Consider the following 57,671-nt stretch of genomic DNA (forward strand, 5'->3'; position numbering starts at 1 on the left):
GTCCGGGGAGCGGGCGGCGGTCGAGCGGCGCCATCTGACGTACTACCGCGAGCTGGCCCGACGCACCGACCCCGAACTGCGCGGTGCCGGACAGGTCACCGCGATCGCCCGCTTCGGGTCCGAGTACGGCAATCTGCGCACCGCCCTGCGCCGCGCCGTCGACGGCCACGACGAGGACGAGGCGCTCGTCCTCGTCCACTCCCTGCTCTGGTACTGGCAGATGCGCGATCTGCGCTCCGACGCCCTGCACTGGTCGCGGGCCGTCGCCGCCCTCGGCCCCGACCCGTTCACACCGCCCGCCGCTCCCGTCGTCCCCCTGGACGAGCCGTGCACGGCCGCGCCGCCGCCGCTCTCCGAGGAACAGCGCTGGGAGGCCCGGCGCGGGGTGCGGCTCGTCGAGCTGATCAACATGGACCACGAGACCGGGCGCTGGACCAGCCCCGGGGGTGTCGAACGGCTCCGGGAGATGACCGACGTCTACGAGCCGGGCCTACCCCAGGCCTCCCGGCTGCCCGGCTCCCTCGCCGTCTTCGCGGTCATCCTCATCGGCGAGGCCGGCCGGCTCCGCGAACTGCTCGACTCGACCATCGACTCCTGCCGCCGCTACGGCTACGAGTGGGAGCTCGCCAACGCCCTCCAGATGCGGGCCAACATGTTCGCCAACCGGGGTGACCAGTCCGCGGAGGCGATCGCCGACGCCGACGAGAGCCTGGCTCTCTTCGTCCGGCTCGGTGACGCCTGGGGTGCGGCCGAGGCGCTCTCCTCCCGCGCGGAGGCCCATGAACGCCGGCTCGAGTTCGAGGACGCGGCCGAGGACTTCGCCGCCGCCATCGGCTACGCGGAGCGGATCGGTGCCCAGTCGCAGACGGCGCTGCTGCGGGCCCGGTACGCCGGGACGCTCGTGGAGACCGGGCGGCTCGACGAGGGCGAGGCGATCCTGCGCGAGATCGTGGACGGGGACCACGGCTGGGGCCACGAACCCGTGCTCGGCGCCCGTATCTTCCTCGCCCTGGCGCTCGGCCGCAGCGGTCGCACCTGCGAGGCGCGGGAACAGCTGCACGCGCTGCGGGGGGAGTTCAGCTCCGAGACCCTCTCCATCTTCGAGGGCTTCACGCTCGGCAGCCTGGGATGGCTGGACGCCCTCGACGGGCGGTACGGCTCCGCCCTCGCCCTGGCCTCGGAGGCGTACGAGCGTTCTCTCGGCTCGCTGTCGATGATGGTCGCCCCGCAGATGCCCGGGGTCCATCTGGTCACCGCGGCCTGGGCGCTGGCCGGTCTCGGCGGCCCGGAGACACGGACCGGGGCGGTGCTGCTCGGGGCCAGGGACGGCCTGGTCCCGCCGGGGCACCGCGTGCCGCCGATGGAGCGGGAGAACCTGGAGCGGGCGACGGAGCTGGCCCGGTCCGTGCTCGGCGAGGAGGCGTTCGCGGTGGCGCACGCAGAAGGCGACGGCCTCTCCTTGGAAGAGGCCGCCGCCCTGCTCGGTCGCGCCGCCGACGCGATCAGTGAGCGCGCCGAGTCCTGAACCCCCGTCGGAATCCCGGTCGGAGTCCCGTCCGGAAACCCGGCAGGGACCCCTGCGGTGGACTCAGGTCTTCTTGCGGAACTTGGCCACCGCCACGGGGGCCGTGACGACCGTGATGGCCAGGGCCCAGCCGAGGGTCATCCACACGGAGTGGGCGACCGGGCCGCCGTTGATCAGGTTCCGGGCGGCGTCGGCGAGGTTCGACAGCGGGTTGTAGTCGGTGAAGGTCTCCAGCCAGCCCGGCATCGAGGTCGTGGGGGCGAAGATCGAGGAGCCGAACTGCAGCGGCATCAGGACCAGCATCGCCATGCCCTGGACGGCCTGGGCGGTCTTCAGGGTGAGGCCGAGCAGGATGAAGATCCACATGAGCGACGCTCCGAAGACCATCGAGAGGCCGATGGCCGCGAAGAGGTGCAGCACCGAGGTGTGGATCTCCAGGCCGAGCAGGAAGCCCATGCCGAGCAGGATCGCGGTGGCGATCAGCATCCGGCCGACCTCGACGACGATCTTCGCGATCAGGACGGAGGACCGGGCGATCGGCATCGTCCGGAACCGGTCCATGACCCCCTTCTTGAAGTCGTCGTTGATGCCGACGCCGACGGCCATCGCGATGTTCATGCCCATCATCGCCATCAGGCCCGGCGTCACGTAGTTCACGTAGACGTCGTTGTTGCCCTTGCCGGAGATCGCGCCGCCGAAGACGTACACGAAGAGCAGGATGAAGATGATCGGCATCAGGACGGCGTCGAACATCGACTCCGGGTCCTGCTTGATCTGGAGGGCGTTGCGGCGCGCCAGGGCGCCGATGTGGCGGAGGTTGGCCCGGAGGCCGATCCGGCCCTCGGCGACGGGCTCGCGGCGCGCGGCGGCCGGACCCGGGGATCCGACGGGGGGCTTGGTGACCGTGGTCGTGCTCATGCGGCGACCTCCTCGTTGATCTCGTCGGAAACGGTGGTCTTCTCGCCGGTGATCGCCAGGAACACCTCGTCCAGGCTGGGCAGATGGGTGCCGATGTGGGCGATCCCGAAGCCCCGCGCGCCGAGCAGCGCCACGACGGCGGTCAGCTGCTGGTCGGTGAGGATCGGCACGTACAGCGCGCCCTCGTCGGGGACGACGGTCGAGCCGGCGACCCCGTCGAGACCGGTCTCGCGGAGCGCGGCGGCCATCGCCGGCAGCTGGTCCGGGTCCACCGGGCGGACCTTCAGGGTCCGGCCGCCGACCTTGGCCTTGAGCTCGTCGACGCCGCCCCGGGCGATGACCTTGCCCTTGTCGATGACGGTCAGCTCGCTGGCGAGCTGCTCCGCCTCCTCCATGTACTGGGTGGTGAGGAGGACGGTGACGCCCTCGGAGACCATCCGCTGGACCTCGTCCCACACCTCGTTGCGGGTGCGGGGGTCGAGGCCGGTGGTCGGCTCGTCCAGATAGAGGACGGCGGGCCGGCCGATCATCGAGGCGGCGAGGTCGAGCCGGCGCCGCATGCCGCCGGAGTAGGTCATCGCGGGCCGCTTGGCGGCGTCGGTGAGGGAGAAGCGCTCCAGCATCTCGTCGGACCGGCGGCGGGCGTCGGCGCGGGAGAGGTCGAGCAGCCGCCCGATCATGTACAGGTTCTCCCAGCCGGACAGCTTCTCGTCGACCGAGGCGTACTGACCGGTGAGCCCTATGGTGCGGCGCAGCTGGCGGGGGTGCTTCACCACGTCGTACCCGGCGACGAAGGCGGTGCCGGCGTCCGGGACGAGGAGGGTGGAGAGACAGCGGACGAGGGTGGTCTTCCCGGCGCCGTTCGGGCCGAGCACGCCGAGGACGGTGCCCTCCCGTACGTCCAGGTCGACCCCGTCGAGGGCCTTGGTGGCGCCGAAGTGCTTCACGAGGCCCCGGACCTCGACGGCGTTGGTGTGTGATCGCGTCATGGCCATCACTAGACCAGGCGCCACCGACAATCCCCCGACAGACGACCGACAGCCCGCCGATGGGGGATGTCGGCGGGCTGTCGGGTGGTGCCGCAGTGGCTGTGTGGGCCTGTCGGACTAGTGGAAGGTGTGCTCCTCGGCCGGGAACACCCCGCCGCCGACGTCCTCCGCGAAGGCGCGCGCGGCGTCGCCGAGCGTCTCGCGGAGGTTGGCGTACTGCTTGGTGAAGCGCGGGACCTTGCCGCCGGTCAGGCCGGCCATGTCGGTCCAGACGAGCACCTGGGCGTCGGTGCCGGCGCCCGCGCCGATCCCGATGGTCGGGATGTGCAGCGAGCGGGTGACCTCGGCGGCCAGCTCGGCCGGTACGAGCTCCAGGACGACCGCGAACGCGCCCGCGTCCTGGGCCGCCTTGGCGTCGCGGAGCAGCTTGTGCGCGGCCTCGTCGGAGCGGCCCTGGACCCGGTAGCCCATGGTGTTCACGGACTGCGGGGTGAGACCCAGGTGGGACATGACGGGGATGCCGGCCTGGACGAGCAGCTCGGTCTGCGGCAGCGAACGCTCGCCGCCCTCCAGCTTGATCGCGCCGACGCCCGCGTCCTTGACCAGCCGGGTGGCGTTGCGCAGGGCCTGGACGGGCCCTTCCTGGTACGAACCGAAGGGGAGGTCGCCGACGACGAGGGCGCGCCGGGTGCCCCGGACGACGGCGGCGGAGAGCAGCGTCATCTCGTCCATCGTGACGGGCACGGTGGTGTCGTAGCCGAGGTGACAGTTGCCCATGGAGTCGCCGACGAGGATGACCGGGATGCCGGCCTCGTCGAAGACGGAGGCGGTCATCGCGTCGTAGGCGGTGAGCATGGGCCACTTCTCGCCGCGGGTCTTGGCGGCGGCGATGTCGTGGACGGTGATGCGGCGTGTGCCCTTGCCGCCGTACAGCGCCTTGCTGCTGTCGGCGGACGGGTTCTGGGCAGCCTGAAGCGTCATGGTCAACGGCTCCTTGTGTCATCTCGAGGCGCCCTGACGGCGTCCCCGGACCACATCCATGGTGGCACTTCGCCGGGCGAGCGGGGAAGTGGGCCGTAGTGGCGCTCTTCACACCGGTGCCCGGCGGGGCGTTCACCTGCCCGCAACGTAAAGACTCGGTCAGGGATTACGATACGAGACGGTCTCGTATCGAAATTGCTCTACGGTGGTGGGCATGTCACAGCCGTCCTCTCCACCCGCCGCGCCCGCCGGGCCCCGCATCCCCGAGGCGGTCCACCGCCGCCGCTGGGCCGTCCTCGGCGTGCTGATGCTCAGCCTGCTGATCGTCGTCCTCGACAACTCGATCCTGAACGTCGCCGTCAAGACCATCGCCGCCCCCGCGCCCACCGGCATCGGCGCCACCCAGGGCGAGCTGGAGTGGGCGATCAACTCGTACACCCTCGTCTTCGCCGGCCTCCTCTTCACCTCCGGCCTGCTCGGCGACCGTCTCGGCCGCAAGAAGGTGCTGCTCTTCGGCATCACCGTCTTCGGCATCGGCTCCGCCCTCGCCGCGCTCTCCGGCTCCCCGGGCGAGCTCATCGCGTACCGGGCCGTCATGGGCCTCGGCGCCGCCTTCGTCATGCCCGCGACCCTCGCCGTCCTCATGAACGTCTTCGAGCGCGACGAGCAGCCCAAGGCCATCGGCATCTGGGCCGGCAGCGTCGGCCTCGCCATCGCGATCGGCCCGATCACCGGCGGCATCCTCCTCGAACACTTCTGGTGGGGATCGATCTTCCTCATCAACGTGCCGGTCGTCCTCCTCGCCCTCGTCCTGATGACGTGGCTCGTCCCCGACTCCCGGGACCCGAAGCCCGGCCGGATCGACATACCCGGCGTGCTGCTCTCCGTCGTCGGACTCGTCCTCCTCGTGTACGGGATCATCCGCGGCGGCGAGCTGGCGAGTTTCACCGACGTCACCGTCCTCGCCCCGGTCCTCGGCGGCCTCGCCGTCCTGGTCCTCTTCGTCCTCCACGAGCGGCGCAGCGACCACCCGGCGATCGACATGGGGTACTTCAGGAGGCCCGCGTTCTCCGCGGCCGTCGCCGCCATCGCGCTCGTCTTCTTCGCCCTCATGGGCGTGACCTTCTTCTCCGCCTTCTACCTGCAGAGCGTCCGCGGCTACAGCGCGCTCCAGTCCGGCCTGCTCATCCTGCCGCTGGCCGTCGCGCAGATGGTGTTCGCGCCCCGGGCGCGGCTCGTCGTCGAGCGCTTCGGCGCCAAGGCCGTGTGCACCGTCGGCATGCTGCTCGTCGCCCTCGGCCTCGCCGCCTTCGCCCTCTTCGACGCCTCCACCCCGATCTGGGTCATGGAGATCGTCTTCTTCCTCCAGGGCGCGGGCATGGCGCACATCATGCCGCCGGTCACGGTCGCGATCATGCAGGCGCTGCCCCGCGAGAAGGCCGGCTCCGGCTCGGCGATCAACAACACCTTCCGGCAGGTCGGCGGCGCGCTCGGCGTGGCCGTCCTCGGCTCGGTGCTCTCCTCCACGTACCGCGGGGAGATCGAGGGACACCTGGGCGCCGTCCCGGAGGCCCTGCGCGCCACGGCGGGCGAGTCCGTCGAGGCCACCCTCGCGGTCGCGGAGAAGCTCGGCCCGGCGGGCCGGGACCTGGTGGCCCCCGCGTACGACGCCTTCCTGGACGCCATGCACGTCACGGCGATCGCCTCGGCGGTGATCGGTGTGATCGGCGCGGTGGTGGTCGCGGTCTTCCTCCCGGGCCGCACCCCGGCGGGAGCGGCCGGGCCCGGAACCGGAGGCGCCGGCGACGAGGGGCGGGCCTCCGTGCCCGGCCCCTCCGCCGAGGCGGGAGAATCGGCCCGACGGTAGAACCCCCGTACCCGGAAGCGGCCGGACCCCCGGAAGCCGCCGGACCCCCGGACGAGAGTGGAGCGCACGTGTCGCGGCAGGACGACGGGACCCCCGGAACCCCGGACACCCACGGCCGGGAGCAGGCCCCCCGCCGCGGGCGCCCCCGGAGCGAGGGGGTCGAGCGGGCCGTCTTCGACGCGGTCGTCGGCCTCCTGGACGAGGGAGTGCCGCTCGCCGAACTGTCCGTCGAGCGGATCGCCCGCACCGCCGGCGTCGGCAAGGCCACCCTCTACCGCCGCTGGACCGGCAAGGAGGAGCTCCTCGTCGACCTGCTCCGCTCGGTGGAACCCCCGGACCCGGTGCTCCCCGGCACCTCGGTCCGGGGCGACCTCGTCGTCCTCATGGAGTCGCTGCGCGAACGCGGAGTCGCCAAGCGGACCTCCAGCCTGCTCCACAACGTCTTCGGGCAGATGCAGCTGTATCCGAGGCTGTGGGAGATCTACCACGTCACCGTCATCGAGCCGCGCCGCCGCCTCACCCTGGACACCGTGCGGCGCGGGATGGAGCAGCGGGAGATCCGCGACGACCTCGATGTCGAGTTCGTCGCGGACCTCCTCACCGGCCCCCTGCTCCTGCGCACCGTCATCCGCCCCGGCGCCTCCCTGGAGCCCGGTCTCGCCGAGCGGGTCGTCGACACCGTGATGGAGGGTCTGCGCCCGCGCGGCTGACCGGAGCGAAGACGTCCGCGGGGCCGACGCCGCCGCGACGAAAGCCCCGGCCAAATGTGCGCGTTCTGTCACAGCCCGCCCGAACGCGCCACCTGCAGGAACCCGCCACGCCAACGCTGTCGTCCCTCGGGACGTACGACGGACCCGTCATCGCCTAGTGTCGACGTCGGGTCACGGAGCAAGGCAGCAACGCAGCAAGGCAGCACGGCAGCAAGGCAGTGAGGACGGGCGATGGCGCGGGTGGACATGACGGAGACCGAGCAGGGCGGCGCGGGGAACGAGCCCCCCGCCTCCCGCTTCCGGACCGCCCTCGACGGGCTCCGCCACGACCGGGGAATCTGGCGCCGGGGCATCGTGCTCGCGTTGTTCGCCGTCGCCCTCACCCTGCTGATGGTCTTCCACTCCGACATCCCCAACCGGATCGGCAACCTGGGCAGCCTCACCGAGACCTTCCTGCCCTGGCTCGGCCTCTTCGTCCCGGTCCTGCTGGTCCTCGCCCTGCTGCGCCGCTCCGCCACCGCGCTGATCGCCCTGCTGCTGCCGGCCGTGGTCTGGCTGAACGTCTTCGGGGGACTCGTCGCCGACAAGTCGGCCGCGGGCGGCGACCTGACCGTCGCCACCCACAACGTCAACGCCGACAACCCGGACCCCGCGGGCACGGCCCGCGTGCTCGCCGAGTCCGGCGCCGACGTCCTGGCCCTGGAGGAGCTGAAGGGCGACATGGTCCCGGCGTACGAGAAGGGCCTGGCGAAGGCCTATCCGTACCACTCCGTCCAGGGCACGGTCGGCCTGTGGAGCAAGCTGCCGCTGCGCGCCGCGCAGCCGGTCGACATCCGGATGGGCTGGACCCGCGCCATGCGCGCCACCGTCGTCACCCCGAAGGGCGAGGTCGCCGTGTACGTCGCCCACCTGCCGTCCGTCCGGGTCAAGCTGAACGCCGGCTTCACCGCCAACCAGCGCGACGTGAGCGCGAACGCCCTCGGCGAGGCGATCTCCGACGACCGGCACGAGCGGATCATCCTCCTCGGCGACCTCAACGGCACCATGAACGACCGCGCGCTCAACGCCGTCACCTCGCAGCTCCGCTCCACCCAGGGCGCGGCCGGAGACGGCTTCGGCTTCAGCTGGCCGGCCTCGTTCCCGATGGCCCGCATCGACCAGATCATGGTGAAGGGCGTCGAGCCGATGTCCTCCTGGGCCCTCCCGGAGACGATGAGCGACCACCTGCCGATCGCGGCCCGGGTCACACTCTGACCACCCTTTCCGGTCCTTGCCTCCCTTTTCGATCCTTTCCGCCCCATTCGTCGGAGAGGCGGGAAGAAATCGTCTGAGAGCCTTTGTTCCGTCGAAGAACTATCTTCAGGAAAGGCTCCCCCCATGCCCCTGGCGCTGCTCGCGCTCGCCGTCTCCGCCTTCGGCATCGGCACCACCGAATTCGTGATGATGGGCCTGCTCCCGCAGGTCGCCGACGACCTCGGCACCTCCGTCCCCACCGCCGGGTACCTCGTCTCGGCGTACGCGATCGGCGTCGTCGTCGGCGCCCCGCTGCTCACCGCCCTCGGCTCCCGCATCCCCCGCAAACGGATGCTGCTCCTGCTGATGGCCCTCTTCACCGTCGGCAACCTGGCCTCCGCCCTCGCCCCCGGCTTCGGCTGGCTCATCGCGGGCCGGGTCCTCGCCGGGCTCCCGCACGGCGCCTTCTTCGGGCTCGGCGCCGTCGTCGCCGCCCGCCTCGTCCGCGAGGACCGGCAGGCCCGGGCGGTGGCCACGATGTTCCTCGGCCTGACCGTCGCCAACATCCTCGGCGTACCCGCCGCGACCCTGCTCGGACAGCACCTCGGCTGGCGGGCCACTTTCCTCGTCGTCTCCGTCGTCGGCCTGCTCGCCATGGCCGCGCTCGCCCGCCTCGTCCCGCACGTCCCCGTCGACGAGCGGCAGGGCCTCGGCCGCGAGGTGCGCGCCCTCGGCCGCCCGCAGGTGCTGCTCGGCCTGCTCACCGCCGTCTTCGGCTTCGCCGGAGTCTTCGCCGTCTACTCGTACCTGGCCTCGATGACCACCGAGGTGATGGGCTTCGGCGACTCCACCGTCACCGTCGTCCTCGCCCTCTTCGGCCTCGGCATGACCGGCGGGGCGCTCGCCGCGGGCCCGCTGACCGACCGGGCGCTCCGCCCGACCCTGTACGGCTCGCTCGGCGCCCTCGTCCTCACCCTCGTCGCCTTCCGCTTCACCGTCCACGTGCCCTGGCTCGCCCTGGTCACGGTGGTGGTGCTCGGCGCGGTCGGCTTCATGACCACCACCCCGCTCCAGATGCTGGTCATGAACAAGGCCAAGGACGCCCCCACGCTCGCCTCCGCCTCCAACCACTCCGCCTTCAACCTCGCCAACGCGGGCGGCGCCTGGGCGGGCGGCGCGGCCGTCGCCGCGGGCTGGGGCTGGACCTCGCCCGCGCTCGTCGGCGCGGGGCTCACCGTGGTGGGTCTCGCGGTCGCCGCGGTGGCGGGTCTCCTCGACCGCGACGGCGGTACGCGGAAGGGGGCCTCCCGCGTGATCGCGGGAAGCCCCCTCAGGACGGCCGGGCAGGAGGGCGAACCGGCCGTCAGCCGGCCGGGTTCTCCCGCCAGCGGTTCGTGACCGGCAGCCGCCGGTCCTTGCCGAAGCCCTTCGCCGAGATCTTGGTGCCCGGCGGGTACTGGCGCCGCTTGTACTCCGCCGTGTCCACCATCCGCAGCGTCCGCGCGACCAGCTCCCCGTCGTAGCCGGCGGCCACGATCTCGTCGAGGCCCCGGTCCTGGTCCACGTACAGGGCGAGGATCGCGTCCAGGGTGTCGTAGTCCGGCAGCGAGTCCGTGTCGACCTGGTCCGGGCGCAGCTCGGCGCTGGGCGGCTTGGTGATCGAGCTCTCCGGGATAGGCGGGGTCTGACCGCGCTCCTCGGCCGCCCGGTTGCGCCAGCGGGCGAGCCGGAACACGGTCGACTTGTAGACGTCCTTGATGGGCCCGAACGCGCCGACGGAGTCGCCGTACAGCGTCGAATAGCCCACCGCCAGCTCGGACTTGTTGCCCGGCGCGAGGACGAGGTGCCCCTCCTGGTTGGAGAGCGCCATCAGCGTCGTGCCGCGCAGCCGCGACTGGAGGTTCTCCTCCGCGAGGCCGGTGAGCCCGAGCGAACCCATGTACGCGTCGAACATCGGCTCGATCGACACCGTGCGGTAGTGCAGCCCGGTGCGGCGGGCCAGCTCGGCCGCGTCGCCGCGCGAGTGGTCGGAGGAGTACTTCGAGGGCATCGACACCCCGTACACGTTCTCCGCGCCGAGCGCGTCGCAGGCGATGGCCGCGACGAGCGCCGAGTCGATGCCGCCGGAGAGACCGACGATCACCGAGCGGAAACCGTTCTTCGCGACATAGGCGCGGACCCCGATGACCAGCGCGGAGTACACCTCCTCGTCGTCGTCGAGCCGGTGCGCGTAACCGCCCGCCAGCTCCGGCTCGTACGAGGGCAGCGGCTCCTCCGAGAGCACCACGCGATCGATCCGCAGCCCGTCGTCCACGACCCCCTCCGGGGCGTCCGGACCGGCCGCCGGAAGCTCCAGGTCCAGCACGACGCTGCCCTCGACGAACTGCGGGGCGCGGGCGATCACTTCACCGGCCGCGTCCACCACGATCGAGTCGCCGTCGAAGACCAGCTCGTCCTGCCCGCCCGTCATCGCCAGATACGCGGTGACGCACCCGGCCTCCTGCGCCCGCTTGCGGACCAGGTCGAGCCGCGAGTCGTCCTTGTTCCGCTCGTACGGCGAGGCGTTGACCGACAGGAGCAGCCCCGCCCGCGCGCTGCGCGCCGCGGGGACCCTGCCCCCCTCCTGCCACAGGTCCTCGCAGATCGCCAGGGCCACGTCGACCCCGTGGACCCTGACCACCGGCAGCGTGTCGCCCTGCACGAAGTAGCGGTACTCGTCGAAGACGCCGTAGTTGGGGAGATGGTGCTTGGCGAAGCGCAGCACCACCTCGCCCCGGTGCAGCACGGCGGCGGCGTTCTCGGGCGAACCGGCGGGCCGGCCGAGCCGCGGCTCCGCCCGCTCGGAGCGGTCCAGATAGCCGACGACGACCGGCACCTCCCCGAGGCCCTCGTCCGCGATCCGGCGGGCGAGGCCGCGCAGGGCCGAGCGGGACGCCTCGACGAAGGAGGGGCGCAGCGCGAGGTCCTCGACGGGGTATCCGGTCAGCGCCATCTCGGGGAACGCGACGAGATGCGCGCCCTGTCCGGCGGCGTGCCGGGTCCAGTGCACGATCGCCTCGGCGTTCCCGGCGATGTCTCCGACGGTCGAGTCGATCTGATTCAGGGCGAGGCGTAGTTGAGGCACCCGCCCAGTGTAATCGTCAAACCGACGCGATGTCCTGGGAAACGGCTGTGGAAGGGGGGCGGGGGCGTTCGTGGGGCGGTGTGCGGGGCGGTTGCGCGAGGGCGGTGTGCGAGGCCCTTCGCCGCCTGGCCGTGCCCCATGGCGAACGCTGACGACCACTGACGGCCTCCGGAGACCACTGACGCCCCGGCAGAAACGGCCCGGCTCGCCGTGCGGATGCGCCCCTACCGGGGTCAACCGTCCGCCAGGCCGTAGCGTCAGACCCACTATGCCCGGAAAAGTGACACGAGCCTCGGCCGCCCTGCTGGCCCTCGGAGCGCTCGCGTACACCGCGTGGGTCCTCGAAGTCCTCGTCCACACCGGGCTCGACCCCGTCCGGACGTACGTCTCCGAACTGGCGGCGGAGGACCAGCCCCTGGGTGCCTTCTTCCGGGCCACGGACCTGGTGGCGGGGGCGCTGATCCTGGCGGGAGCGGTGACGGGGCTGCTGGGGACGGGGCGGCCGACGGGCATGGAGCGGCCGAGGAGAACGGGGCGGCCGACGGGCACGGGACGGCTCACGGGGCCGGGTCGCCCACCGGAGGGCGGTCGCTCCTCCGGTCCCCGCCGCCCCACCTCCCACGAGCCCTGGGCGCTCGCCGGCTGGATCGCGCTCGCCGTCTTCGGGGCCGCCACCGTCGCCGACTCACGGCTCCCGCTCAGCTGCGCCGCCACCGCCGACCCCGCGTGCGCGGCACGCGAGAGCGCCGGTCTGGTGCCCGCCACCCATACGGCCCATGCCGCCAGTTCCGGTCTCGCCATGACCGCCGCCCTCGTCGCCCTGGTCGCCCTGACCGTCGCCGCCCGTCGCCTCGACGGCCGGTGGCCCCTCGCCCGTACCGGCCCGGCCCTCGTCGCCGTGGAGCTCGCCGCCACCGTCTGGACCCTGGGGGCCGTCGCCGCCTTCGAGGCCGGGAACGGCACCTGGGCCCTCGGGGCGGGCCAACGGCTCCAGGTCCTCCTGGTCGCGGTCTGGCTCGCGGTCCTCGCGTACTCCCTCGCCGTCTCCCAGGAGGAACGATGACCTTCGTAAGGATCGGGGGAGCGGCCCACCACGTCGTCGTCGACGGCTCCGGCCCGGTCTGCGTCCTCAGCGCGGGACTCGGCCTGAGCTGGTTCGACTGGGACCCGGTCGTCCCGCTCCTCGCCCCGCGCCGTACGGTCGTCCGCTTCGACCGCCCCGGACACGGCCTCTCCGCGCCCGCCGTCGCCCCGCCCACCGCCGCCGGCGAGGCGCACCGGATCGCCGCACTGCTCGACGCCCTGGGCCTCACCGGGCCCGCCACCGTCGTCGGGCACTCGATCGCCGGGTTCCACGCGGAGGCCTTCGCCCGGCTCCACCCGGACCGGACAGCCGGCCTCGTGCTCGTCGACTCGTCGGTGGAGGAGCGCCCCCGCCCCTCCCGTACGGCCGCCCTGGCAGACCTGCTCGGCCCCGCCCTCGCCGCCACCGGCCTCCCCGCCGCCCTGGGCCCCGCCGTCCGCCGCGCGGCCGTGCGGCACGACCGGGCCCCGACCGCCCTCGTCCGCCGCGTCTACCGCACCTCACGCGTGCTGCGCGGCACCCTCCTGGAGAACGCCCGGTACGGAGCCGTCGCCGCCGAGCTCCTCGCCCTGCGCACCACCCACCCGCTTCCGCCGGGCCTCCCCGCCACCGTCCTCGCCGCCCCCGAGGGCTCCGCCCGCTGGGAACGGCGCCAACGCGCGCTGGCCCGACGGCTCGGCGCCCACTACGAGGCGGCCGTGCCGTCGGGCCATCTGGTCATGCTGGACCGCCCGGACGCGGTGGCCCGGGCGGTGCTGCGCCCCGGTCAGGAAGAGGCGTAGACGCTCGCGCAGAACGCCTGCATCTGCTCGTCCGACAGGTGCTGGGCCAGATCGGCCTCGCTGATCATGCCGACGAGCCTCTTGCCCTCGATGACGGGCAGACGCCTGATCTGGTGGCTCTGCATCTCCTCCAGGACGGCGCCCACGTCGGCGCCCGCCTCGACCCAGCGCGGGGTGCCCTTGGCCATGTCGCCACAGGTGATCCTGGCCGGGTCGTGACCCATGGCCACACAGCCGACGACGATGTCGCGGTCCGTGAGGATGCCGCAGAGCCGCTCGTTCTCGTCGGCGATGGGCAGCGCGCCCACGTTCATGTCGCGCATCATCTGCGCGGCGCGGTCGAGCGTCTCGTGTGCCGGGATCCACTGGGCCCCGGGATGCATGATGTCCTTCGCCGTGGTCATGAGGCACGTACCTTTCGTCGAACGCGGTCATCCGTACGTCCCCGAGCCCCATCCATTGTCGGCGCACGCTCCGAGCACCGCGACTTCTCGACGTACGGCCCGCAGCGGCCCCCGCCACGCCGGACCGGGCCCGGTCCACAGGGCCGTGGCGGGCTGTGCCGTCCCGGGTCGGGCCGTGGCGGGTGCCGTCCCGGGCCGGCGCATGCCACGGCCCCCGTGACCGCGGCGGTGCGGGTCACGGGGGCCGGGGGTCCGACGGGTCGGCCTCAGGCGCCGCGCTTCCTCAGCATGTCCGCCATCAGCAGCATCTCGGACTTCTGGGCGTCGACCATGCCCTGGGCGAGATTGCGCTCGACGTCCACCGAGCACTTCTGCACACAGCCCTCGGCCATGTGGACCCCGCCACGGTGGTGCTCGGTCATGAGCTTCAGGTACAGCACCTCGGCCTCGCGGCCACTGGCCCGGCGCAACTCGTCGAGCTGGGCGTTGGTCGCCATGCCCGGCATCAGCGCCCCGTCGAGCGGACCGGTGTCACCGGAACCGCCCATGCCCATCCAGGTCATCGGCTCGACGCCGGACTCGACCTTGGGGAGCCCCCACAGGTCGAGCCAGCCGAGCATCATGCCCCGCTGGTTGGCCTGGGTGTTGGCGATGTCGTACGCCAGGCGGCGCACCTCCTCGTCCCGGGTGCGGTCCCGGACGATGAACGACATCTCGACGGCCTGCTGGTGGTGGACCGACATGTCCCGGGCGAAACCGGCGTCCGCGGAGAGGGACGCGGGTGTCCGCGGCGCCTCCTCGCGCTCGGCGGAGGCGACGGTGACGGCGCCCCCGGCGAAGAGCAGGGCGAGCGCGACGGCGGTGACCGCCGCCCACTGCGTCCGGTTGGGCCGCCGTGCCGGGGCCGGCAGGAGGTCCTCGTCGCCGGTCACTGCGACAGCCCGCCGGTGCAGGCGGCGCCCGGCTCGGGGGTCTGCGGACCCTGGACGTACTTGGTGAAGAAGGCGTCGATACGGGGGTCGCTCGCGTTGTCCACGGTGACCTGCTTGCCCCAGGCGGACAGCATGATGGCGCCGGCCTGGTCGTCCACCGGGCTCATCAGCGTGTACTTGGTCTTGCCGACCTTGTCCTCGAGCTTCTTCACGTCGTCGGCGGCGGCCTTCTTGTTGTACGTCACCCAGACGGCGCCGTGCTCGAGCGAGTGCACGGCGTTCACCTCGGCGATGGCCTTCTTGTAGACGACGCCGTCGCAGTTCATCCAGACCGGGTTGTGGTCGCCGCCGACCGGCGGCTTCATGTCGTACTTCACGGCCGTCTCGACGTGGTTGCGGCCGAGCTTCTTGGCGTCCCAGGTCTTCTCGGCGGTGATGGGGGCCTTGGCGGCCGCGTCCTTCTTGTCCTGCTCGTCGGACTTCTTCATCAGCACGAAGGTGCCGAAACCGACGAGGCCCAGGACGACGACGCCCGAGACACCGATGGTGATGAAGCGGTTGCGGCGCTCACGCGCCTGCTCGGCGCGGCGCATCTCCTCTATTCGGGCGCGGCGGTCGGCGTTGGCGGAGCGGTTGGCGGCCATGGTGGTGTCGTCCTTCTTCAGGGGTGGGGTGGAGTTCGGGGGTGGACGTGCGGGGGCGGGACGCCCGCCGCCGCTACGTCCGGAGAACTTGAAGGACGTGCAGGTCCGGCGCGCGAGGGCGGGCGCCCGAACGGCGCGCCGGGCCGTCACCCGACGGCGGGTCGAGGCGCGGCGGGCCGCCCGCCGCGTGCGGCGGAGGGTCGAGCGGGGGCGCGCTGAGCACCGCGGGGGAGAGGGAGGGGAAGAGGGAGCAGCCGCCGCGGTCGTAAGGACAGACGTACTCGACGGCGACCTCGCCGACGGCGTGGTCGGCGCCGGTCACGGTGGTGGTGGGGGCGGCCGCGTTCCCCGCCGCCCGCGCGCCCGTGTGGGCTCCGGCGGGCGCGTGATGGCTGCCGGGCCCGGACCCCAGACAGAAGAAGAGCGCGGCGAGGAGCGTCGCCACGGCACTCACCAGTGCCATGGGACGCGCGTGCCGGGACGGGCGTACGAGCCGTGGGGCCCCCATGGGCGGAGATCGTAGTGGGCGTGGGCCCTCCGTGGGCCGAACGGGGTACCACTCGGTACCGACGGGTGTGCTCCGGAGGGGTGTACCGACACCCGGACGCGGGCCTTCCCGCGTTACCTGAGTCACACCGGAGCAGGCACTATGGGTGTGCAACGTGCGCGAAACCATGTGGTGGGATGCTCAGGTGCCCCCCGATGTTGCCGAGGCGGTGGGAGCAGGCGGCCTGACCAGCGAGGATGGGTGTGGAAATGGACAAGCAGCAGGAATTCGTGCTCCGAACGCTCGAGGAGCGCGACATCCGCTTCGTACGCCTGTGGTTCACCGATGTGCTCGGCTTCCTCAAGTCGGTGGCCGTGGCGCCCGCCGAGCTTGAGCAGGCCTTTGACGAGGGCATCGGGTTCGACGGCTCCGCGATCGAGGGCTTCGCCCGCGTATACGAGTCGGACATGATCGCCAAGCCCGACCCGGGCACCTTCCAGATCCTGCCGTGGCGGGCCGAGGCGCCGGGTACGGCCCGGATGTTCTGCGACATCCTGATGCCCGACGGGTCGCCGTCGTTCGCGGACCCGCGCTACGTCCTGAAGCGGGCCCTGGCCAAGACCTCGGACCTCGGCTTCACCTTCTACACCCACCCCGAGATCGAGTTCTTCCTGCTGAAGGACAAGCCGCTCGACGGCACCCGCCCCACCCCGGCGGACAACTCGGGCTACTTCGACCACACCCCGCAGAACGTGGGCATGGACTTCCGCCGTCAGGCCATCACGATGCTCGAATCGATGGGCATCTCGGTGGAGTTCAGCCACCACGAGGGCGCGCCGGGCCAGCAGGAGATCGACCTCCGCTACGCCGACGCCCTCTCCACGGCGGACAACATCATGACGTTCCGTCTGGTCATGAAGCAGGTGGCGCTGGAGCAGGGCGTCCAGGCGACGTTCATGCCGAAGCCGTTCTCGGACTACCCGGGCTCGGGCATGCACACCCACCTCTCCCTCTTCGAGGGCGACCGGAACGCGTTCTACGAGTCGGGCGCCGAGTACCAGCTCTCCAAGGTCGGCCGCTCCTTCATCGCGGGCCTCCTGAAGCACGCCGGCGAGATCTCCGCGGTCACCAACCAGTGGGTCAACTCGTACAAGCGCATCTGGGGCGGCTCGTCCCGCACGGCGGGCTCGGGCGGCGAGGCCCCCTCGTACATCTGCTGGGGCCACAACAACCGCTCCGCCCTCATCCGCGTCCCCATGTACAAGCCGGGCAAGACGGGTTCCTCGCGCGTCGAGGTCCGCTCCATCGACTCGGGCGCCAACCCGTACCTGACCTACGCCGTCCTCCTCGCCGCCGGCCTCAAGGGCATCGAAGAGGGCTACGAACTCCCGGCCGGCGCCGACGACGACGTCTGGGCCCTCTCCGACGCGGAACGCCGCGCGATGGGCATCGAGCCGCTCCCGCAGAACCTGGGAGAGGCGATCGCCCTGATGGAGAAGAGCGAACTGGTCGCGGAGACCCTCGGCGAGCACGTCTTCGACTTCTTCCTCCGCAACAAGAAGCAGGAGTGGGAGGAGTACCGCTCCGAGGTCACCGCCTTCGAACTCCGCAAGAACCTGCCGGTGCTGTAAGCACAGGTCGGAGCGGGTAGAACCCGGAGTTGACGATCAGGGCCGACGGTCGCGAACCGTCGGCCCTGAGTCGTCCCACTGGGCTCTGGGCGCTCTCCGGGCCGTCAGACGCCGGCTGCCATGGTTGCGCTCTCCATGGTTGCCCTCCCGCTCCTGAACCCAGGAAAGCTCCTGCGCACATCGACTCTGCACCAGCGCAGTGGGAAGGCGTGCGCCCCCGAGCGCCCGTCCATGTCCGTCGTGCATCGGTGTACGCCTTCCGAGCGGCGTGGTCTCCCGCGACGCTTACCTGGTCCGAGGGTCCATCAGCACCGGGGGGAACCGTGGCCCGTTCGCAGTCCAAGTGCGGAGCACCTACGCAGAAGGGGACCAGTTGTCAGCGGCTGGCCATGGTGGGCGCATCCCGGTGCGACCGCCATCGCGGCGACTGGTCCACGTACACGATCCAGAAGCGCAAGGAAGCCGAGCGCGAGGCGAAGGCGAAGCGGCGGAAGTGACGCCGTGAGTCTCGCGGGAACCCGCCGGTGCCGCAGGTGCTCGCGGCGGGCGGGGCCCGTGCCGGCTCAGGGCCGGCGGCTTCGTGCCGGCGGCCCTGAGGCGTCGTGTTTCGCGGGGTGTGCCCCGGCTAGCGTTCCGTCAGTTCCGTCGGGGCCTCCTGGACCAGCCAGCCGTTGCCGTCCGGGTCGGCGAACGTCATGAACGAGTTCCAGGTGCCGCCCTTGCCGTCCTCCCAGCCCGTCGCGCCCACGTGCTGGATCGCGGAGACCTCGACGCCCCGGGAGAGCAGGTCGGCGCGGGCGGCCTCGATGTCCGTGACGCAGAACTGGAGGTTCTGGAGCGTGCCCGGCGTCATCTCCTTCGTGCCCGGCATCGGCGGCATCCCGCTCAGCAGCGCCAGCGAACAGCGTGAGCCCGGTGGCGTCAGCTGCACGATCCGTGTGCCCGGCGCGACCTCGTCGTCCAGGTCGACCGTGAAGCCGCACTTCTCGCCGTAGAAGTCCTTCGCCCGGTCCAGGTCGGTGACCGGGACCGGGACGACTTCCAGGGTCCAGTTCATGGGTGCTCTCCTCAGAAACGCCAGCGGGTCTGGCCGAAGGGCTCGCCCTTGGCGAAGCCGAAGGCCGTGCGAGGCGCGACCGCGAACACCAGGGCCGTACCACCGTCGCCCACGAACGCCCCGTCGCGCACCTCGAACCGCCATTCCTCCCCGTACTTCTCCACGTACGCATCCGCCAGCGCCCGCAGCCGGTCCTCGTCCGTCACCCGGGCCGCCTCCCCCTCGACCACCAGGTCGAAGCCCTCGCCGAGCGTGGGCGTGCCCGTGGTGAGGACCACCGACCGGTTCCCGGTCAGGTTGCGGGCCTTGCGCTCGTCGGGGCCGGTGCAGAAGTGGAGCGCGCCGTGCGACCAGACGGCGATCAGCGGGGTCACGTGCGGGCGGCCGTCCGGGCGCACGGTCGTCAGCCAGTAGACCTCTGCGGCCGCGAGCCGTTCCTCGGCGTCCGGCCAGGGCGCCGCGCCCGCCTTGTCGTCGCTGTACCGGGGGTCGAGGGCGGTCTGCGGGTCCATCGCCGTTCCCTTCGTCGCGTACGCCTGCTCCGGCGTCCCTCAGGGAAGACCGCGCGGACCCGCGGAACTCATCGGCCCGCGGGCGTCCAGTGCAGACGGCCGTCCAGGCCTATCGCCGCCACCCCGTCCGTCCCCGCGTCCGGCGCCCCCGAGAACAGGAAACCCTCCAGCGTCCATATCGGCATCGCCCCGGTCCTGCCGTGCGGCGCCGTCGCCAGGAAGCCGGTCCGGGACCGGACCGCGAGGAGTCCGTCGCCGCCGCTCACCGGGCCGAAGCCCGCCACGCCGCCGGGCAGCTCCGTGACCGGGGAGACCGGGCGGACGCCCGAGAAGTCGGCGCTGCGCAGATCACCGGAGGCGGGCTTGCGGAACCAGAGCCGTATGCCGTCGCCGTCCGGCGCCGGGCTCGCGCTCAGTGCCAGCGTCGTCGGAGGGAGTCCGGTCCGCACCGGGCCGCCGAGCGGCCCGCCGGGGCGCTGCCCCGCCCATGCGAGCACCGTCCTCGGGGTGCTCGCGAAGACGTACGTCCGTCCGGCCGCGTCCGTCGCGGCGACCGGGTCGCCGTACACGTCCTCGCCGCCGAGCACCCGCCACGGCCCCCAGCCGCCGTCCGCACCCTGTTCGCGGGCGGTCAGCCGGTGCCGGCTGTCCCGCAGGAGCAGGGTCGTCCGGCCGTCGCCGTCCACGGTCACGGCGGGCGCGCTGATGTCCGAGGTGCCGTCGGCGTCGTCCCGCTCGGGTGTGCCGAGCGAGAGCCAGGGGCCGAACGAGCCGTCCGGCGCCGTCTGGGCGGTGGTCACCACCTCCCGGCGGTAGCCGTCCGGGCCGTCGTCGAGCACGGTCCGGGTGCCGTAGACCGCGATCCGCCCGTCGGGCCGGGTCACCGAGGTGACCCCGCTGTCGAGGCCGCCGCCGGGCAGCAGCGTCGGGCCGCGCCACGCGCCGCCGGCCGCCGGCTTCCGCCAGGTGGCGAGGTGCCCGTCGAGGACGGAGAAGGCGTGCAGCCCGCCGTCGGGGCCGCGCTGCACCCAGGAGGTGGAGGTGCCCCGGGCGTATCGCACGGTCTCGGACCAGCCCCGTCCGGCGGGCCGTGCGGCGACCTTCAGATCGCCGCAGCCCGACACGGTCCCGCAGTCGTTGACCCCGTCCAGCCAGGCGTAGGTCTGCAGGGTCCTCAGCTTCGCGCCCGCGGTCTCGGGGTCGAGGGTGTGCGGCAGGAGGGTGGTGGGGTAGCCGAGGTAGTTCTGCACGCCGACGTGCGGATGCCCGGGAACCTCCGCGTACCGGGCGAGCGCGGCCTGCGCGAACCTCGCCCCGTACAGGTGGTCCTGGTGGTCGCGGAGCTTCCCGGTCTCCGGATACGTGCCCGGGCTCGGGTCCTGCATACGGACGAAGGTCGGCCGGAACCGGTCGAGCAGCCCCGCGATCGTGGCGACGACCTGGTCCTTCGTGTACGTGAAGTCGGCGGCGACCGGGGTGCCGGAGGAGCGCTGCGACTCCAGCGCGCCGATCCTGCCGTGCCAGAGGCCGTTGAGGCTGTGCGGGCGGTCGTCGCTTATCGAGCCCGCCTCGCGCAGCTGCAGCCACACCAGTTTGACCTGCGGCTTCGCGCGCAGGGTGTCCATCTCGGCGGTCGCGCCGCCGGCCGTGGGGATCGCCGTCCGCTCCCAGGGGCTGGTGCGGCTGCCGGTCACCATCTCGGCGTACGCGGCCCGGATGCCGTTCTGCCGGGCCTCGGCGTAGCCCGCCTTGTCGGCGGTGGCGTCGGCGGCGTCGCGCGGGCGGGCGTTGACGCCGTCCGACTCGCCGGCCGTGAGGTACACGGAGGTCAGGGGGGTGCCGGAGCGGAGGGACTGGGAGACGTCCGGGTTCATGAAGTACAGGTCGTCGTCGGGGTGCGCCACGACCTGGACGACGGAGGTGCGGACCTTCGCCTTCGGCGCGGCCGGGGGCGGCGGGGCGGCCATGCGCTTCGCCGCACCCTGCGGGGCCGGTGCCTCCGCCCCGGCCGTCGCCGTCGCCGTTCCCGTCTCCGGTGCGGCGTGTGCCGTCGACGGTCCCGGCGCGGCCGTCACCGAGAGCAGCCCGGCGAAGGTGCCGCCCACGAGGAGGGCCGCCACGGCCGTGGAGACGGCCCTGCGGCGGGGCCGGCGGGACGGGTGGTGACGGCGGCGGAGGTGGACGGGCATGTTCGGTGGCGCGCTTTCGACGGGGTTCGACGGGGTTCGGCGGTGCTCGGGCAGGGTTCGCGAAGGGGTCCGCGACGGAGCTCGGGCAGGTTCGCGGAGGGGGCCGCGAGGTGGATCGGGCAGGGGCGCGGAGGGGGCCGCGAGGTGGATCGGAGAGGGTTCGGGCAGGGGGCGCGGAGGGGTCCGCGAGGTGGATCGGAGAGGGTTCGGGCAGGCGGAAGCGTCCGCCCCGAGCAAGACGGACTTTCAAGAAATACGGTTCATCGGCCGTGAAAAGCGATCAATGTGCGAGACATCACGTGTGATCCGCTGCGAACCGAAGGCCTGGACGCCCCCGTCCACGGCTCCGGATAGGCTCGATCCACCCCGACTCCACCCCGGGGTGGACCTGCTCGGAGGGAGCGGCGGAATGACGGTTCCGGGACGCAGGGGCAGCACGTTCTCACGTCTGCTGCGGCACGGATTCACCGATCCCTCCGGGGCCGAGCAGCTCCTGGACGTGCCCGAGCTGTCCGCCCTGCGCGGCGACTCCGTCCTCCTCGACGCCCTCGGTGCCACCGCCGACCCCGACCTCGCCCTGCGCGGCCTGGTCCGGCTGGCCGAGGCGCAGCCCGAGACCGAGCGGCAGACGTTCACGACCACCCTGCTCGCCGCCAAGCCGTTCCGGGACCGGCTCCTCGGGGTGCTCGGCGCCTCCGAGGCGCTCGCCGACCACCTGGCGAAGCATCCCCGCGACTGGGAGTCCCTCGTCACGTACGAGGCGGCCGACCTGCACCCGGGCGTCGCCGAGTTCGAGCGGGGGCTCGCCGAGGCCGTCGACGCGGTCTCGCTGCGGGTCGCCTACCGCCGCTGCCTGCTGGCCATAGCGGCCCGTGACGTGTGCGGCACCACCGACGTCGCCCAGGCCGCCGCCGAGCTCGCCGACCTGGCGACGGCGACCCTGCGCGCGGCGCTCGCCATCGCCCGGACCGCCGCGCCCGCCGACGCCGCCATGTGCCGCCTCTCGGTGATCGCGATGGGCAAGTGCGGCGGCCACGAGCTCAACTACGTCTCGGACGTGGACGTGATCTTCGTGGGGGAGCCGGTCGAAGGAGCCGACGAGGGCAAGGCGCTCCAGGCCGCGACCCGCCTCGCCTCCCACCTCATGCGGATCTGCTCGGAGACCACGGTCGAGGGCACCATCTGGCCGGTCGACGCCAATCTGCGTCCCGAGGGACGCAACGGACCCCTCGTCCGTACGCTCTCCTCGCACCTCGCGTACTACCAGCGCTGGGCGAAGACCTGGGAGTTCCAGGCACTGCTCAAGGCGCGGGCGGTGGCCGGCGACCCGGAGCTCGGCGCCGACTACATCGACGCCGTCTCCCCGCTCGTCTGGCAGGCCGCCGAGCGCGAGAACTTCGTCCCCGACGTGCAGAAGATGCGCCGCCGGGTCGTCGACAACATTCCCGCCGCCCAGATCGAGCGCGAGCTCAAGCTCGGGCCCGGCGGACTGCGGGACGTCGAGTTCGCCGTCCAGCTGCTCCAGCTCGTGCACGGCCGCAGCGACGCGGGACTGCACAGCGGCAGCACCCTCGACGCGCTCACCGCCCTCGCCGGCGGCGGATACGTCGGCCGCGCCGACGCCGCACAGCTCGACGAGGCGTACCGCTTCCTGCGGGCCATGGAGCACCGCATCCAGCTCTACCGGCTGCGCCGCACCCACCTCGTTCCCGAGGACGAGGCCGATCTGCGCCGCCTCGGACGCTCGCTCGGTCTGCGCACCGACCCGGTCGCCGAGCTGAACAAGGAGTGGAAGCGGCACGCGGCCGTCGTCCGCCGGCTGCACGAGAAGCTCTTCTACCGGCCGCTCCTCGACGCCGTCGCCCAGCTCGCCCCCGGCGAGATCCGGCTCAGCCCGAAGGCCGCCGGGCAGCGACTGGAGGCACTGGGGTACGAGGACCCCGCCGCGGCCCTCCGGCACCTGGAGGCGCTCGCCTCCGGGGTCAGCCGGAAGGCGGCGATCCAGCGGACCCTGCTCCCCGTGCTGCTCGGCTGGTTCGCCGACTCGGCCGACCCGGACGCCGGCCTGCTCGGCTTCCGCAAGGTCTCGGACGCCCTCGGCAAGACCCCCTGGTACCTGCGGCTCCTCCGGGACGAGGGCGCCGCCGCCGAGAACCTCGCCCGGGTGCTCTCCGCCGGGCGCCTCGCCCCCGACCTGCTGCTGCGCGCCCCCGAGGCGGTCGCGCTCCTCGGCGACCCGGAGGGGCTCAAGCCGCGCGGCCGGGACCATCTGGAACAGGAGGTCCTGGCGGCGGTGGGCCGCGCGGACGACGCCGAGCAGGCCGTCGCCGCGGCCCGCGGAGTGCGCCGCAGGGAGCTGTTCCGTACCGCGGCGGCCGATCTCATCGGCTCGTACGGCACCGAGGACAGCCCCCGCGAGCCCGATCCCGGCGCGCTGGTCGACCGGGTGGGGGAGGCGGTCACCGACCTCAACGCCGCGACGATCGCGGGCGCCCTGCGGGCCGCCGTCCGCGCCGAGTGGGGCGACGAACTGCCGACCCGCTTCGCGGTCATCGGCATGGGCCGCTTCGGCGGTCGCGAGCTGGGGTACGGCTCCGACGCCGACGTCCTGTTCGTGCACGAGCCGCGCGAGGGCGTCGACGAGCAGGAGGCGGCCAAGGCCGCCAACCGGGTGGTCGCCGAGATGCGGCGACTGCTCCAACTCCCCACCGCCGACCCGCCGTTGCTGATCGACGCGGACCTTCGTCCGGAGGGCAAGAGCGGCCCCCTGGTGCGCACCCTGAAGTCGTACGCGGCCTACTACCGCCGCTGGTCCCTCGTCTGGGAGAGCCAGGCGCTGCTGCGCGCCGAACCCATGGCGGGCGACCTCGAGCTGGCGGACCGCTTCATCGAACTCGTCGACCCGCTGCGCTATCCGGCCGAGGGGCTCGGCGAGGACGCGGTCCGCGAGATCCGCCGCCTCAAGGCCCGGATGGAGTCCGAACGGCTGCCGCGCGGCGCCGATCCGACGCTTCACGCCAAACTGGGTCGGGGCGGTCTGAGCGACGTCGAGTGGACGGTGCAGCTGCTCCAGATGCGGCACGGCTGGGTGGAACCGGGGCTGCGCACGACCCGTACCCGTGAGGCGCTCCGGGCGGCGCACGCGGCCGGCCTGATCCCGACGGAGGAGGCGCAGACCCTGGACGAGGCGTGGGTGCTCGCCACCCGCGTCCGCAACGCGGTGATGCTGGTCCGCGGCCGCCCCGGCGACACCTTCCCCTCGGACCCGCGCGAACTCGCCGCCGTGGGAAGGTACTTGGGGTACGAGGCCGGTCATGTCGGCGAGATGGTCGACGACTACCGGCGGATCACCCGCCGGGCCAGGGCCGTCGTCGAGGAGCTGTTCTACGGGGCGTAGCGCCTCCGGCGGGGGTGCCGGTCCCGAGGGTGGGCGCCTCCGGCGGCGGTCCCGCGGGGCGTAGCGTCTCCGGCCGGGGCGGTCCGCACCGATTCGGGCGCCCGCCCCGGTCGGCCCGCCCGACCCCCGTACCCGGCCCGTCCGGCTACGCGCCGTCCGGCATGTCCCGGATGTGTGCCAGGTAGCCCGCCAGGGCCAGTTCGAAGGCGATGTCGGTGCGGCCGCCCTCGGGGAACGCGGCGAGCGCCCGCGCGAGGAGCGGTGTCACCGTGTCGTCGGCCAGCTCCCACATCGCCTCCGGGGCCGCCATGTCGAGGGCTGAGCCCAGGACCAGGTTCTCCAGGGCGATGATCACCGGCATCACGTCCGGGAGGGCGAAGCCCGCGTCGACGAGGAGGGCGACCGCCTTCTCGTACTGCTCCAGGACCCGCGGGGCGCGTACCGGTGAGGTGGTGAGCAGTGGGATGGCCTTCGGGTGGGCGGCGAAGGCGGCCCGGTAGGAGCGCGCCCAGGCGGCGACCGCCGCGTCCCAGGGCTGCCCGTCGAGCGTCCCGCCGTCGATGGCATCGCAGACCCGCTCCCGCAGGAGCTCCACGATGCCGTCCCGGCCGTCCACATGGTGGTACACCGAGGCCGTCTGCACGCCGAGTCGCCGGGCGATCTGAGGGACGCTGAAGTCGCCCTGCTCGTCGACGAGTTCGAGTGCCGTGGTGGTGATGCGCACCCGGTCGAGCAAGGGCTTGTGCGGCCGGCCCATCAACGTTCTCCCGCTGTTCAGGTCTTCCCGAATCGTTGGGCACGAGGCTACATTGCGCCAACCGAAAGCCTTTAGGTTTACGAGAAGGGCTTCTCCCGCATGTCCTCCAGCACCTCCGACAAGCCGCCCGGCCTGCGCACCGGCACCCTCGGCACCGCCGACATCTCCTTCTTCGTCGTCTCCGCCGCCGCCCCGCTCACCGTGATGGCAGGCGTCGCCCCCATCGCCCTCGTCCTCGGCGGCATCGGAGCCCCGGCCGGCTACCTCCTCGCCGGGATCACCCTGGCGATCTTCGCCGTCGGCTTCACCACCATGAGCCGCCACGTCCGCAGCGGCGGCGCCTTCTACGCGTACATCGCACAAGGGCTCGGCACCCCGCTCGGCATCGCCGCCGCCCTCGTCGCCATGGTCGGCTACAACGGCATGGAGATCGGCGTCTACGGACTCCTCGGCTCCGCCACCTCCGACACCGCCGGCGCCCTGTGGGGCGCCGACCTGCCCTGGCTCCCGGTCGCCCTGGCCGGCCTGCTGGTCATCTGGTACGGCGGCTACCGCTCCATCGACTTCGGCGCCAAGGTCCTCGGCGTCCTGCTCGTCGCCGAGACCGGCATACTCGTCCTCCTCGCCGGCGGCGTGCTCCTCAAGGGCGGAGCCGACGGGCTCTCCCTCGCCTCCTTCGCCCCCGGCAACGTCCTCGTCCCCGGCACGGCGGCCGTACTGGCCTTCGCCTTCTCGGCCTTCACCGGCTTCGAATCCACCGTGATCTACCGCCGCGAGGCCCGCGACCCGGCCCGCACCATCCCCCGCGCCACCTACATCGCGGTCGGATTCCTCGGCCTGTTCTACGCCTTCGTCGTCTGGACCGTGATCCAGGCCTTCGGCGACGACAAGGTGGTCGCGGCCGCCGCCGGCGACACCGGCGGACTCTTCTTCGCCGCCATCACCACCTACGTCGGGCCCTGGGCCGCGGACCTGATGCACGTGTTCATCGTGACCAGCATCATCGCCTCGCTGCTCGCCTTCCACAACGCGATCAACCGCTACGCCCTCGCCCTCGCCGAGGAGGGCGTGCTGCCCGCCGCCCTCGGCCGGATCCACCCCCGCCACCGCTCCCCGTACGTCGCGGGCCTCGCCCAGACCGCGCTCGGCGCGGCCGTCGTGCTCGGCTTCGCGGCCGCCGGCGCCGATCCGTACACCCAGCTGCTGCTCTGGGTGAACACCCCGGGGATGCTCGGGCTCATGGCGCTGATGCTGCTCGCGGCCCTCGCCGTCATCCGCTACTTCCGGCGGGTCCCGCACCAGGAGGGCGCCCTGCGCACCCTCGTGGCCCCCGTCACCGCGGCCCTCCTGCTCGCCGTGGCGATCTGGCTGGTCGCCTCCAAGGTCGCGCTCTTCACCGGCGCGTCCCCGACGGTCAACACGGTCCTCGTCGCCGTCGTCCCCGCCGTCCTCGTCCTCGGGCTCCTCCTCGCGCACCGGCTGCGCCGCACGCGCCCCGAGGTCTACGCCCGCTTCGCCGCGGAACCGCCCATCGAGCCGAACGCCGTCCCGCGCCCCGCCCAGCACACCGAAGGAGCCGACCCCTCGTGTCCGCAGCCCCCGACCTCCTCCTCGTCGACGCCCGCGTCCGTACCCCCGAGCCGAGCGGTCACACCGTCGTCGCCGTCCGCGACGGACTGATCACCGGCCTCGGTGACGCCGCCGACGCCCGCGCCTGGCGCGGCCCCGGCACCGAGACCGTCGACCTCGGCGGCGCCACCCTCACCCCCGGCCTCACCGATGCCCACAGTCACCCCGTCTGGGGCCTGGAGATGTTCACCGGCACCGACCTGTCCGGCGTCACCGACCTCGACGGACTGCGGGCCGCCCTCCGCGACGCCGAGCGCCGCGACGGCTGGATCATCGGCTTCGGCCTCGACCACAACGTCTTCGGCGGCCGGCCGGTCCACCGCGACCTGATCGAGGACGTCCTCGGCGGCGCCCCCGCGTACCTCCGCCTCTACGACGGGCACTCGGTCCTGGCCAGTGAAGCCGCCCTCAAGGCCGCCGGCATCGACGGGCCCCGCGCCTTCGCCCAGCACTCGGAGATCGTCTGCGACGCCGACGGGCGCCCCACCGGCCACCTGGTCGAGCACGCCGCGATGGACCTGATGACGCCGGTCCTGCCCACCCAGCCCTACGCCGAGCGCCGCGACCGGCTCGTCGACCTGCTCACCGGCATGGCCGCCACCGGCCTCACCGCCGCCCACGTCATGGATCTCGGCGGACACGACGTCCCCGGCCTGCTGGCCGGCCTGGAGGAGGACGGCGAGCTGCCGCTGCGCCTCCGCCTCGCCCCCTGGTGCATGCCCGGCGCCACCGAGGAGGAGCTGGACGGACTCGTGCGACTCCAGGGCCGGGCAGGCCGGATGTGGGGGATCGGCGGAGTGAAGTTCTTCATGGACGGCACCGTCGAGGGCGGCACCGCCTGGCTCGAACACGCCGACTGCCACGGCGGGGGCACCGACGCCTTCTGGCCCGATCCGGCCGCGTACTCCGCCGCCGTGCGCCATCTGCACCGGGCCGGGGTCGGCACCGCCACCCACGCCATCGGCGACGCCGCCGTACGGCACGTCCTGGACACCGTGGAAAGCCTCGGCACGGACGGTCCCCGCCATCGGATCGAGCACATCGAGACCGTCCCCGACGACCAGCTGGGGCGCTTCGCCGCACTCGGGGTGGTCGCCTCGATGCAGCCGCCGCACACCGCGTACACCCGCGCCGACCACACCGACGAGTGGTCCAGGCGGCTCGGCGAGGAGCGGGCGGCCCGCGCCTGGCGCTGCCGCGACCTGCGGGACGCCGGGGCGCACCTCGCGCTCGGCTCGGACTGGCCCATCGCCCACTACGACGCCCGTCAGGTGCTCGCCACGGCGCGGGCCCCGCGCGGCGCGGCCTCGGCCCGGCACGGGCTCACCGGTCTGATGGCCCTGGAGGGGATGACCACGCACGCGGCGGTCGCGGCGGGGGAGGAGGGGATCGCGGGCCGGATCGCCCCGGGCTACCGGGCCGACCTCACGGCCTTCGCCATGGACCCGGTGGAGGCCCCGGCGGACGAGACCGAGCAGGCCCCGGTCCGGCTCGCCGTCGCCGGCGGCCGGATCACCTACCGGAACTGACGCGCGGGATCCGGTCGGATCGCCCGCGGGTGCAGGCCCGATCTTCTGCCGGGACCGTCGCGCGGGATCCGGCCGGATCACCCGCGGGAACCGCCCCGATCACCTGCCGGAGCCGACGCGCCCACGCCGGCCGGGGGTCACCTGCGGGAGCTGACCGACTGCCCGGGGCCGTCGGCCGGGTCCTTCTCGTCCTCGCGGTCCGTCCCCTTCGCCGGGGCCGGACCGCCCCGGGCGATCACGCCCGGCACCGGTTCCACCAGCTTGGGCAGGCGGTGCGGGCGGGAGCCGTACCAGAAGTACGAGACGGCGAAGCCGAAGGCGAGGCAGATCATGCCGCCGACCGCGTCCAGCCAGAAGTGGTTGGCGGTGGCGACGATCACGACGAGGGTGGCCGTCGGGTAGAGCAGGCCCAGGATCTTCGCCCAGGGCGCCTTGGCCAGCAGGAAGATCGTCAGGCCGCACCAGAGGGACCAGCCGATGTGCATCGACGGCATCGCCGCGTACTGGTTCGACACGTGCTTGAGGTTGCCCGAGGCCATCGAGCCCCAGGTCTCGTGGACGAGCACCGTGTCGATGAAGTCCTGGCCGTTCATGAGCCGGGGCGGCGCGAGCGGATACAGGTAGTAACCGACCAGGGCCACACCGGTGGTGGCGAACAGAACGGTACGGAACGCCGCGTAACGGCCCGGGTGCCATCGGTACAGCCACACGAGCACACCGATGGTCACGATGAAGTGCAGCGTGGCGTAGTAGTAGTTCATCGAGACGATCAGCCAGGTCACCGAGTTCACGGCGTGGTTGACGGCGTGCTCGAAGGCCAGGCCGAGGGACTCCTCCGCCCGCCAGATCCAGTCGGCGTTCTTGAGTGCCTGGGCCTTCTGCTCCGGCACCGCGTTGCGGATGAGCGAGTACGTCCAGTAGCTCACCGCGATGAGCAGGATCTCGAACCAGATCGTGGGACGGCGGGGGGTGCGCGCACGGAGGCGCGCGAACCTGCCGTCGGCCACGGCGGTGGGTGACGACGGGGTCGTCCGGTTGTCCAAACTCTTCACGGTCGTTTCACCCATAGGAGGAGAGTCTGCCAGATCCCTTCCCCCCGACCGATCATCCCTCGGACGGGTTCGGGGCGCACCCGGTCCACCTCAGGAATGACGTCGGAAGGAGGGTGCCGCAGAGGTCAGGCGCGTACGGAGGAAGGGGCCGAGGCGGTCGACCCGCGGACGACCAGCTCGGGCATGAACACGAACTCGGAGTGCGGGGCCGGAGTGCCCCCGACCTCTTCGAGCAGCGCGCGGACCGCCGCCTGCCCCATGGCCTGCACGGGCTGCCGGATGGTGGTGAGCGGCGGATCGGTGAATGCTATGAGGGGCGAGTCGTCGAAGCCGACGACGGAGACGTCCCTCGGCACGTCAAGACCCTGCTGGCGGGCGGCCCGGATCGCGCCGAGCGCCATCATGTCGCTGGCGCAGACGACGGCCGTGCAGCCGCGGGAGATCAGCGCCCCGGCGGCGGCCTGGCCGCCCTCCAGGGTGTAGAGGGAGTGCTGGATCAGCTTCTCGGACTCCTCGGGGCCGAGACCGAACCGCTCCTCCATGCCCTTCTGGAAGCCCTCTATCTTGCGGAGCACCGGCACGAAGCGCTTCGGCCCGACGGCGAGCCCGATCCGGGTGTGCCCGAGCGAGGCCAGGTGCGTCACCGCGAGCCGCATCGCGGCCCGGTCGTCGGGGGAGACGAAGGGCGCCTGGACCTTGGGGGAGAAGCCGTTGAGCAGGACGTACGGGACACCCTTGCCGCGCAGCTGGTCGTAGCGCGTCATGTCGGCGGTGGTGTCGGCGTGCAGTCCGGAGACGAAGATGATGCCGGCGACGCCCCGCTCCACCAGCATGTCGGTGAGCTCGTCCTCGGTGGACCCGCCGGGTGTCTGGGTGGCGAGGACGGGGGTGTACCCCTGCCGGGTCAGGGCCTGTCCGATGACCTGCGCGAGCGCGGGGAAGATCGGGTTGTCCAGCTCGGGGGTGATGAGGCCGACGAGGCCGGCGCTGCGCTGGCGCAGTCGTACCGGCCGCTCGTAGCCGAGCACGTCGAGCGCGGCAAGGACGGATTCACGGGTGGCCCCGGCCACACCGGGCTTGCCGTTGAGCACGCGGCTGACTGTGGCCTCACTGACCCCCGCCTGGGCTGCGATGTCGGAGAGCCGCGCGGTCATGAGGATGGACTGTACCGGTCACAGGGCGTATTGCCCACCGGACGGGTGATGCAAGCCACTCCGCAAGGTCTTGCAGGACTTGCGGGGCGCGCGCGGCGTGATCGGGGAGCGCGCGCGGCGCCGCGCGACGCGTGGAAGGCATGCGCCAGCTGCTGTCAAGCGATTCGACGGCAACCTTAGGGACACGTGGATGTAACGATCCCCGGTCCTTGCAGAAAGTTCCCGCAAGCTCTTTCGGCTCGTTTTCATCCCTGTTACGTTCCTGGCAACCCGGAGCGCCGCGAGGGAGCGGTCGCATGAGGAAGGTTCCAGCCCCTCGTCCCCCCGGGATCAGTTGAAGGAGTTCACATGCGGCGTGGCATAGCGGCCACCGCGCTGGTCGCTGCCCTGGGCGTGACCCTGGCGGCGTGCGGTAGTGACAGCGGTTCCAAGGACGGCGGCGCGAAGGGCTCGGGCGAGCTCTCCGGCACGGTCACCTGGTGGGACACCTCGACGGTCGGCTCTGAGGACAAGGTCTTCAAGAAGGTCGCCGAGGACTTCAAGAAGAAGCACCCCAAGGTCACCGTCAAGTACGTGAACGTGCCGTTCGGTGAGGCGCAGAACAAGTTCAAGAACGCCGCGCAGTCCGGCTCCGGCGCCCCCGACGTCATCCGCTCCGAGGTCGCCTGGACCCCCGAGTTCGCGGACCTCGGCTACCTCGCCCCGCTCGACGGCACCCCGGCCCTCAAGAACTCCGAGGACTTCCTCAAGCAGGCCGCCGCGTCGACCCACTACAAGGGCAAGACCTACGGCGTCCCGCAGGTCATCGACTCCATGGGCATCTTCTACAACAAGAAGATCTTCAAGGAGGCCGGCGTCGAGGTCCCCAAGACCATCGACGAGCTGAAGACCGTCTCCGCCAAGATCAAGCAGAAGACCGGCAAGCCCGGCCTGTACCTGCGCGGCGACGACGCCTACTGGTTCCTCTCCTTCCTCTACGGCGAGGGCGGCGACCTCGTCGACGCCGAGAAGAAGACGGTCACCGTCGACAACGCCGCCGGTGTGAAGGGCTTCAAGGTCGTCAAGGACCTGGTGGACTCCGGTGCCGCCAAGACCGACGCCACCGACGGCTGGAACAACATGCAGACGGCCTTCAAGGACGGCAAGGTCGCCATGATGATCAACGGCCCGTGGGCCGTCTCCGACACCTACGCCGGCAAGGAGTTCACCGACAAGGCCAACCTGGGCATCGCCCCGGTCCCGGCCGGCTCGGCCGGCCAGGGCGCCCCGCAGGGCGGTCACAACCTCGCCGTCTACGCGGGCTCCAAGAACCTCGACGCCTCCTACGCCTTCGCCGAGTACATGACCTCGGCCGAGACCCAGGCGACGGTCGCGAAGGAGCTCAGCCTGCTCCCCACCCGTGAGTCCGTCTACATCAAGCCGGACGTCGCGACCAACGAGATGATCACCTTCTTCAAGCCGGTCGTCGACAAGGCCGTCGAGCGTCCCTGGATCCCGGAGACCGGCAGCCTCTTCGCGCCGCTCGTCACCGAGTACACCAAGGTTCTCACCGGCCAGACCACCCCGGACGCGGGAGCGAAGGCGACGGGCGACGCCTACCGCAAGCTCCTGAAGGACTGGAAGTAGCAGAAGGAAGGCAGGCCGGCTGATGGCTGTGGACACCCCCAGCCAGTCGGTGGTGAAGGCCGCGGGCGACAGCGTCGCCCGCGGCCGGAGCCGCGGAACTGGTAAGCCCCGGGGCGCGGCGAAGCGCTCCCTCTCCACCCACTGGTACGCCTGGGCGATGGTCGCCCCGGTGACCGTCGTGATCGCCGTGATCATCGGCTATCCGCTGGTCCGCGGCATCTACCTGTCGCTGACCGACGCCAACGAGCGGAACGTCGCGCGGTCGATCGGCGTCAACGAGATCCCGGCCACCTACGAGTTCGTCGGCCTGGACAACTACGCCGACGCGCTCACCGGCAGCCAGTTCCTCTCCACCCTGGGCTGGACGCTGCTCTGGACGGTGTCCTGCGTCTCGGTCACCTTCGCGCTCGGCCTCACCCTCGCCAACATCCTCAACCGCAGGATCGCCGGCCGCTCCTTCTACCGGTTGCTGCTGATCCTGCCCTGGGCCGTGCCCGGCTTCGTCTCCGTCTTCGCCTGGCGCTTCCTCTACAACCAGGACAACGGGCTGCTCAACAAGATCCTCGCGGGCGGCGGCATCGACGCCGTCCCGTGGCTGAACGACCCCACCTGGGCCAAGTTCTCGGTCATCCTCGTCAACGTCTGGCTCGGCGTGCCGTTCATGATGGTCGCCCTCCTCGGCGGGCTCCAGTCCATCCCCGGCGAGCTGTACGAGGCCGCCGAGATGGACGGCGCCAGCGCCTGGCAGCGCTTCAAGCACATCACCATGCCCGGGCTGAGCTCGGTGTCGACCACGGTGATCCTGCTCTCCACCATCTGGACCTTCAACATGTTCCCGGTGATCTTCCTGCTCACCAGGGGCGGGCCGGGCGAGGCCACACAGATCCTCGTCACGCAGGCCTACAAGTTCTCCTTCGAGGTCAGTCCGCGCGACTTCGCCCAGTCGTCCACCTGGGGCGTGCTGATTCTGGTCCTCCTGATGCTCTTCGCCGCGGTCTACCGGCGAGTCCTCCGCAAGCAGGGAGAAGTCTGGTGACGACCACGACCACACCCCCCACCCGCCGGGCCGCGGCCCCCAGTCACCGGGCCGTTCCCAACGCCCCGATCCGCGGCCGCCGTTCGCCGCTCGCGTCGGTCGCGCTGCACGTCACCCTGATCGTGGCGTCCGTGATCGCGGTCTTCCCCGTGCTGTGGGTCCTGCTGACCTCGCTCAAGCCGGCGAAGTACGCGATCACCACGGACTTCTTCAAGGAGACGACGCTCGAGAACTACACGAACCTGCTGAACGACACCCCGTTCCTCACCTGGTTCGCCAACTCGCTGCTCGTCGCCGGTCTCACCACCGTCATCGGCGTCTTCATCTCCGCCACCACGGGCTACGCCGTCAGCCGCTTCCGCTTCCCCGGCAAGCGCGGGCTGATGTGGACGCTGCTCATCACCCAGATGTTCCCGGTCGCCGTCCTCATCGTGCCGATCTACAACATCATGGCGTCGATGGGCCTGCTCAACCAGCCGGTCGGCCTGGTCGTCACCTACCTGACGATCGCCGTCCCGTTCTGCGCCTGGATGATGAAGGGCTTCTTCGACACCATCCCGCGCGAGATCGACGAGTCCGGCTACGTCGACGGCCTCACCCCGTTCGGCACGTTCTGGCGGCTGATCCTGCCGCTCGCCAAGCCGGGCATCGCCGTCACCGCCTTCTACTCCTTCATCACCGCCTGGGGCGAGGTCGCCTACGCCTCCGCCTTCATGGTCGGCGACGAGAACCTCACGCTGGCCGGCGGACTGCAGAAGTTCGTCAACCAGTACGGCGCCCAGTGGGGCCCGATGGCCGCGGCCTCCGTGCTCATCGCCGTCCCCGCCGCCCTGGTGTTCCTCTTCGCCCAGAAGCACCTGGTCACCGGCATGTCCGCCGGTGCCGTCAAGGGCTGACGGCGCTGAGCGCCCCTTCTGTACGCACCCCTGTACGCACCTCCTTACCTCCCAGGGAAGACATGACCCAGCATCTCGCCACCCCGGCCGACGCCCCGACCACCGGCACGCACACGGGCTGGTGGAGAGACGCGGTGATCTACCAGGTCTACCCGCGCAGCTTCGCCGACGGAAACGGCGACGGCATGGGCGACCTGGAGGGCATCCGCAGCCGGCTGCCGTACCTCAAGGACCTCGGCGTCGACGCCGTCTGGCTCTCCCCGTTCTACGCCTCGCCGCAGGCCGACGCCGGCTACGACGTCGCCGACTACCGGGCCATCGACCCCATGTTCGGCTCGCTCCTCGACGCCGACGCCGTGATCCGCGACGCCCACGCACTGGGCCTGCGCATCATCGTCGACCTGGTCCCCAACCACTCCTCCGACCAGCACGAGTGGTTCCAGCGCGCGCTGCGCGAGGGCCCCGGGTCCGTCCTGCGCGAGCGCTACCACTTCCGCCCTGGCAAGGGCGAGAACGGCGAACTGCCGCCCAACGACTGGGAGTCCATCTTCGGTGGCCCGGCCTGGACCCGTACCGAGAACCCGGACGGCACCCCCGGCGACTGGTACCTCCACCTCTTCGCCCCGGAGCAGCCCGACTTCAACTGGGAGCACCCCGCCGTACGCGACGAGTTCCGCTCGATCCTGCGCTTCTGGCTCGACATGGGCGTCGACGGCTTCCGTGTCGACGTCGCCCACGGCCTGGTCAAGGCCGAGGGCCTGCCCGACCTCGGCGCCCACGACCAGCTGAAGCTGCTCGGCAACGACGTCATGCCCTTCTTCGACCAGGACGGCGTCCACGAGATCTACCGCTCCTGGCGGCAGGTGCTCTCCGAGTACGACGGGGAGCGCGTCCTCGTCGCCGAGGCCTGGACCCCGACCGTCGACCGCACCGCGAACTACGTGCGCCCCGACGAGATGCACCAGGCCTTCAACTTCCAGTACCTGGGCACCCACTGGGACGCCGCCGAGCTGCGCCGCGTGATCGACGACTCGCTGGAGGCGATGCGCCCGGTCGGCGCCCCCACCACCTGGGTGCTCTCCAACCACGACGTCACCCGGCACTCCACCCGCTTCGCCAACCCGGCGGGCCTCGGCACCCAGCTCCGCGAGGCCGGCGACCGCGAACTCGGCCTGCGCCGGGCCCGCGCCGCGACCCTGCTGATGCTGGCGCTGCCCGGCTCGGCCTACGTCTACCAGGGCGAGGAGCTCGGCCTGCCCGACGTCACCGACCTGCCCGACGAGGTCCGTCAGGACCCGTCGTTCTGGCGGGCCAGCGGCCAGGACGGCTTCCGCGACGGCTGCCGGGTGCCGATCCCGTGGACCGTCGAGGGCGGTTCGTACGGCTTCGGCGACGGCGGCTCCTGGCTGCCGCAGCCCACCACCTGGGGAGGCCTGAGCGTCGAGGCGCAGACCGGCGACCCCGGCTCCACCCTGGAGCTGTACCGCAGCGCGCTCGCCGTGCGCCGCGAGCAGCCCGGACTCGGTGCGGGCGAGGCCGTCGAGTGGCTGGAGGCACCCGAGGGTGTGCTCTCCTTCCGCCGTGACGGCTTCGCCTGCATCGCCAACACCACCGGCCGGGCCATCACCGTCCCGCTGCCCGGCCGGTTCCTTCTCTCCAACGAGGAGATCCGGATCGCCGAAGGCGAGGGCACCGCGGTGCTGCCCGCCGACACCACCGTCTGGTGGGCGGTGTGACGATCCCCCTGCCGCGGGGCGCCGGGAACGGCGCCCCGCGGCTCGCGGACATCGCGGCCCAGTCCGGGGTCAGTGAGGCCACCGTCAGCCGGGTCCTCAACGGCAAGGCGGGGGTGGCCGGCGCGACCCGGCACAAGGTGCTCGCGGCGCTCGACGTGCTCGGCTACGAGCGTCCCGTACGCCTGAAACGGCGCAGCGCGGGGCTCGTCGGGCTCGTCGTGCCCGAGCTGACCAACCCGATCTTCCCGGCCTTCGCGCAGGTCGTCGAACAGGTCCTCGCCGGGCACGGATACACCCCGGTGCTCTGCACCCAGATGCCCGGCGGCGCCACCGAGGACGAGCTCGTCGAGCAGCTCGTCGAGCGCGGGGTGGCCGGCATCGTCTTCCTCTCCGGCCTGCACGCGGACGCCTCCGCCGACCCGGCCCGCTACGCCCGGCTGACCGGCCGGGGCGTGCCGTACGTCCTCATCAACGGCTACAACGAGCACATCGACGCCAACTTCGTCTCCCCGGACGACCGCGCCGCGGCCAGGATGGCCGTACGGCACCTGGTCGAGCTCGGTCACGAGCGGATCGGCCTCGCCATCGGCCCCACCCGTTACGTGCCCTCGCGCCGCAAGGCGGAGGGCTTCACCGCCGAGCTGTACGAGCTCCTCGGTGTCGAGCGGGCGGACGCCGAACGGTTCATCAGGCCCACGCTCTTCGGCGTCGAGGGCGGCCACGCGGCCGCCGACATCCTGCTGCGCGAGGGCTGCACGGGCATCGTCTGCGGCTCGGACCTGATGGCGCTCGGCGTGATCCGTGCCGTCCGGGCCCGTGGCCTGGACGTGCCCGGGGACGTCTCCGTCGTCGGCTTCGACGACTCCCCGCTGATCGCCTTCACCAGCCCGCCGCTGTCCACCGTGCGCCAGCCCGTGCAGGCCATGGCGACGGCGGCGGTCGGCGCGCTCCTGGAGGAGATCGAGGGCAATCCCGTGCAGCGCACGGAGTTCGTCTTCCAGCCGGAGCTGGTGGTGCGCGGTTCCACGGCGCAGCCGCCGGTCCGGGCCCTGGGGCCGCAAGTCCTTTCGTAACAACTCGCGTTGCGGTGTCCGGAGGGTTGACCGGGCGTCGGGGCACTCGTACGGTCACGGCTGAAAACAGTTGCTGAAGTTTTCGGCAACTTCTTGCGACAGTGAAGTCAGCAGGAGGAATTCATGGCCAGAAAAACCGTGGCCGCTGCACTCGCCCTCGTGGCGGGAGCCGCCGCTGTGGCCGTCACGGGAAACGCCCCGGCGCAGGCCGCCCCGCCCGGCGAGAAGGACGTCACCGCGGTGATGTTCGAGTGGAACTTCGCCTCGGTCGCCCGGGAATGCACCGACCGCCTCGGTCCCGCCGGATACGGATACGTCCAGGTCTCCCCGCCCCAGGAACACCTCCAGGGCGGCCAGTGGTGGACCTCGTACCAGCCCGTCAGCTACAAGATCGCCGGACGCCTCGGTGACCGCACCGCCTTCAAGAACATGATCGACACCTGTCACGCGGCCGGCGTCAAGGTCGTCGCCGACTCCGTCATCAACCACATGGCGAACGGCTCCGGTACGGGAACGGGCGGGACCCCGTTCTCCAAGTACGACTACCCGGGCCTGTACTCCGGCGCCGACATGGACGACTGCCGCGCGACGATCTCCAACTACCAGGACCGGGGCAACGTCCAGAACTGCGAACTGGTCCAGCTCCCCGACCTCGACACCGGCGAGGAGTACGTCCGCGGGAAGATAGCCGGCTACCTCAACGACCTGCTCTCCCTCGGCGTCGACGGCTTCCGTGTCGACGCCGCCAAGCACATGCCGGCCGCCGACCTCGCCAACATCAAGTCGCGGCTCACCAACCCGGGCGTGTACTGGAAGCTGGAGGCCATCCACGGCGCCGGCGAGGCCGTCTCCCCGAGCGAGTACCTCGGCAGCGGGGACGTCCAGGAGTTCCGCTACGCCCGCGACCTCAAGCGCGTCCTGCAGAACGAGAAGCTCGCCCACCTCAAGAACTTCGGCGAGGCCTGGGGCTACATGCCCTCCGGCCAGTCCGGCGTCTTCGTCGACAACCACGACACCGAGCGCGGCGGCGACACCCTCTCCTACAAGGACGGCGCGAACTACACCCTCGCCTCCGTCTTCGCGCTCGCCTGGCCCTACGGCGCCCCGGACGTCCACTCCGGCTACGAGTGGACCGACAAGGACGCGGGACCGCCCAACGGCGGCCAGGTGAACGCCTGTTACACCGACGGCTGGAAGTGCCAGCACGCCTGGCGCGAGATCTCCTCCATGGTCGCCTTCCGCAACACCGCGCGCGGCCAGGCCGTCACCGGCTGGTGGGACAACGGCAACAACGCGATCGCGTTCGGCCGCGGCTCCAAGGCGTACGTGGCCATCAACCACGAGTCCTCGGCGCTCACCCGCACCTTCCAGACCTCCCTGCCCGGCGGCGCCTACTGCGACGTCCAGTCGAACACCGCCGTGACGGTGAACTCGTCCGGCCAGTTCACCGCCACCCTCGGCGCCAACACCGCCGTGGCCCTGCACGTGAACGCGACGAACTGCGGTGGCGGCACCACCCCGACCACACCGCCGACGACGACCCCGCCGACCACGCCGCCCGCCACCGCGGGCGCCTCCTTCAACGCCACCGCCACCACCGTGGTCGGCCAGAACATCTACGTCACCGGCAACCGCGCCGAGCTCGGCAACTGGTCCCCGGCCGCCGCCCTGAAGCTCGACCCGGCCACGTACCCCGTCTGGAAGCTCACCGTCGGCCTGCCCGCCGGAACGGCCTTCGAGTACAAGTACATCCGCAAGGACGCCGCCGGAAACGTCACCTGGGAGTCCGGCGCCAACCGCACCGCGACCGTCCCCGCCTCCGGACAGATCGTCCTGAACGACACCTTCCGCAGCTGACCCTCCCTCTCCACCAGGGCCGCCCCCCCCCACATGGGGCGGCCCTCCCACCCGTACCCCCGTCCCTCCTCCAGGGAGCACCCCCGTGACACGCAAGAGAACGGCGGTCGCGCTGGCCGCCGCCCTGTGCGCCGCCCTCGTGCCCGCAGTCCCCGCGGCCGCCGCGCCCAGGCCCCCCGCCCCGCCCTCCGACCGGGCGCTCGCTGCCGAGCCCGCCCGACAGGACCTCACCCGCGAGCAGTTCTACTTCGTCCTGCCCGACCGCTTCGCCAACGGGGACACCTCCAACGACCGGGGCGGCCTCACCGGCAGCCGGACCCAGACCGGCTTCGACCCCACCGACAAGGGCTTCTACCAGGGCGGCGACCTCAAGGGCCTCACGGAGCGGCTCGACTACATCAAGGGCCTCGGCACCACCGCCATCTGGATGGCGCCGATCTTCAAGAACCGGCCCGTGCAGGGGGAGGGGAAGGACGCCTCCGCCGGCTACCACGGCTACTGGATCACCGACTTCACCCAGGTCGACCCGCACTTCGGGACCAACGCGGACCTGGAGAGGCTGATAGCCGCCGCCCACGCCAAGGGCATGAAGGTCTTCTTCGACGTCATCACCAACCACACCGCCGACACCGTCGACTACGCCGAGAAGAAGTACGGCTACCGCCCCAAGGGCGCCTACCCGTACCTCGACAAGGACGGCCGTCCCTTCGACGACCGGGCCGCCCTCGGGAAGGTCGACGCCGGCTCCTTCCCGTACACCCCCGTCCAGAAGGCCGAGAAGGCGGACACCAAGGTCCCGTCCTGGCTCAACGACCCGACGATGTACCACAACCGGGGCGACTCCACCTGGGCCGGGGAATCCGCCGAGTACGGCGACTTCGTCGGCCTCGACGACCTGTGGACCGAGCGCCCCGAAGTCGTCGAGGGCATGAAGAAGATCTATGAGAAGTGGGTCCGCGACTTCAAGATCGACGGTTTCCGCATCGACACCGTCAAGCACGTCGATCTGGACTTCTGGACCCAGTGGGCCACCGCCCTCGACGACTACGCCAAGAAGCAGGGCCGCGAGGACTTCTTCATGTTCGGCGAGGTCTACTCCGCCGACACCACCGTCACCGCCCCCTACGTCACCCGGGGCCGGCTCGACGCCACGCTCGACTTCCCCTTCCAGGACGCGGCCCGCGCCTTCGCCTCCCAGGGCTCCGGAGCCGACCGCCTCGCCAGGGTCTTCGCCGACGACTACCGGTACACCACCGACAAGGCCAACGCCTACGAGCAGGTCACCTTCCTCGGCAACCACGACATGGGCCGCATCGGGACCTTCCTCAAGCAGGACAACCCGAACGCCTCCGACGCCGAACTCGTCCGCCGCGCCACGCTCGCCAACGAGCTGATGTTCCTCTCCCGCGGCAACCCGGTGATCTACTCCGGCGACGAGCAGGGCTTCACCGGGGCCGGCGGCGACAAGGACGCCCGCCAGCCCCTCTTCGCAGCACAGGCCGCCGACTACCTCGACGACGACCAGCTCGGCACCGACCGCACCCACGCAAGCGACGCGTACGACACCACGCACCCGCTGTACAGGTCCGTCGCCGCCCTGTCGAAGCTGACCCGGGACAACCCGGCCCTCCGCGACGGCGTCCAGCAGGAACGGTACGCCGAGGGCTCCGTCTACGCCTTCTCCCGTACGGACGCGAAGACGCGCACCGAGTACCTCGTCGCCACCAACAGCGCCACCACCGCGAAGACCGTCACCGTCCCCGTCGACTCGGCGAACTTCCGCGCCCTGTACGGGAGCCAGGGTGCCGTGGCCGCCGCGAACGGCAAGGTCACCGTGACCGTCCCGGCCCTCTCCTCCCTGGTCCTCAAGGCCGACAAGCCCCTTTCGACGCCCACCACCGGGCCCGCCGTCACCCTGAAGGCCCCCGCGGCCGGAGCCACCGGCACCGTCGAGCTCACCGCCGACGTCACCGGCGGCGGCCTCAACCGGGTCGTCTTCGCCGCCCAGACCGGCAACGGCCGCTGGCAGACCCTCGGCACCGCCGACCACGCCCCCTACAAGGTCACCCAGCACGTGACCGCCCCCGCCGGCACCGCCCTGCGCTACAAGGCCGTCGTCGTCGACAGCACCGGCCGCACCGCGAGCGCCACCGCCGCCACCACCGCCGGACAGGTCCCCGCACCCGAGAAGCCGGTCGCCGTCGAGCGCACCCACGCCGTCGTCCACTACCGGCGCGAGGACGGGAACTACGACGGCTGGACCCTGAAGGGCGCCGGCCAGGAGGCCGCGTTCACCGGCCGCGACGCCCACGGGGCCTTCGCCTGGGTCAAGGTCCCCGAAGGCGCGTCCAGCGTCCCGTACACCGTCGAGAAGAACGGCACCGCCGACGGCCCGCAGCGCAGCGTCAACCTCGGCCGCACCGGCGAGGTCTGGATCACCCAGGGCCAGGACGGACAGTCCGACACCGCCCCCGCCGCCCCGCCGCAGGACAAGACCAAGGCCGTCCTCCACTACCAGCGCGCCGACGGGAACTACGACGGCTGGGGCCTCCACACCTGGACCGGCGCCGCCCAGCCCACCGACTGGTCCAAGCCGCTGATGCCGGTCCGCTTCGACGCCTACGGCGCCGTCTACGAGGTCCCGCTCACCGAGGGCGCGAGCTCCCTCTCGTACATCCTCCACAAGGGCGACGAGAAGGACCTCCCCACCGACCAGTCCCTCGACCTGGCCGGACTCGGCCACGAGGTCTGGATGCTCGGCGGACAGCCGAAGTACCTCCTCCCCACCGCGGGCGGCACCCCCAGCCTCGACCTCGGCAAGGCCGAGGCCCAGTGGATCGACCGTGACACGGTCGTCTGGAAGGTCAAGGCCAACGACTCCACCAGCCAGCAGCTCGTCCACGCCGAGGACGGCGGGATCACCGTCACCGACGGCGCCCTGAACACCGAGGGCCAGTGGCTCCGGCTCAACCGGACCGAGCTCACCGACGCCCAGCGGACGAAGTACCCCCACCTCGCGGAGTACCCGGCCTTCACCGTCGACCCCCGCGACACCGACCGCGTCCGCGACTCCCTGCGCGGCCAGCTGATCGCCACCCAGCGCGCCGCCAACGGCGCCCTGCTCGCCGCGACCGGCGTCCAGACCGCCGGCGTCCTCGACGACCTGTACGCGAAGAAGGCGACCGGCGCAGCCCTCGGCCCCGTCTTCCGCGACGGCAGGGTCACCCTCTCCGTATGGGCCCCCACCGCCCAGGACGTCGACCTCGAACTCGACGGCCGGGCCGTGCCCATGCGCCGCGACGACAGCTCCGGCGTCTGGTCCGTCACCGGACCGAAGTCCTGGACGGGCAAGCCGTACCGGTACGCGGTGAAGGTCTGGGCCCCCACCGTCCAGAAGGTCGTCACCAACAAGGTCACCGACCCCTACTCCACCGCCCTCACCACCGACTCCGCCCGCAGCCTCGCCGTCGACCTCGACGACACCCGGCTCGCCCCCAAGGGCTGGAAGACCCTGCGCAAGCCGGCCGCAGTGCCGCTGCGCGACGCCCAGATCCAGGAACTCCACATCCGCGACTTCTCGGTCGCGGACCCGACGGCCCGCGCCGATCACCGGGGCACCTACCTCGCCTTCACCGACAAGGGGAGCAAGGGCTCGCAGCACCTGAAGGCACTCGCCGCCTCCGGCACCTCCTACGTCCACCTCCTCCCGGCCTTCGACATCGGCACCATCCCCGAGAAGAAGTCCGGACAGACCACGCCCGCCTGCGACATCGAGGTCTACGCCCCCGACTCCGAGGAGCAGCAGGCCTGCGTCACCGCCGCCGCGGCCAAGGACGCCTACAACTGGGGCTACGACCCCCTGCACTACACCGTCCCCGAGGGCTCCTACGCCACCGACCCCGAAGGCACCCGCCGCACGGTCGAGTTCCGGCAGATGGTCCAGGCCCTCAACGGCGACGGCCTGCGCACCGTCATGGACGTCGTCTACAACCACACCGTCGCCGCCGGACAGTCCGACAAGTCCGTCCTCGACCGGATCGTGCCCGGCTACTACCAGCGCCTCCAGGCAGACGGCTCCGTCGCCACCTCGACCTGCTGCGCCAACACCGCGCCGGAGAAAGCGATGATGGGCAAGCTCGTCGTCGACTCCGTCGTCACCTGGGCCAAGGACTACAAGGTCGACGGCTTCCGCTTCGACCTCATGGGCCACCACCCCAAGGAGAACATCCTCGCCGTCCGCAAGGCCCTCGACGCCCTCACCGTCGCCAAGGACGGCGTCGACGGCAAGGCCGTCGTCCTCTACGGCGAGGGCTGGAACTTCGGCGAGATCGCCGACGACGCCCGCTTCGTCCAGGCCACCCAGAAGAACATGGCCGGCACCGGCATCGCCACCTTCTCCGACCGGGCCCGCGACGCCGTCCGCGGCGGCGGCCCCTTCGACGAGGACCCCGGAGTCCAGGGCTTCGCCTCCGGACTCTTCACCGACCCCAACACCTCCACCGCCAACGGCACCCCCGAGCAGCAGAAGGCCCGGCTCCTCCACTACCAGGACCTGATCAAGGTGGGCCTGACCGGCAACCTCGCCGACTACACCTTCACCGACACCTCCGGCCGTACGGTCAAGGGCAGCCAGGTCGACTACAACGGCGCCCCGGCGGGCTACGCGGCCGCCCCGGGCGATGCCCTCGCCTACGCCGACGCCCACGACAACGAGTCCCTCTACGACGCGCTCGCCTTCAAGCTCCCGGCGAGCACCACCCCCGCCGAACGCGCCCGGATGCAGGTCCTCGCGATGGCGACCGCCACCCTCTCCCAGGGCCCGGCGCTCTCCCAGGCGGGCTCGGACCTGCTGCGCTCCAAGTCCCTCGACCGCAACTCGTACGACAGCGGCGACTGGTACAACGCGATCCACTGGGACTGCGCGGACGGCAACGGTTTCGGCCGCGGCCTTCCGCCGGCCGCCGACAACAAGGCCAAGTGGTCCTACGGCAAGCCGCTGCTCGTGAACCCGGCCCTCACGGTCGGCTGCGGGCAGATCGACGGAGCCTCCGCCGCGTACCGCGACCTGCAGAAGATCCGTACGACCGAGCCGGCGTTCTCCCTGGCCACCGCCGGGCAGGTGCAGAACAGCCTGTCCTTCCCGCTCTCCGGCCGTGAGGAGACCCCGGGCGTGATCACGATGCGCCTGGGCGACCTGGTCGTCGTCCTCAACGCGAGCCCGGAGCGCACCGCGCAGAAGGTCGCCGAGTCGGCGGGCTCCTCGTACGTCCTGCATCCCGTGCAGGCGTCGGGCTCCGACAGCGTCGTGAAGTCGGCCTCCTACGAAGCCGGTTCCGGCACCTTCACGGTCCCGGCGCGGACGGTGGCGGTCTTCAAGACCACGAGCTGACCGCGAGCCGACCACGAGCCGACCGCCGACCGGCGAGCCGGTCGCGGGCGGACCAGGGCCCCGGCGTGACATCCCCGTCACGCCGGGGCCTTCGCCATGGGCGTCACGCCAGACGCTTCTCCATCAGCGTCACCGTGTACCGGCGGCCGTCGGGGCCGGCCTTCTCCAGGAGCGGCGCGAGGGCCGTGTACCCGGCGCCCTCGTAGTACGTCCCCAGGCGCGGATTGAGCGTCTCGCAGTCCAGCCGGGCCAACGTCCGGCCCGAGGCGGCGATCCGCTCCTCCGCGTGCGCGAGCAGCACCCGCCCGGCCCCGGCGGGCGCCGCCTCCCGGTCGGTCATCAGCCGGTGCACGTACCCCGCCACCGGCGGCTGCGGCCCCCAGACCTCCCGGTCCTCCCACCACAGCTCGTACGCGCCGACGACCCGGTCCCCCTGGGACGCCAGCCACACCTCGCCGTCGGCGACGCGCGCCCGGAAGTGCTCGGCGCCCTTCCCGCCCGGCTTCCACTGGTCGATCCCGTTCCGCACCATCCAGGCGGCCGCCCCGTCGAACAGTCCCACCAGAAGGTCCAGATCGCCGTCGTCCGCCTGCCGGAAGGTCACTTGTGTGGTCATGGCGATCACCGTAAAGGTAGGGCCAGACATCCGTTTCCCCGGGAGTGACCTCATGCCGCAGATCACCGTGGACTACTCCGCGCCCCTCGACCGGCGCGGCTTCGCGCTCGCCCTGCACCCGCTGGTCGTCGAGGCCGTGAACACCGAGCTGGACGCCTGCAAGACCCGCTTCCGCGAGGTCGAGGAGACCGTCGTCGGCGACGGCGCCGCCGAGGACGTCCTCGTGCACGTCGAGATCGCCCTGCTCTTCGGCCGCACGGACGACACCAAGGCGCGGCTCTCGAAGGCCGTCCTCGACCTGCTGCCGAAGTACGTCAAGGCGACCGAGAACGTCCGGCTCTCCGTCGAGGTCCGCGACCTCGAATCGTCCTACCGCAAGCGCTGATCGGGCACGGAGGGCGCCTCGGGGGAGACCGCGGGCACCAGCGCGACGAGCCGGGCCACCAGCTCCCCGAAGGGGCCGTCGGCCGGCTCGTCCGCGAGGATGCCGACCAGGATCTCCGCCATGTCCGGGTCGTACGCCGCACTCACCGCGGCGAGCGCCGCGAAGTCGTGCACGAGCTGCAGCTCCAGCTCGGCGCGCGGCACCCGGCGGCCGTCCAGCCAGATCAGCGCCGTCGACTCGGCGAGCGAGACCCAGGAACGGACGACCAACTCCAGCCGGGCGGACGGCTTGTCGACCCCCAGATGGGCGAGGATCTGCACGTACGCGGCGAGCCGCACCTCGTCGATCATCGCGTTCGTCGTGGACGAACCCACCGCGGGGCCGCCCCGCATCAGCGCCGCGAACCCGGGGCCGTGGTCGTCCACGAAGTCGAAGAACCGGCCCATCACCCGCAACAGCCGCGCCCCGAGCGGACCCTGCGGGGGCTCGACGAACCGGGCCGCGAGCTCGTCGGCGGCCCTCCGCAGCGCGGCCTCGTAGAGGCTCTGCTTGCCGGGGAAGTAGTGGTAGACCAGCGGCCGCGAGATCCCCGCGGCCGCGGCGATCTCGTCGATGGACACCTCGTCGGGAGAGCGGTGGCTGAAGAGTTCGAGGGCAACCCCGATCAGCTGCTGCTTGCGCTCCTCGACGCCCATCCTGCGGCGTACCCCGGTCGTCATACGAACAGCCTAACGGGGTCGGTTACGCTCCTGCTCCATGAGCGCTTCCGACCAGGACACCCAGGCCGCCAAGGCCCCGGAGGCCCCTGAGGCCCCCGAGGCCGACGAGACCCGCGAAGAGACCTCCGCAGACACCTCCGGCGAGCCCGACGAGGCCGACGAACCCGATGAACTCGACGCGGACGACAGGGGCGACGGCGACGCGGACGCCGAGGACGACGGGGACGAGGAAGACGCCGAGGACGCCGAGGAGGAGGCGCCCACGGCAGGGCTCACGCCGAAGCAGGCGCGGCGACTGCGCGTCGCCGCCGCCTCCGTGCTCCTCGTGGCGATGGCCGTCGTCCTGCTGGTCCGCCTCGCGAGCCGGACGTCCGTCCTCGTCGTCGGCGTGTACGGCCTCGCCATGATCCTCTGCGGGATCGTGATCGAGCTCTCCCGCAACGGCCGTACCCGGCTCGGCACCTGGCTCCTGGTGAGCGGTCTCCTCGCCGCGCTCGCCCTGGACTGGCTGGTCCTGCCGTAGGGGGTCAGAGGTCGAGGACGAGCCGCTTTCCCGCGCAGCGCGAGACGCAGATCAGCATCGAGTCGCCCCGCTCGGCGTCGGTGAGCAGCTCGTCCCGGTGGTCGATCTCCCCCTCCAGGACCCGCTGTCGGCAGGTCCCGCAGAAGCCCTGCCGGCAGGAGTACGTGATGCCCGGGAGCTCCTCGCGGACCGCCGCGAGGACCGACCGGTCGGCGGCCACCTGCACCGTGCGTCCGGAGCGGCGCAGTTCGACCTCGAAGGCGGTGCCCCCGGTCGTCGCGGCGGCCGAGAAGCGCTCCAGGCGCGGGGCCCGGCCCTCCGGCATCGCCGCCGTCACGGCGTCCATCAGCCCCTCGGGACCGCAGCAGTAGACCAGGGTCTCGGCCGGTACGTGGGCGAGGAAGCCCAGATCGGGGAAGCCGGACACGTCCTCGGCGACGACGGACACGCGGTCGCCTCCGCCCAGCGCCTCGATCTCGTCCAGATACGGCATGGTGGCCCGGCTCCGCCCGCAGTACACGAGCCGCCAGTCCGCCCCGGCCGCCTCGGCGGCACGCAGCATCGGCAGGACCGGGGTGATGCCGATGCCTCCGGCGACGAAGACGTACGAGGGCGCGGCGACCAGCGGGAAGCGATTGCGCGGCCCCCGGATCTCGATCTCCACGCCCTCCCGGAGCCGGTCGTGGACCTCGCGCGAGCCGCCCCGGCCGCCCTGCCCGGCCTCGATCAGCCGGGTCGCGACGGTGTACGAGGCGGTGTCGGCCGGGTCGCCGCAGAGCGAGTACTGCCGCACGAGGCCGGAGGGCAGGACGAGGTCGACATGGGCGCCGGGCTGCCAGGAGGGCAACCCGGTCCCTTCCAGGCGGAGTTCGACGACACCCTCGGCGGGAGTGGCGCGCCCGGTCACCACGACCTTGCGGGGGACCGTGCTGCCCCGGCCGTACCCGGACACGGGCTCGTCCAGGGCGGGCAGGGGCCACAGCGGGGCGGTGGTCATCCGGCTGCGGACGGCGCGGCGGACGAGCAGCGCGGCCCCGGCGACCAGGGCGACGGTGGTGAACCGGGGCATCAGTGACCTCCGTTGGCGCCGGGGGAGGAGGCCAGGTAGGCCATCGCCTGCGCGGTGTCACCCTCCTGGGAGGGGTGGTAGGCGCGGCTGAGGTAGCGGGGTATCGAGCGCAGCATGTCCGGGGTGGAGGGCAGTACGCCCTGCCGGCCCTTGCGGACGAACTGGCCGAAGGAGGCCTTGCCGTCGAGGAGGCTCGGGTCGTTCTCCATGAAGAAGCGGACGCCCCGCTGCCAGAGGAAGACGAGCGCGGAGAAGGCCAGCGCCCAGGTGCGGGCGCGGCGCCGGTAGCCGCCGTCGAGGTGCATGAAGAGCTCGAAGGCGACCGAGCGGTGCTCGACCTCCTCCGCGCCGTGCCAGCGCAGCAGATCGAGCATGGTGGGGTCGGCGCCGACCCGGTCGAGCTCGTCGGCGTTGAGCACCCAGTTGCCGAGGAAGGCGGTGTAGTGCTCGATCGCGGCGATCATCGCGACCCGCTCCATCAGCCACCAGCGGCGCGGCCGGCCCGGCGGCAGGGTCCGGTCCCCGAGGAGCTTCTCGAAGAACCAGTCGACCTGCGCGGTGTACGGGGTGGGGTCGAGGCCCTGCTCCCTGAGGTGCGGGAGGACGTCGTCGTGGGCCTGGGAGTGGACGGCCTCCTGGCCGATGAAGCCGATGACGTCCGCGCGGAGCCGGTCGTCGGTGATGTACGGCAGCGCCTGCTTGTAGACGTGCACGAACCAGCGCTCGCCGGCCGGGAGCAGCAGGTGCAGCACGTTGATGGTGTGCGTGGTGAAGGGATCGCCGGGTACCCAGTGGAGCGGGGTCGCGTCCCAGTCGAAGGAGACCTTGCGGGCCTTGAGTTCGACGTGCTCCGACGCCACCGGTGCGGGCTGCGTATTAGACATGCCGTCAATGTACTGAGGGGTAGGCGACGGCGACAGGGTCTGTGCACGGTGTTTTTGGGCGGTGGGTGGTGAGCGGTGGGAGGTGGGTGATGGGCGGTGGGCGAGTGGGGACGGGGCCGGGGCCGGTGGGTGGGCCGCTCCACCCCGGCCCCGGCCCCCCGGGGGTCACCTGAGGGCGCCCACCCGCCTTCCGTCCCGCAGGACGCCGTTCAGATCGGCCCGCGCCCCCGCCGCCGCCCGCACCGCGAGGACCGGGCCGTCGGACCGGCCCTTCACCCCGCCCGAGGTCTCCAGGGAGGCGAAGTCCGGACTGCCCGCCGCCAGGACGTACCAGCCGCCGCCCGGCGCCTGCCACAGGACACCCGCCAGGACCCGGGGATCCCGCACCCCGCACGCGGGCGAACCCTCGGAGCGGGCCGCGAGCGCCGCGGGCACACCGGGCGACGGGACCAGGAACTGGGCGAGGGTCCGGCTGCCCGTGCCCCGCCAGGTCTCCGCACGCGTGCAGAGCCAGGTGCCCCGCCCGGCACCCTCGGGCAGCGCCTGCCGGGCGAACCGCCAGGCGTTCACCGAGCGCACCCCGTGCGCCCGTACGGCCGTCAACTGGCACGCGGTCCGCGCCCAGGCCTCCCGCGCCTCCTGCCCCGTGGCGTCCACCGGGGCGGCCGGCGGGCCCCACAGCAGCCGGGCGGGGGCCAGCTCGCCGAGATCGGCGAGAAGCCGCTGCCCCGAACCGTCCCCCACCTGAAGGGCGTTCCAGCGCGTGCAGCTCCTCGCGAGCGCCGGACTCGGCATCGGGTCGGTCACCCCGCCGGCGTCCCGCGCGAGCGGACGGGGCGCCTTGCCGGGCGCGAGGAGATCCCGTACGGCGGTCTCCGCCACCCAGGGCGCCGTCAGATACCGCACGTTCCCCGCCGCACGGGACAGGACGAGCGCCGCCGAACCGACCGTGTCGGCGCCGTCCGTCCGGGCGAAGTCGAGCGCGGCGCCCGCCGCGCCCTCCACCGGCTCCGCGTACCGCACCGCCCGCAGCCCGTCGTGGAGGAGCACCACCCGGGCTCCGTCGACGACACCGGCGAAGAGCAGCTGGGGCGGCCCCATCGGCGGACCCACGGGTGTCCCGGGCGTCGCGGAGGAGTGCACCGAGGCACCGGGCCGCGCCCACACGGCGAGCGCCCGCCGCAGCAGCGCGCCGTCCCCGGTGAGCCCGCCACGCGCGGGCCACACGGAGAAGTCCTGCCGGGTGGAACCGGTCCAGACGGCCGGGGCGACCCGCTTGAGCGCCCCGGGGTCGAGGGCGGCCTCGGCGGCGGGGTTACGGGCGTACGAGGGCGCCGCAGCACCGTTTCTGCCCCATCCGTCCCCGGGCAGCCCGAGCAGCGCCCCGCACACGAGAAGCGCGGCGAGGGCGACGAGCGCGGCGCGTGCGTGCTGCCGCCGCCGGATGAGATCGGTGGGCCGGGCCTGAAGGGCGCAGGGATCGAACTCGTCGGACTCGAGCAGGGCGACACCGCTCCGCCGGCGCCCGGGATCGAAGGACCCCGGGGCCCCACCGCCCGGCAGCGGCCCGGGCGGGCCGCCGGAGCCGTCGACTCCGTGCCCGGGGTCCCGACGGGCGCGCGAACCACCGGGGCCGGCCGTTCCGCCGCCGTCGCCGCCGCGCCCGGTCGCTTCACCCACGCTTCCGGTTCCGTCGCGCTGCCCGGGCCGGCCCTGCCGGCCCTGTTCGCCCACTCGGTCGGCGCGGCCGTCCCGACGCGCGGGACCGGAGCCGGCCCGGCCGTCGGCCCCGACGGCGCCCGGGTCGCCACTCGGTCCCGGGCCGGCGCCGTGCCGACCGCGGTCCCCGCCGTCGCGTCGCGGTCCGCCCCGCTCGCCGACGCGTTCGGTACGGCCGTACCCGTCCTCGGCGCGGGCGCCGGATACGGGAGCGGTCGGACCCCCCTGCGTTCCGACAGTCCCGCCCGCTCCGTCCGGAGAGTCCATCGCGTCCGCCGCGTCCGCCTCCGAGAGGGCCGACGCCGGGTCCTCCACCCCCGCCGCGGCCAGCACCCGCAGGACCTCGGCGTCGCCCTGGCGCTCCAGGCCCCGGAGGACGTACGCCGCGCGGCCGGGGCCGGAGAGGCGGGACAGCCGCTGGTCGAGGGCGAGTTCGTCGGCGCCGCCGACCCGGGGGAACAGCCGCAGCCCCCACACGTGCGGGAGCAGCGGCGGGAACTGCGCCCGGCGAGGGAGGGCGAGCCGTCGCAGCGGCAGCCCCGCGACGAGCGCCTGCCGCAGCACCTCACCCCGGACGAAGGCGTAGCCGGGATCGACCGCGTCCTCGGCGAGCCGCGGCTGCGGCACGGCCGGACCGGGGACCCGGCGGCGCGGCAGCGAGCGCTGGACGAGCGCGTGCGCGGTCAGGACCCGGCGGTTGCGGCCGAGCGACGGAGGCAGCACGAGATACGCGATGCGGACGAGACGCGGATAGCGCTCGACGAGCGCCGCCTCGGCCTGCTCGACGTCGACGGGGCCCACGGGCGAGGGAACGAGATCCTTGGTGCTCACGTTCAGCAGAACGAGCGATTCTTCCGATGGTCACCCCGGTCCCGGGGGCGCACGGAAGGCGGCCCCGGACCGCGTCGAGGGACAGCGGTCCACCCGCCGCCGCCCCGCCTCGGTCCCGCCCCGCCCCGGTCCCGGCCCCCGCTCACCCCCGGCCCGTCACCGGCTCGCCCCGCCCCCGGCACTCGCTCACCCCGGGCCCGTCACCCGTCCGTCAGGCCTCCGTGGCCTTCCGTCAGTCGCTCGCGCATCCGCGCCGTCACCTCGTCCGGGACGCCCAGCCCCTCCCGTACGTACTTCTCCATCGACCCGTGCCGGACCGCCACCTCGTCGAGTGCCGCGTCCAGGTACTCCGGGAGGACCCCGATCAGATCGAGCGCGAGGTCGGGGTTGCCGCCCTGGGTGATGAAGCCCTCGATCATGGGCGCGAACGCCTGCCGTACCGCCGTGTTGACCGACAGATACTCCTCCCGAACCGTCTCGTCGTCCGCGCCGAGCAGCGACAGGACGACCGTCGCCGCCCATCCCGTCCGGTCCTTTCCGGCCGAGCAGTGGAAGAGCAGCGGCCCGGCGTCCCGGGCACCCAGTTCGGTGAGCAGGGCACGGTAGGCGGCGCGGGCGGCGTCACCGGAGACGAAGGTCCGGTACGTACGGGCGAAGGCCGACCGGACCTGGCCCCCGCCGAGGTGTTCCTCGGCGAGCGCCGGGTCGGAGAGCAGCTCCTTCAGCCGGGCGGCGGGCGGCAGGCCGCTGATGGCCAGATGGTCGGCGAGCACGTCCGCGACGAGCAGGCGCGCGCCCTCGGGAAGCCGGTCGGGCCGGGTGCCGCGCTCGCTGTCCGTACGGAGGTCGACGACCGTACGGATGCCCAGGCGGGCCACGGCGGGCTCGGCGGGGTCCAGCCGGTCGAGATGCGCGGAGCGCAGGACGAGGCCGGGGCGGACGGAACTCCCGGCACCGAGCGGCAGGCCGCCGAGATCGCGGAGGTTGGCGACGGAGGTGGCGGGGATGGCGGGCATGACGGTCGACTCCTCCGGTTCGTGCGCGTTCGAGTCGACCGTAATGGATCGTCCCGGTTCGGGCAGGTCCGGCGGGATCGTCGCCCCGTGCCGGATCTGCCTGCCCGTCACCCCGCGCCGACCGGTCGGCGTTACCCGCCGAGCGCGGCCACCACCTCCGCCTCCCGCTCAGGCGAGAGGCCGACCTGGGGACGGTCCGGCCGCTGCGGCGCGGTGCCGCCGAGCGAGTCCAGCCACGTCCAGGTGTCCGCGACCGTCTCCGCCGCGGACCGGCAGCGCAGCCCGGCCGCGACGGCCCGGGACACGTCGGCGGTGTACATCGCGTCGAACATCTCGCCCGGCGGCAGCCACACCGGCAGCTCCGACCACGGTGCCGCCCCGGCCGCGAGCAGCGCCTCCGGCTCCGCCCAGCGGAGCTCGGCGTCCGAGCCGGTGGCCCGGACGCACGCGTCGAGCAGCTCGCCCATGGTCGCGTGGCCGGGCGGCGAGACGAGGTTGTACGGCCCGGAGAGCCCGGCGGCCACCGCGTCGAGCGTCCACTCGGCCAGGTCGCGGACGTCGATGTACTGGATCGGCAGCGTGGCGGGCCCGGGCGCGAGCACCGGTCCGCCCTGCGCGATCCGGCCGAGCCACCAGGGGAGCCGGCCCACGTTCTCGTACGGCCCGATGATGAGTCCGGCGCGGACGGACAGCGTCCGGTCCGCTCCGAAGGCGGCCGTCGCGGCGAGCTCGCCACCCCGCTTGGCCTCGGCGTACGGCACCTCGCCGTCGTCTGGCGAGCCCTCCACCAGCGGGCCGTCCTCCGCGAGTCCGGCGGCGGCCGGCCACGCGTACACGGAACGGCTCGACACATAGGCGAACCGGCCGACCCGGTCGGCGAGCAGCCGCGCCGCGTCCCGTACCGCGGAGGGAGCCGCCGACCAGGTGTCCACGACGACGTCCCAGGAGCCTGTGGCGAGGGCGGCGAGACCCTCCGGACCGGTCGTGCGGTCACCGATCAGCGAGGTGACCCCGGCCGGCGGCGCGTGCCGGCCGCGGTGGAAGACGGTCACCTCCCACCCGCGGTCGAGCGCCGCCTCGACGACCGCGCGACCCACGAACTCCGTACCACCGAGCATCAGAAGTTTCATGATCAGAGCGTGCGGGACCGCACCCCGAGGGGCCAGGGCTTTCCGCTCCCGGAGGATTCCGCCACGGGAGGAACGCCGGAGGGAACCCCGGCGGAACGTCACCGACTTGGCTGAAGTGCGATCGGACGGGGAGGGCCTCTCGTGCTCCGAGTGGCCGGATGACACCATGGCGGGCGATGACGAATGCCCGGTCGCCCCTGCGCGCCTTGCGAGCCGCCCTGTTCGCGGTGGTGTGCGTGACCTTGGCCGCCGTGGGGCATTCGTCCATGTCTGCGCATCGGCTGCCGGCCCTGGCCCTGCTCGGCGCGTTCGCCCTGACGGCGGCCGTCGCGTGGGCCGCCGCCGGCCGACGGCGGAACGGGCCGACGATCGCGGGGGCGCTGTTCGGCCTCCAGGGCGCGCTGCACGCGGTCTTCGCGATGGCCGGATCCCACGCGGGGGACACGGGTCACCCGGCGTCGGCGACCGGCACGCACGGCGCGTCAGGCGGGTACGGCATGCACGGCATGGCCGGGACGCACGGCATGAGCGCCATGACCGACCCGCCCGCCGACCCCTCGGCCACGGGTGTGGGCTCGGGCACGGACGCGGACGCGGTCATGACCATGGTCATGGGCACGGGGACGGGCTCCGGCATCGGCATGCTCGCCGCCCACCTCCTCGCCGCGCTGCTCTGCGGTCTCTGGCTGGCCCACGGCGAGGCCGCGTTCTTCACGCTGGCCCGGGCCGCCCTCGCGTACGCCTTCACCCCCCTGCGCCTGCTCTTCGCGCGCGTGCGGGTCCCCGACGCCCCCCGCCGCCCTGTCCGCAGGGCCCGGCGGAACGCCCACCGGCCGCACACCGTCGTCCTCGCGCACACCCTCTCCCGGCGCGGCCCGCCCCGGCTGTCCGCACCCCGCGCCACGACCCTCGGAGCACACGTCTGACCCGGGGGTCCCTTCCCCCTGTCTGCACCGACTCCAAGGACAGTCACAGCCATGACCATCGACGATCCCGCACGCCCGGACACGTCCGAGGCGCCACCGTCGGAGAACACCGAGCCCGCCACCCAGGCCGGCTCCGAGAGCCCCACCAGCCCCGCGAGCCCCGCGAAGCCCACGGCATGGAGCGCCCTGCGCCCCCTCGTCCTGCGCCTCCACTTCTACGCGGGTGTCCTCGTCGCCCCCTTCCTCCTCGTCGCCGCCGCCAGCGGCCTGCTGTACGCGCTCTCCTTCCAGGCCGAGAAGGTGGTGTACGCGCACGAGCTGGAGGTCCCCGTCGGCGAGACGACCCTGCCGCTCTCCCGGCAGGTGGACATCGCCCGCGAGGTCAACCCGAACGGCACCGTCACCGCCGTCTGGCCCGGCGCCGAACCCGGCGCGACCACCCGGGTCCTGATGGCCGACCCGGACGTCCCCGAGGACACCTCGCTGGCCGTCTTCGTCGACCCGTACACCGGGGACGTACGCGGGCAGCTGCCCAGCTACGGCAGCTCCGGCGCCCTTCCGCTGCGCACCTGGATCGACGGTCTGCACCGCGATCTGCACCTCGGTGAGACCGGCCGCAACTACAGCGAGCTGGCCGCGAGCTGGCTGTGGGTCGTCGCGCTCGGCGGTCTGCTGCTCTGGCTCGGCCGACGCCGGAAGAACCGCCGCGCCCTGTTCGTACCCGAGGGCGGCCCCGCCTCCCGCCGCCGGACGCTGTCCTGGCACGGCTCGGTCGGCCTGTGGGCGGTGACCGGACTCGTCCTGCTCTCGGCGACGGGCCTGACCTGGTCGCGGTACGCGGGCGAGAACATCGGCGTCGTCCAGGACGGTCTCGGCGGCGCGACCCCCACCCTCACCGCGACCGTCGGCGACGCCGCGGCCGGCGGCTCCTCGGAGCACGAGGGACACGGCGGCGCCCACACCGGCGGCTCCACCGCGCAGGGCCCGGACATCGGCCTCGACAAGGCGCTGGAGGCGGCCCGCGCGGCCGGCATCGACAGCCCGAGGATCTCGCTGGTCCTGCCGTCCGAGGGCAAGGGGTACGTGGTCAAGGAGACCGACACCCAGTTCCCGCTGGAGCTCGACTCGGTCGCCCTCGACCCGGCGGACGGCGCGGTCCTCGACCGGCTCGCCTTCGCGGACTACCCGCTGCTCGCGAAGCTCACCCGGATAGGCATCGACGGGCACACCGGCGTGTTCCTCGGCCTGTTCAACCAGCTCGCCCTCGCGGTCCTCGCGCTCGCGCTGATCCTGCTGATCGTCTGGGGCTACCGCATGTGGTGGCTGCGCCGACCGGGCCGCCCGGTGGCGCGAGGGGCGTGGCGGAAGATCCCGGTCACGATGCTGCTGCCGCTGCTCGCGGTCACGGCGTCGGTGGCGTGGTTCGTCCCGCTGCTGGGTCTCAGCCTGCTGCTGTTCCTGGCCGTGGACCTCACCCTGGCGCTGGTGGCCAGGGTGAGGGCGAAGTCGCGAACGGCCGACTCCGGCCGAACCGCCTGATCAGGGCGTGTACTTGTAGCCGACCCGCCGCACGGTCTGGATCGTGTGGCGGTGCTCGGCGCCCAGCTTGCGGCGCAGCCGGGCCACGTGCACGTCGACCGTACGGCCGTCGCCGACGTGCCCGTATCCCCACACCGTGGTGACCAACTGGTCGCGGGTGTGCACCCGGTGGGGGTTGGCCACGAGATGGGCCAGCAGCTCGAACTCCAGATACGTCAGGTCCAGCGCCTGCCCGTCCACGACGGCGATCCGCTGCACACCGTCGATGGCCACCGGTCCCTGCTCCTCCACCGGGGCGGCGACGGGCGCGGGCACGGGGGCGGCGACGGGCTGGCGCGGCTGCTGATCGGCCGGCACGAGCACGAGGTAGCCGACCATCGGCGGGCGCCCCGGCAGCGTGGGAAGGGTGTGCGGGGGAGCGGGCAGCAGGGTGGCGCCGGGCGGCAGGAAGTCCGCGACCTGGGCGAAGTCGACGACCTCGTTGGGGTCGACGGCGCGGAGTCGGTGACGGCCGGGACGGACGGCCGTGAGGGAAGCACTCTGGGTGTGGGCCATGAGAGGTCAGCTCTTTCGCGCGGAGAAACGGACGGACAGGAGTCGTACGTCGTGCGCGTCGGCCGAAGGCCGTGGATCGGACCGTACCGATCGGGGCTTTAGAGGGCCGACGCGTTCCTCGCGCGGCAACACACCCGGTCGAAGTCGTGGTGCTGCCGGGAAGGCCAGAACGGCTCGAGGTCGTGACGACCCGTCGCGGTGTCGTTCTGTGTGATGGCCATATCCCTATTGAACCAGAAGGGAATGCCTCCGACGACCCCTTCACCGGCCAAACCCCGTGTCGTGCTTCCCACATGCCGGGAGAGCCGCCCACCCGGACGGCCGGGGAGACCCCCTCCGGGAGGACGTGGGGGACGCCCGCCCGGACGACGGGGGAGACGCCCGCCCGGACGACGGAAGGGGCGCCCACCGTGGCCGGTGGGCGCCCCTTCCGAATCGGTGCGGATCAGACCTGTCCGGCCTTCTCCAGGGCCTCGCAGCAGGTGTCCACCAGGAGGCGGGTCACCGTGTACGGGTCCACGTTCGCGTTCGGGCGACGGTCCTCGATGTAGCCCTTCTGGTCCTGCTCGACCTGCCACGGGATGCGGACCGAGGCGCCGCGGTCCGAGACGCCGTAGGAGTACTGGTCCCACGGGGCGGTCTCGTGCAGACCCGTCAGGCGGTCGTCGATGCCGGCGCCGTAGTTCTTGACGTGGTCGAGCGGCTTCGAGCCCTGGCCGAGGGACTCGGCGGCGGTGATGATCGCGTCGTAGCCCTCGCGCATCGCCTTGGTGGAGAAGTTGGTGTGCGCGCCCGCGCCGTTCCAGTCGCCCTTCACCGGCTTCGGGTCCAGCGTCGCGGAGACGTTGAAGTCCTCGGCCGTGCGGTACAGCAGCCAGCGGGCGATCCACAGCTGGTCGGAGACCTCCAGCGGCGCCAGCGGGCCGACCTGGAACTCCCACTGGCCGGGCATGACCTCGGCGTTGATGCCGGAGATGCCGAGACCGGCCTTGAGGCAGTTCTCCAGGTGCGCCTCGACGATCGGGCGGCCGAAGATCTCGTCCGCGCCGACGCCGCAGTAGTAGCCACCCTGGGCGGCCGGGAAGCCGTTGACCGGGAAGCCGAGCGGGCGGGTGCCCTCGAAGAACGTGTACTCCTGCTCGATGCCGAAGATCGGCTCCTGAGCGGCGTACTTCGCGGCGATCTCGGCCAGCGCGGCACGCGTGTTGGACTCGTGCGGCGTCATGTCCGTGTTGAGGACCTCGCACAGCACCAGGACGTCGTCGCCGCCGCGGATCGGGTCGGGGCAGACGAAGACCGGCTTGAGGACGCGGTCCGAGGCGTGGCCCTTGGCCTGGTTCGTGCTGGAACCGTCGAAGCCCCAGATCGGCAGCTCGCCGAGCGTGGCGCCCCCGCCCACGATGATCTTCGTCTTCGAACGAAGCTTCGCGGTCGGCTCGGTGCCGTCGATCCAGATGTACTCAGCCTTGAAGGTCACGGGCCTCATCCTTTGGGCGTGCTGCTGCGGGTGTCGCGGCGGCTCGCGGCGCTGCGAGAAGCTGCGGTGTCTGTGTCCGGTC

At 72.3% G+C, this 57,671-nt stretch carries 44 protein-coding genes and 1 pseudogene; 22 read left to right on the forward strand and 23 right to left on the reverse strand.

What is annotated here, in order from left to right; translation table 11 throughout:
* Positions 1–1,525 (forward strand): annotated as a pseudogene (locus IE311_RS29995) (AfsR family transcriptional regulator); the annotation flags it as partial.
* A gap of 63 nt (positions 1,526–1,588) precedes the next feature.
* On the opposite strand, the gene IE311_RS30000 reads toward IE311_RS29995, so the two are convergent.
* The 3 genes from IE311_RS30000 to panB all read right to left on the reverse strand — a co-directional run bounded on the left by IE311_RS30000 (position 1,589) and on the right by panB (position 4,413).
* The gene (locus tag IE311_RS30000) at positions 1,589–2,443 is read right to left on the reverse strand and encodes an ABC transporter permease (protein ID WP_189834985.1); all 855 of its coding nucleotides are present in this window, start codon (positions 2,441–2,443) and stop codon (positions 1,589–1,591) included.
* Entirely contained in the window at positions 2,440–3,432 is a 993-nt protein-coding gene (locus tag IE311_RS30005; RefSeq protein ID WP_189834986.1) for an ATP-binding cassette domain-containing protein, read from the reverse strand. The genes IE311_RS30000 and IE311_RS30005 overlap by 4 nt, the downstream gene beginning before the upstream one ends.
* Positions 3,433–3,549: 117 nt before the next feature.
* Positions 3,550–4,413 (reverse strand): 3-methyl-2-oxobutanoate hydroxymethyltransferase, encoded by an 864-nt coding sequence (gene panB, locus IE311_RS30010; RefSeq protein ID WP_189834987.1) that lies wholly within the window; start codon positions 4,411–4,413, stop codon positions 3,550–3,552.
* A 214-nt stretch (positions 4,414–4,627) separates the two neighbouring features.
* Here panB and IE311_RS30015 point away from each other — a divergent pair, with 214 nt between their 5' ends.
* The 4 genes from IE311_RS30015 (at position 4,628) to IE311_RS30030 (ending at position 9,621) form a co-directional block, all read left to right on the forward strand.
* Positions 4,628–6,280: an MFS transporter gene (locus IE311_RS30015; RefSeq protein WP_189834988.1), complete on the forward strand. Its 1,653-nt coding sequence runs from the start codon at positions 4,628–4,630 to the stop codon at positions 6,278–6,280.
* 68 nt (positions 6,281–6,348) lie between these two features.
* Complete coding sequence (locus tag IE311_RS30020) at positions 6,349–6,990, forward strand: TetR/AcrR family transcriptional regulator (RefSeq protein ID WP_189834989.1); 642 nt, start codon at positions 6,349–6,351, stop codon at positions 6,988–6,990.
* A gap of 231 nt (positions 6,991–7,221) precedes the next feature.
* Positions 7,222–8,244: an endonuclease/exonuclease/phosphatase family protein gene (locus tag IE311_RS30025; protein ID WP_189834990.1), complete on the forward strand. Its 1,023-nt coding sequence runs from the start codon at positions 7,222–7,224 to the stop codon at positions 8,242–8,244.
* A 123-nt stretch (positions 8,245–8,367) separates the two neighbouring features.
* Complete coding sequence (locus IE311_RS30030; protein ID WP_189834991.1) at positions 8,368–9,621, forward strand: MFS transporter; 1,254 nt, start codon at positions 8,368–8,370, stop codon at positions 9,619–9,621.
* Here the strand turns inward: IE311_RS30030 and IE311_RS30035 are convergent.
* Positions 9,587–11,347 (reverse strand): NAD+ synthase, encoded by a 1,761-nt coding sequence (locus IE311_RS30035; protein WP_189834992.1) that lies wholly within the window; start codon positions 11,345–11,347, stop codon positions 9,587–9,589. The two genes, IE311_RS30030 and IE311_RS30035, sit on opposite strands and share 35 nt — an antisense overlap.
* 268 nt (positions 11,348–11,615) lie before the next feature.
* Here IE311_RS30035 and IE311_RS30040 point away from each other — a divergent pair, with 268 nt between their 5' ends.
* The gene (locus IE311_RS30040; RefSeq protein ID WP_189834993.1) at positions 11,616–12,410 is read left to right on the forward strand and encodes a DUF998 domain-containing protein; all 795 of its coding nucleotides are present in this window, start codon (positions 11,616–11,618) and stop codon (positions 12,408–12,410) included.
* Positions 12,407–13,213: an alpha/beta fold hydrolase gene (locus tag IE311_RS30045; RefSeq protein ID WP_189834994.1), complete on the forward strand. Its 807-nt coding sequence runs from the start codon at positions 12,407–12,409 to the stop codon at positions 13,211–13,213. The genes IE311_RS30040 and IE311_RS30045 overlap by 4 nt, the downstream gene beginning before the upstream one ends.
* Here IE311_RS30045 and IE311_RS30050 read toward each other — a convergent pair.
* The 4 genes from IE311_RS30050 to IE311_RS30065 form a co-directional block, all read right to left on the reverse strand.
* Entirely contained in the window at positions 13,198–13,617 is a 420-nt protein-coding gene (locus IE311_RS30050; RefSeq protein ID WP_189834995.1) for a CBS domain-containing protein, read from the reverse strand. The genes IE311_RS30045 and IE311_RS30050 overlap by 16 nt on opposite strands.
* Positions 13,618–13,883: 266 nt before the next feature.
* On the reverse strand, positions 13,884–14,528 hold the full coding sequence (locus IE311_RS30055; RefSeq protein ID WP_189835047.1) for a DUF305 domain-containing protein: 645 nt from the start codon (positions 14,526–14,528) through the stop codon (positions 13,884–13,886).
* Between the two features lie 17 nt (positions 14,529–14,545).
* Positions 14,546–15,193 carry a DUF3105 domain-containing protein gene (locus tag IE311_RS30060; protein WP_189834996.1) on the reverse strand — a complete coding sequence of 216 codons (648 nt, stop codon included), beginning with the start codon at positions 15,191–15,193 and terminating at the stop codon, positions 14,546–14,548.
* Positions 15,194–15,266: 73 nt separating this feature from the next.
* Complete coding sequence (locus tag IE311_RS30065) at positions 15,267–15,701, reverse strand: hypothetical protein (protein WP_189834997.1); 435 nt, start codon at positions 15,699–15,701, stop codon at positions 15,267–15,269.
* Between the two features lie 248 nt (positions 15,702–15,949).
* Between IE311_RS30065 and IE311_RS30070 the strand changes: the two genes are divergently transcribed.
* The gene (locus IE311_RS30070) at positions 15,950–17,311 is read left to right on the forward strand and encodes a glutamine synthetase family protein (protein WP_015033133.1); all 1,362 of its coding nucleotides are present in this window, start codon (positions 15,950–15,952) and stop codon (positions 17,309–17,311) included.
* 625 nt (positions 17,312–17,936) lie between these two features.
* Here the strand turns inward: IE311_RS30070 and IE311_RS30075 are convergent.
* The 3 genes from IE311_RS30075 to IE311_RS30085 form a co-directional block, all read right to left on the reverse strand.
* Positions 17,937–18,368 carry a VOC family protein gene (locus IE311_RS30075; protein WP_189834998.1) on the reverse strand — a complete coding sequence of 144 codons (432 nt, stop codon included), beginning with the start codon at positions 18,366–18,368 and terminating at the stop codon, positions 17,937–17,939.
* Positions 18,369–18,379: 11 nt separating this feature from the next.
* Positions 18,380–18,880, reverse strand: a complete 501-nt coding sequence (locus IE311_RS30080) for a pyridoxamine 5'-phosphate oxidase family protein (protein ID WP_189834999.1) — start codon at positions 18,878–18,880, stop codon at positions 18,380–18,382.
* A 68-nt stretch (positions 18,881–18,948) separates the two neighbouring features.
* The gene (locus IE311_RS30085; RefSeq protein WP_189835000.1) at positions 18,949–21,069 is read right to left on the reverse strand and encodes a PIG-L family deacetylase; all 2,121 of its coding nucleotides are present in this window, start codon (positions 21,067–21,069) and stop codon (positions 18,949–18,951) included.
* Positions 21,070–21,478: 409 nt separating this feature from the next.
* Between IE311_RS30085 and IE311_RS30090 the strand changes: the two genes are divergently transcribed.
* Positions 21,479–24,466 (forward strand): bifunctional [glutamine synthetase] adenylyltransferase/[glutamine synthetase]-adenylyl-L-tyrosine phosphorylase, encoded by a 2,988-nt coding sequence (locus tag IE311_RS30090; RefSeq protein WP_189835001.1) that lies wholly within the window; start codon positions 21,479–21,481, stop codon positions 24,464–24,466.
* 145 nt (positions 24,467–24,611) lie between these two features.
* Here IE311_RS30090 and IE311_RS30095 read toward each other — a convergent pair whose 3' ends face one another.
* On the reverse strand, positions 24,612–25,223 hold the full coding sequence (locus IE311_RS30095; RefSeq protein WP_189835002.1) for a TetR/AcrR family transcriptional regulator: 612 nt from the start codon (positions 25,221–25,223) through the stop codon (positions 24,612–24,614).
* A gap of 99 nt (positions 25,224–25,322) precedes the next feature.
* Here IE311_RS30095 and IE311_RS30100 point away from each other — a divergent pair, with 99 nt between their 5' ends.
* Positions 25,323–26,903: an APC family permease gene (locus IE311_RS30100; protein WP_189835003.1), complete on the forward strand. Its 1,581-nt coding sequence runs from the start codon at positions 25,323–25,325 to the stop codon at positions 26,901–26,903.
* A complete protein-coding gene (locus IE311_RS30105) occupies positions 26,810–28,381 on the forward strand; it encodes an amidohydrolase (RefSeq protein ID WP_189835004.1) in 1,572 nt (523 codons plus the stop codon). The genes IE311_RS30100 and IE311_RS30105 overlap by 94 nt, the downstream gene beginning before the upstream one ends.
* Before the next feature lie 137 nt (positions 28,382–28,518).
* Here the strand turns inward: IE311_RS30105 and IE311_RS30110 are convergent, their stop codons facing one another.
* A complete protein-coding gene (locus IE311_RS30110; RefSeq protein WP_189835005.1) occupies positions 28,519–29,448 on the reverse strand; it encodes a phosphatase PAP2 family protein in 930 nt (309 codons plus the stop codon).
* A 110-nt stretch (positions 29,449–29,558) separates the two neighbouring features.
* Positions 29,559–30,587, reverse strand: coding sequence for a LacI family DNA-binding transcriptional regulator (locus IE311_RS30115; RefSeq protein WP_189835006.1), 1,029 nt, complete (start codon positions 30,585–30,587; stop codon positions 29,559–29,561).
* A 348-nt stretch (positions 30,588–30,935) separates the two neighbouring features.
* Here IE311_RS30115 and IE311_RS30120 point away from each other — a divergent pair, with 348 nt between their 5' ends.
* The 7 genes from IE311_RS30120 to pulA all read left to right on the forward strand — a co-directional run bounded on the left by IE311_RS30120 (position 30,936) and on the right by pulA (position 44,200).
* Entirely contained in the window at positions 30,936–32,213 is a 1,278-nt protein-coding gene (locus IE311_RS30120) for an extracellular solute-binding protein (RefSeq protein ID WP_189835007.1), read from the forward strand.
* Positions 32,214–32,235: 22 nt separating this feature from the next.
* On the forward strand, positions 32,236–33,249 hold the full coding sequence (locus IE311_RS30125) for a carbohydrate ABC transporter permease (RefSeq protein WP_189835008.1): 1,014 nt from the start codon (positions 32,236–32,238) through the stop codon (positions 33,247–33,249).
* A complete protein-coding gene (locus IE311_RS30130) occupies positions 33,243–34,145 on the forward strand; it encodes a sugar ABC transporter permease (protein ID WP_373314007.1) in 903 nt (300 codons plus the stop codon). Before IE311_RS30125 ends, IE311_RS30130 begins: the two co-directional genes overlap by 7 nt.
* Positions 34,146–34,207: 62 nt before the next feature.
* The gene (locus IE311_RS30135) at positions 34,208–35,881 is read left to right on the forward strand and encodes a glycoside hydrolase family 13 protein (protein WP_189835009.1); all 1,674 of its coding nucleotides are present in this window, start codon (positions 34,208–34,210) and stop codon (positions 35,879–35,881) included.
* Positions 35,869–36,954, forward strand: coding sequence for a LacI family DNA-binding transcriptional regulator (locus IE311_RS30140; RefSeq protein ID WP_189835010.1), 1,086 nt, complete (start codon positions 35,869–35,871; stop codon positions 36,952–36,954). Before IE311_RS30135 ends, IE311_RS30140 begins: the two co-directional genes overlap by 13 nt.
* 123 nt (positions 36,955–37,077) lie before the next feature.
* Positions 37,078–38,811, forward strand: coding sequence for a carbohydrate-binding module family 20 domain-containing protein (locus IE311_RS30145; protein ID WP_189835011.1), 1,734 nt, complete (start codon positions 37,078–37,080; stop codon positions 38,809–38,811).
* 85 nt (positions 38,812–38,896) lie between these two features.
* Positions 38,897–44,200: a pullulanase-type alpha-1,6-glucosidase gene (gene pulA / locus IE311_RS30150; protein WP_189835012.1), complete on the forward strand. Its 5,304-nt coding sequence runs from the start codon at positions 38,897–38,899 to the stop codon at positions 44,198–44,200.
* Between the two features lie 103 nt (positions 44,201–44,303).
* On the opposite strand, the gene IE311_RS30155 is transcribed toward pulA, so the two are convergent.
* Positions 44,304–44,816: a GNAT family N-acetyltransferase gene (locus IE311_RS30155; protein ID WP_229902255.1), complete on the reverse strand. Its 513-nt coding sequence runs from the start codon at positions 44,814–44,816 to the stop codon at positions 44,304–44,306.
* A gap of 52 nt (positions 44,817–44,868) precedes the next feature.
* Here IE311_RS30155 and IE311_RS30160 point away from each other — a divergent pair, with 52 nt between their 5' ends.
* The gene (locus tag IE311_RS30160; RefSeq protein ID WP_189835014.1) at positions 44,869–45,201 is read left to right on the forward strand and encodes a 5-carboxymethyl-2-hydroxymuconate Delta-isomerase; all 333 of its coding nucleotides are present in this window, start codon (positions 44,869–44,871) and stop codon (positions 45,199–45,201) included.
* On the opposite strand, the gene IE311_RS30165 is transcribed toward IE311_RS30160, so the two are convergent.
* Positions 45,186–45,920: a TetR/AcrR family transcriptional regulator gene (locus tag IE311_RS30165; protein WP_189835015.1), complete on the reverse strand. Its 735-nt coding sequence runs from the start codon at positions 45,918–45,920 to the stop codon at positions 45,186–45,188. The genes IE311_RS30160 and IE311_RS30165 overlap by 16 nt on opposite strands.
* A 37-nt stretch (positions 45,921–45,957) precedes the next feature.
* On the opposite strand from IE311_RS30165, the gene IE311_RS30170 reads away from it, so the two are divergent.
* Positions 45,958–46,443, forward strand: a complete 486-nt coding sequence (locus IE311_RS30170; protein ID WP_189835016.1) for a hypothetical protein — start codon at positions 45,958–45,960, stop codon at positions 46,441–46,443.
* A gap of 4 nt (positions 46,444–46,447) precedes the next feature.
* Here the strand turns inward: IE311_RS30170 and IE311_RS30175 are convergent, their stop codons facing one another.
* From IE311_RS30175 to IE311_RS30195, 5 genes are all read right to left on the reverse strand, one after another.
* Entirely contained in the window at positions 46,448–47,512 is a 1,065-nt protein-coding gene (locus IE311_RS30175; protein ID WP_189835017.1) for a PDR/VanB family oxidoreductase, read from the reverse strand.
* Positions 47,512–48,396, reverse strand: coding sequence for a metal-dependent hydrolase (locus tag IE311_RS30180; RefSeq protein ID WP_189835018.1), 885 nt, complete (start codon positions 48,394–48,396; stop codon positions 47,512–47,514). Before IE311_RS30180 ends, IE311_RS30175 begins: the two co-directional genes overlap by 1 nt.
* A 165-nt stretch (positions 48,397–48,561) precedes the next feature.
* A complete protein-coding gene (locus IE311_RS30185) occupies positions 48,562–50,946 on the reverse strand; it encodes a hypothetical protein (RefSeq protein ID WP_189835019.1) in 2,385 nt (794 codons plus the stop codon).
* A gap of 200 nt (positions 50,947–51,146) precedes the next feature.
* Complete coding sequence (locus IE311_RS30190) at positions 51,147–51,962, reverse strand: tyrosine-protein phosphatase (RefSeq protein ID WP_189835020.1); 816 nt, start codon at positions 51,960–51,962, stop codon at positions 51,147–51,149.
* A gap of 131 nt (positions 51,963–52,093) precedes the next feature.
* Positions 52,094–53,092, reverse strand: coding sequence for an NAD-dependent epimerase/dehydratase family protein (locus IE311_RS30195; protein WP_189835021.1), 999 nt, complete (start codon positions 53,090–53,092; stop codon positions 52,094–52,096).
* 266 nt (positions 53,093–53,358) lie between these two features.
* On the opposite strand from IE311_RS30195, the gene IE311_RS30200 reads away from it, so the two are divergent.
* Positions 53,359–54,018, forward strand: coding sequence for a hypothetical protein (locus tag IE311_RS30200; protein WP_229902256.1), 660 nt, complete (start codon positions 53,359–53,361; stop codon positions 54,016–54,018).
* 51 nt (positions 54,019–54,069) lie between these two features.
* Entirely contained in the window at positions 54,070–55,557 is a 1,488-nt protein-coding gene (locus IE311_RS30205; protein ID WP_189835023.1) for a PepSY-associated TM helix domain-containing protein, read from the forward strand.
* Here the strand turns inward: IE311_RS30205 and IE311_RS30210 are convergent, their stop codons facing one another.
* Positions 55,558–56,112, reverse strand: a complete 555-nt coding sequence (locus tag IE311_RS30210; RefSeq protein WP_189835024.1) for a winged helix-turn-helix domain-containing protein — start codon at positions 56,110–56,112, stop codon at positions 55,558–55,560.
* A 445-nt stretch (positions 56,113–56,557) separates the two neighbouring features.
* Complete coding sequence (gene glnII, locus IE311_RS30215) at positions 56,558–57,589, reverse strand: glutamine synthetase (RefSeq protein WP_189835025.1); 1,032 nt, start codon at positions 57,587–57,589, stop codon at positions 56,558–56,560.
* Positions 57,590–57,671: the final 82 nt, after the last annotated feature.

Source organism: Streptomyces zaomyceticus, assembly GCF_014656215.1.
In the GTDB taxonomy this organism is placed as follows: Bacteria; Actinomycetota; Actinomycetes; order Streptomycetales; family Streptomycetaceae; genus Streptomyces; species Streptomyces zaomyceticus.

Excerpts from the sequence above, each read along its gene's own strand:
- IE311_RS30120 (WP_189835007.1), top strand. The coding sequence starts at position 30,936 with ATGCGGCGTGGCATAGCGGCCACCGCGCTGGTCGCTGCCCTGGGCGTG.
- IE311_RS30110 (WP_189835005.1), bottom strand. The coding sequence starts at position 29,448 with ATGGGTGAAACGACCGTGAAGAGTTTGGACAACCGGACGACCCCGTCG.
- IE311_RS30190 (WP_189835020.1), bottom strand. The coding sequence starts at position 51,962 with ATGCCCGCCATCCCCGCCACCTCCGTCGCCAACCTCCGCGATCTCGGC.
- IE311_RS30135 (WP_189835009.1), top strand. The coding sequence starts at position 34,208 with ATGACCCAGCATCTCGCCACCCCGGCCGACGCCCCGACCACCGGCACG.
- IE311_RS30210 (WP_189835024.1), bottom strand. The coding sequence starts at position 56,112 with ATGGCCCACACCCAGAGTGCTTCCCTCACGGCCGTCCGTCCCGGCCGT.
- IE311_RS30155 (WP_229902255.1), bottom strand. The coding sequence starts at position 44,816 with ATGACCACACAAGTGACCTTCCGGCAGGCGGACGACGGCGATCTGGAC.
- IE311_RS30125 (WP_189835008.1), top strand. The coding sequence starts at position 32,236 with ATGGCTGTGGACACCCCCAGCCAGTCGGTGGTGAAGGCCGCGGGCGAC.
- IE311_RS30085 (WP_189835000.1), bottom strand. The coding sequence starts at position 21,069 with ATGCCCGTCCACCTCCGCCGCCGTCACCACCCGTCCCGCCGGCCCCGC.
- IE311_RS30165 (WP_189835015.1), bottom strand. The coding sequence starts at position 45,920 with ATGACGACCGGGGTACGCCGCAGGATGGGCGTCGAGGAGCGCAAGCAG.
- IE311_RS30200 (WP_229902256.1), top strand. The coding sequence starts at position 53,359 with ATGTCTGCGCATCGGCTGCCGGCCCTGGCCCTGCTCGGCGCGTTCGCC.
- IE311_RS30065 (WP_189834997.1), bottom strand. The coding sequence starts at position 15,701 with ATGGGGGCCCCACGGCTCGTACGCCCGTCCCGGCACGCGCGTCCCATG.
- IE311_RS30095 (WP_189835002.1), bottom strand. The coding sequence starts at position 25,223 with ATGGGCCGGCCGCACAAGCCCTTGCTCGACCGGGTGCGCATCACCACC.
- IE311_RS30045 (WP_189834994.1), top strand. The coding sequence starts at position 12,407 with ATGACCTTCGTAAGGATCGGGGGAGCGGCCCACCACGTCGTCGTCGAC.
- IE311_RS30100 (WP_189835003.1), top strand. The coding sequence starts at position 25,323 with ATGTCCTCCAGCACCTCCGACAAGCCGCCCGGCCTGCGCACCGGCACC.
- IE311_RS30005 (WP_189834986.1), bottom strand. The coding sequence starts at position 3,432 with ATGACGCGATCACACACCAACGCCGTCGAGGTCCGGGGCCTCGTGAAG.
- IE311_RS30050 (WP_189834995.1), bottom strand. The coding sequence starts at position 13,617 with ATGACCACGGCGAAGGACATCATGCATCCCGGGGCCCAGTGGATCCCG.
- IE311_RS30060 (WP_189834996.1), bottom strand. The coding sequence starts at position 15,193 with ATGGCCGCCAACCGCTCCGCCAACGCCGACCGCCGCGCCCGAATAGAG.
- IE311_RS30180 (WP_189835018.1), bottom strand. The coding sequence starts at position 48,396 with ATGTCTAATACGCAGCCCGCACCGGTGGCGTCGGAGCACGTCGAACTC.
- IE311_RS30205 (WP_189835023.1), top strand. The coding sequence starts at position 54,070 with ATGACCATCGACGATCCCGCACGCCCGGACACGTCCGAGGCGCCACCG.
- IE311_RS30090 (WP_189835001.1), top strand. The coding sequence starts at position 21,479 with ATGACGGTTCCGGGACGCAGGGGCAGCACGTTCTCACGTCTGCTGCGG.
- IE311_RS30015 (WP_189834988.1), top strand. The coding sequence starts at position 4,628 with ATGTCACAGCCGTCCTCTCCACCCGCCGCGCCCGCCGGGCCCCGCATC.
- IE311_RS30030 (WP_189834991.1), top strand. The coding sequence starts at position 8,368 with ATGCCCCTGGCGCTGCTCGCGCTCGCCGTCTCCGCCTTCGGCATCGGC.
- IE311_RS30170 (WP_189835016.1), top strand. The coding sequence starts at position 45,958 with ATGAGCGCTTCCGACCAGGACACCCAGGCCGCCAAGGCCCCGGAGGCC.
- IE311_RS30000 (WP_189834985.1), bottom strand. The coding sequence starts at position 2,443 with ATGAGCACGACCACGGTCACCAAGCCCCCCGTCGGATCCCCGGGTCCG.
- IE311_RS30080 (WP_189834999.1), bottom strand. The coding sequence starts at position 18,880 with ATGGACCCGCAGACCGCCCTCGACCCCCGGTACAGCGACGACAAGGCG.
- IE311_RS30070 (WP_015033133.1), top strand. The coding sequence starts at position 15,950 with ATGGACAAGCAGCAGGAATTCGTGCTCCGAACGCTCGAGGAGCGCGAC.
- IE311_RS30040 (WP_189834993.1), top strand. The coding sequence starts at position 11,616 with ATGCCCGGAAAAGTGACACGAGCCTCGGCCGCCCTGCTGGCCCTCGGA.
- IE311_RS30175 (WP_189835017.1), bottom strand. The coding sequence starts at position 47,512 with ATGCCCCGGTTCACCACCGTCGCCCTGGTCGCCGGGGCCGCGCTGCTC.
- IE311_RS30075 (WP_189834998.1), bottom strand. The coding sequence starts at position 18,368 with ATGAACTGGACCCTGGAAGTCGTCCCGGTCCCGGTCACCGACCTGGAC.
- IE311_RS30025 (WP_189834990.1), top strand. The coding sequence starts at position 7,222 with ATGGCGCGGGTGGACATGACGGAGACCGAGCAGGGCGGCGCGGGGAAC.
- panB (WP_189834987.1), bottom strand. The coding sequence starts at position 4,413 with ATGACGCTTCAGGCTGCCCAGAACCCGTCCGCCGACAGCAGCAAGGCG.
- IE311_RS30115 (WP_189835006.1), bottom strand. The coding sequence starts at position 30,587 with ATGACCGCGCGGCTCTCCGACATCGCAGCCCAGGCGGGGGTCAGTGAG.
- IE311_RS30195 (WP_189835021.1), bottom strand. The coding sequence starts at position 53,092 with ATGAAACTTCTGATGCTCGGTGGTACGGAGTTCGTGGGTCGCGCGGTC.
- IE311_RS30160 (WP_189835014.1), top strand. The coding sequence starts at position 44,869 with ATGCCGCAGATCACCGTGGACTACTCCGCGCCCCTCGACCGGCGCGGC.
- IE311_RS30145 (WP_189835011.1), top strand. The coding sequence starts at position 37,078 with ATGGCCAGAAAAACCGTGGCCGCTGCACTCGCCCTCGTGGCGGGAGCC.